Origin of the sequence: Pseudomonas sp. MWU16-30323 (assembly GCF_020515595.1) — a bacterium.
GTDB lineage: Bacteria > Pseudomonadota > Gammaproteobacteria > Pseudomonadales > Pseudomonadaceae > Aquipseudomonas > Aquipseudomonas yamanorum.
In genome coordinates this window covers 222,619-279,177 of sequence record NZ_JAIWYM010000006.1, presented here as the reverse complement: position 1 = coordinate 279,177, position 56,559 = coordinate 222,619, and the positions used below count along the sequence as shown (strand labels likewise).

Annotated in this window: 53 protein-coding genes (2 of these 53 cut by a window edge); 24 read left to right on the top strand and 29 right to left on the bottom strand. The window is 60.5% G+C overall.

Annotation, left to right across the window (positions count from 1 at the left end; all coding sequences use genetic code 11):
- The 10 genes in view from LIY45_RS10700 to LIY45_RS10655 are tightly spaced (at most 59 nt apart) and all read right to left on the bottom strand, a layout consistent with a single transcriptional unit that may run on beyond the window.
- A protein-coding gene (locus LIY45_RS10700) for a LysR family transcriptional regulator (RefSeq protein WP_226476277.1) crosses the window boundary here: on the bottom strand, positions 1-510 show its 5' portion. It extends 468 nt beyond the left edge of the window; 510 of the gene's 978 nt are visible here — the first part of the coding sequence; the start codon lies at positions 508-510; its stop codon lies beyond the left edge, outside the window.
- Positions 511-561: 51 nt separating this feature from the next.
- Positions 562-1,497, bottom strand: coding sequence for a peptidylprolyl isomerase (locus tag LIY45_RS10695; protein WP_226476276.1), 936 nt, complete (start codon positions 1,495-1,497; stop codon positions 562-564).
- Entirely contained in the window at positions 1,494-1,982 is a 489-nt protein-coding gene (locus tag LIY45_RS10690; RefSeq protein WP_226476275.1) for a YbjN domain-containing protein, read from the bottom strand. Before LIY45_RS10690 ends, LIY45_RS10695 begins: the two co-directional genes overlap by 4 nt.
- 20 nt (positions 1,983-2,002) lie before the next feature.
- Positions 2,003-2,629 carry a hypothetical protein gene (locus tag LIY45_RS10685; protein WP_017475448.1) on the bottom strand — a complete coding sequence of 209 codons (627 nt, stop codon included), beginning with the start codon at positions 2,627-2,629 and terminating at the stop codon, positions 2,003-2,005.
- A 17-nt stretch (positions 2,630-2,646) separates the two neighbouring features.
- Positions 2,647-4,347 (bottom strand): putative porin, encoded by a 1,701-nt coding sequence (locus LIY45_RS10680; RefSeq protein WP_226476274.1) that lies wholly within the window; start codon positions 4,345-4,347, stop codon positions 2,647-2,649.
- Positions 4,348-4,387: 40 nt separating this feature from the next.
- Complete coding sequence (locus tag LIY45_RS10675; protein WP_226476273.1) at positions 4,388-5,095, bottom strand: TonB family protein; 708 nt, start codon at positions 5,093-5,095, stop codon at positions 4,388-4,390.
- Between the two features lie 3 nt (positions 5,096-5,098).
- Positions 5,099-5,524, bottom strand: a complete 426-nt coding sequence (locus LIY45_RS10670) for a biopolymer transporter ExbD (protein ID WP_003211540.1) — start codon at positions 5,522-5,524, stop codon at positions 5,099-5,101.
- 11 nt (positions 5,525-5,535) lie between these two features.
- Complete coding sequence (locus tag LIY45_RS10665; RefSeq protein ID WP_226476272.1) at positions 5,536-7,335, bottom strand: MotA/TolQ/ExbB proton channel family protein; 1,800 nt, start codon at positions 7,333-7,335, stop codon at positions 5,536-5,538.
- Between the two features lie 24 nt (positions 7,336-7,359).
- A complete protein-coding gene (locus LIY45_RS10660) occupies positions 7,360-8,943 on the bottom strand; it encodes a ShlB/FhaC/HecB family hemolysin secretion/activation protein (protein ID WP_226476271.1) in 1,584 nt (527 codons plus the stop codon).
- 59 nt (positions 8,944-9,002) lie between these two features.
- Positions 9,003-9,596 carry a transposase gene (locus tag LIY45_RS10655; protein WP_226476289.1) on the bottom strand — a complete coding sequence of 198 codons (594 nt, stop codon included), beginning with the start codon at positions 9,594-9,596 and terminating at the stop codon, positions 9,003-9,005.
- 266 nt (positions 9,597-9,862) lie between these two features.
- Here LIY45_RS10655 and dkgB point away from each other — a divergent pair, with 266 nt between their 5' ends.
- Positions 9,863-10,666, top strand: coding sequence for a 2,5-didehydrogluconate reductase DkgB (dkgB, locus tag LIY45_RS10650; RefSeq protein WP_226476270.1), 804 nt, complete (start codon positions 9,863-9,865; stop codon positions 10,664-10,666).
- Here the strand turns inward: dkgB and LIY45_RS10645 are convergent.
- The 6 genes from LIY45_RS10645 to LIY45_RS10620 all read right to left on the bottom strand — a co-directional run bounded on the left by LIY45_RS10645 (position 10,663) and on the right by LIY45_RS10620 (position 17,922).
- Positions 10,663-11,094 (bottom strand): chemotaxis protein CheY, encoded by a 432-nt coding sequence (locus LIY45_RS10645; protein WP_226476269.1) that lies wholly within the window; start codon positions 11,092-11,094, stop codon positions 10,663-10,665. The two genes, dkgB and LIY45_RS10645, sit on opposite strands and share 4 nt — an antisense overlap.
- 136 nt (positions 11,095-11,230) lie before the next feature.
- Positions 11,231-14,866, bottom strand: a complete 3,636-nt coding sequence (locus LIY45_RS10640) for a transporter substrate-binding domain-containing protein (protein WP_226476268.1) — start codon at positions 14,864-14,866, stop codon at positions 11,231-11,233.
- Position 14,867: 1 nt separating this feature from the next.
- Positions 14,868-15,494: a response regulator transcription factor gene (locus tag LIY45_RS10635; RefSeq protein WP_226476267.1), complete on the bottom strand. Its 627-nt coding sequence runs from the start codon at positions 15,492-15,494 to the stop codon at positions 14,868-14,870.
- Between the two features lie 290 nt (positions 15,495-15,784).
- Positions 15,785-16,501 carry an MgtC/SapB family protein gene (locus tag LIY45_RS10630; protein ID WP_017475457.1) on the bottom strand — a complete coding sequence of 239 codons (717 nt, stop codon included), beginning with the start codon at positions 16,499-16,501 and terminating at the stop codon, positions 15,785-15,787.
- A gap of 464 nt (positions 16,502-16,965) precedes the next feature.
- Positions 16,966-17,568, bottom strand: coding sequence for a GNAT family N-acetyltransferase (locus LIY45_RS10625; protein ID WP_226476266.1), 603 nt, complete (start codon positions 17,566-17,568; stop codon positions 16,966-16,968).
- A 12-nt stretch (positions 17,569-17,580) separates the two neighbouring features.
- Positions 17,581-17,922 (bottom strand): FKBP-type peptidyl-prolyl cis-trans isomerase, encoded by a 342-nt coding sequence (locus LIY45_RS10620; protein ID WP_167410185.1) that lies wholly within the window; start codon positions 17,920-17,922, stop codon positions 17,581-17,583.
- Positions 17,923-18,135: 213 nt separating this feature from the next.
- On the opposite strand from LIY45_RS10620, the gene LIY45_RS10615 reads away from it, so the two are divergent.
- From LIY45_RS10615 to LIY45_RS10605, 3 genes are all read left to right on the top strand, one after another.
- On the top strand, positions 18,136-20,100 hold the full coding sequence (locus tag LIY45_RS10615) for an FAD-dependent oxidoreductase (protein ID WP_226476265.1): 1,965 nt from the start codon (positions 18,136-18,138) through the stop codon (positions 20,098-20,100).
- A 134-nt stretch (positions 20,101-20,234) separates the two neighbouring features.
- Entirely contained in the window at positions 20,235-21,122 is an 888-nt protein-coding gene (locus LIY45_RS10610) for a nitrilase family protein (protein ID WP_026077731.1), read from the top strand.
- 14 nt (positions 21,123-21,136) lie between these two features.
- Positions 21,137-22,300 (top strand): hypothetical protein, encoded by a 1,164-nt coding sequence (locus tag LIY45_RS10605; RefSeq protein WP_226476288.1) that lies wholly within the window; start codon positions 21,137-21,139, stop codon positions 22,298-22,300.
- 39 nt (positions 22,301-22,339) lie between these two features.
- Here the strand turns inward: LIY45_RS10605 and LIY45_RS10600 are convergent, their stop codons facing one another.
- Both LIY45_RS10600 and LIY45_RS10595 read right to left on the bottom strand, forming a co-directional pair.
- Positions 22,340-22,960, bottom strand: coding sequence for a hypothetical protein (locus tag LIY45_RS10600; RefSeq protein WP_017475463.1), 621 nt, complete (start codon positions 22,958-22,960; stop codon positions 22,340-22,342).
- A 137-nt stretch (positions 22,961-23,097) separates the two neighbouring features.
- Positions 23,098-24,066, bottom strand: a complete 969-nt coding sequence (locus LIY45_RS10595; protein WP_226476264.1) for a hypothetical protein — start codon at positions 24,064-24,066, stop codon at positions 23,098-23,100.
- A 175-nt stretch (positions 24,067-24,241) separates the two neighbouring features.
- On the opposite strand from LIY45_RS10595, the gene LIY45_RS10590 reads away from it, so the two are divergent.
- From LIY45_RS10590 to LIY45_RS10580, 3 genes are all read left to right on the top strand, one after another.
- The gene (locus LIY45_RS10590) at positions 24,242-25,738 is read left to right on the top strand and encodes a helix-turn-helix transcriptional regulator (RefSeq protein WP_226476263.1); all 1,497 of its coding nucleotides are present in this window, start codon (positions 24,242-24,244) and stop codon (positions 25,736-25,738) included.
- 132 nt (positions 25,739-25,870) lie between these two features.
- The gene (locus LIY45_RS10585; RefSeq protein ID WP_003211583.1) at positions 25,871-26,122 is read left to right on the top strand and encodes a CsbD family protein; all 252 of its coding nucleotides are present in this window, start codon (positions 25,871-25,873) and stop codon (positions 26,120-26,122) included.
- An 11-nt stretch (positions 26,123-26,133) separates the two neighbouring features.
- Positions 26,134-26,403, top strand: a complete 270-nt coding sequence (locus LIY45_RS10580; protein WP_003211585.1) for a DUF1652 domain-containing protein — start codon at positions 26,134-26,136, stop codon at positions 26,401-26,403.
- A 23-nt stretch (positions 26,404-26,426) separates the two neighbouring features.
- On the opposite strand, the gene LIY45_RS10575 is transcribed toward LIY45_RS10580, so the two are convergent.
- Both LIY45_RS10575 and LIY45_RS10570 read right to left on the bottom strand, forming a co-directional pair.
- Positions 26,427-27,611 carry an MFS transporter gene (locus LIY45_RS10575; RefSeq protein ID WP_226476262.1) on the bottom strand — a complete coding sequence of 395 codons (1,185 nt, stop codon included), beginning with the start codon at positions 27,609-27,611 and terminating at the stop codon, positions 26,427-26,429.
- 154 nt (positions 27,612-27,765) lie between these two features.
- Positions 27,766-28,074 (bottom strand): RcnB family protein, encoded by a 309-nt coding sequence (locus LIY45_RS10570; RefSeq protein WP_017475469.1) that lies wholly within the window; start codon positions 28,072-28,074, stop codon positions 27,766-27,768.
- A gap of 160 nt (positions 28,075-28,234) precedes the next feature.
- Here LIY45_RS10570 and LIY45_RS10565 point away from each other — a divergent pair, with 160 nt between their 5' ends.
- The 5 genes from LIY45_RS10565 (at position 28,235) to LIY45_RS10545 (ending at position 33,866) form a co-directional block, all read left to right on the top strand.
- A complete protein-coding gene (locus LIY45_RS10565; protein WP_226476261.1) occupies positions 28,235-28,567 on the top strand; it encodes a LemA family protein in 333 nt (110 codons plus the stop codon).
- 225 nt (positions 28,568-28,792) lie between these two features.
- Entirely contained in the window at positions 28,793-29,350 is a 558-nt protein-coding gene (locus LIY45_RS10560; protein WP_017475471.1) for an XRE family transcriptional regulator, read from the top strand.
- Between the two features lie 11 nt (positions 29,351-29,361).
- Positions 29,362-30,708 (top strand): glutamine synthetase family protein, encoded by a 1,347-nt coding sequence (locus tag LIY45_RS10555; protein WP_226476260.1) that lies wholly within the window; start codon positions 29,362-29,364, stop codon positions 30,706-30,708.
- 50 nt (positions 30,709-30,758) lie between these two features.
- Positions 30,759-31,856, top strand: a complete 1,098-nt coding sequence (locus LIY45_RS10550) for a DNA alkylation repair protein (protein WP_226476259.1) — start codon at positions 30,759-30,761, stop codon at positions 31,854-31,856.
- 150 nt (positions 31,857-32,006) lie between these two features.
- Positions 32,007-33,866 (top strand): DUF3857 domain-containing transglutaminase family protein, encoded by a 1,860-nt coding sequence (locus LIY45_RS10545; protein WP_226476258.1) that lies wholly within the window; start codon positions 32,007-32,009, stop codon positions 33,864-33,866.
- On the opposite strand, the gene LIY45_RS10540 is transcribed toward LIY45_RS10545, so the two are convergent.
- Complete coding sequence (locus LIY45_RS10540) at positions 33,863-34,753, bottom strand: LysR family transcriptional regulator (protein ID WP_010172253.1); 891 nt, start codon at positions 34,751-34,753, stop codon at positions 33,863-33,865. The genes LIY45_RS10545 and LIY45_RS10540 overlap by 4 nt on opposite strands.
- Positions 34,754-34,883: 130 nt before the next feature.
- Between LIY45_RS10540 and LIY45_RS10535 the strand changes: the two genes are divergently transcribed.
- The 6 genes from LIY45_RS10535 (at position 34,884) to LIY45_RS10510 (ending at position 42,792) form a co-directional block, all read left to right on the top strand.
- Positions 34,884-36,527 (top strand): GMC family oxidoreductase N-terminal domain-containing protein, encoded by a 1,644-nt coding sequence (locus tag LIY45_RS10535; protein ID WP_226476257.1) that lies wholly within the window; start codon positions 34,884-34,886, stop codon positions 36,525-36,527.
- Positions 36,528-36,591: 64 nt separating this feature from the next.
- Positions 36,592-38,214 carry an MFS transporter gene (locus tag LIY45_RS10530; RefSeq protein WP_226476256.1) on the top strand — a complete coding sequence of 541 codons (1,623 nt, stop codon included), beginning with the start codon at positions 36,592-36,594 and terminating at the stop codon, positions 38,212-38,214.
- 234 nt (positions 38,215-38,448) lie between these two features.
- Positions 38,449-40,398, top strand: coding sequence for a DNA topoisomerase III (locus tag LIY45_RS10525; RefSeq protein ID WP_226476255.1), 1,950 nt, complete (start codon positions 38,449-38,451; stop codon positions 40,396-40,398).
- Positions 40,399-40,532: 134 nt separating this feature from the next.
- Positions 40,533-40,973, top strand: coding sequence for a CBS domain-containing protein (locus LIY45_RS10520; protein ID WP_226476254.1), 441 nt, complete (start codon positions 40,533-40,535; stop codon positions 40,971-40,973).
- A 14-nt stretch (positions 40,974-40,987) separates the two neighbouring features.
- Positions 40,988-41,836, top strand: coding sequence for an NAD-dependent protein deacetylase (locus LIY45_RS10515; RefSeq protein ID WP_226476253.1), 849 nt, complete (start codon positions 40,988-40,990; stop codon positions 41,834-41,836).
- A 626-nt stretch (positions 41,837-42,462) separates the two neighbouring features.
- Positions 42,463-42,792: a hypothetical protein gene (locus LIY45_RS10510; protein ID WP_063031237.1), complete on the top strand. Its 330-nt coding sequence runs from the start codon at positions 42,463-42,465 to the stop codon at positions 42,790-42,792.
- A gap of 63 nt (positions 42,793-42,855) precedes the next feature.
- Here LIY45_RS10510 and LIY45_RS10505 read toward each other — a convergent pair whose 3' ends face one another.
- On the bottom strand, positions 42,856-43,764 hold the full coding sequence (locus LIY45_RS10505) for a LysR family transcriptional regulator (RefSeq protein WP_093198416.1): 909 nt from the start codon (positions 43,762-43,764) through the stop codon (positions 42,856-42,858).
- A gap of 133 nt (positions 43,765-43,897) precedes the next feature.
- On the opposite strand from LIY45_RS10505, the gene LIY45_RS10500 reads away from it, so the two are divergent.
- Genes LIY45_RS10500 through LIY45_RS10490 form a run of 3 tightly spaced genes read left to right on the top strand, consistent with a single transcriptional unit; the run spans position 43,898 to position 46,480 of the window.
- On the top strand, positions 43,898-44,596 hold the full coding sequence (locus tag LIY45_RS10500) for a CoA transferase subunit A (RefSeq protein WP_063031241.1): 699 nt from the start codon (positions 43,898-43,900) through the stop codon (positions 44,594-44,596).
- Positions 44,597-44,627: 31 nt separating this feature from the next.
- Positions 44,628-45,287 (top strand): CoA transferase subunit B, encoded by a 660-nt coding sequence (locus tag LIY45_RS10495; protein ID WP_017475483.1) that lies wholly within the window; start codon positions 44,628-44,630, stop codon positions 45,285-45,287.
- 11 nt (positions 45,288-45,298) lie between these two features.
- The gene (locus LIY45_RS10490) at positions 45,299-46,480 is read left to right on the top strand and encodes an acetyl-CoA C-acetyltransferase (RefSeq protein WP_226476252.1); all 1,182 of its coding nucleotides are present in this window, start codon (positions 45,299-45,301) and stop codon (positions 46,478-46,480) included.
- Between the two features lie 60 nt (positions 46,481-46,540).
- On the opposite strand, the gene LIY45_RS10485 is transcribed toward LIY45_RS10490, so the two are convergent.
- Both LIY45_RS10485 and LIY45_RS10480 read right to left on the bottom strand, forming a co-directional pair.
- The gene (locus LIY45_RS10485; RefSeq protein WP_226476251.1) at positions 46,541-46,960 is read right to left on the bottom strand and encodes a PaaI family thioesterase; all 420 of its coding nucleotides are present in this window, start codon (positions 46,958-46,960) and stop codon (positions 46,541-46,543) included.
- A gap of 93 nt (positions 46,961-47,053) precedes the next feature.
- A complete protein-coding gene (locus LIY45_RS10480; protein WP_226476250.1) occupies positions 47,054-48,139 on the bottom strand; it encodes a DUF1615 domain-containing protein in 1,086 nt (361 codons plus the stop codon).
- A gap of 329 nt (positions 48,140-48,468) precedes the next feature.
- Between LIY45_RS10480 and LIY45_RS10475 the strand changes: the two genes are divergently transcribed.
- Positions 48,469-49,962, top strand: coding sequence for a hypothetical protein (locus LIY45_RS10475; RefSeq protein ID WP_226476249.1), 1,494 nt, complete (start codon positions 48,469-48,471; stop codon positions 49,960-49,962).
- 66 nt (positions 49,963-50,028) lie between these two features.
- Here LIY45_RS10475 and hemB read toward each other — a convergent pair whose 3' ends face one another.
- The 3 genes from hemB to LIY45_RS10460 all read right to left on the bottom strand — a co-directional run bounded on the left by hemB (position 50,029) and on the right by LIY45_RS10460 (position 52,676).
- Positions 50,029-51,003: a porphobilinogen synthase gene (gene hemB / locus LIY45_RS10470; protein WP_017475488.1), complete on the bottom strand. Its 975-nt coding sequence runs from the start codon at positions 51,001-51,003 to the stop codon at positions 50,029-50,031.
- 123 nt (positions 51,004-51,126) lie between these two features.
- Entirely contained in the window at positions 51,127-51,969 is an 843-nt protein-coding gene (locus LIY45_RS10465; RefSeq protein WP_226476248.1) for a PhzF family phenazine biosynthesis protein, read from the bottom strand.
- Between the two features lie 8 nt (positions 51,970-51,977).
- Entirely contained in the window at positions 51,978-52,676 is a 699-nt protein-coding gene (locus tag LIY45_RS10460) for a glutathione S-transferase N-terminal domain-containing protein (RefSeq protein WP_226476247.1), read from the bottom strand.
- A gap of 217 nt (positions 52,677-52,893) precedes the next feature.
- Here LIY45_RS10460 and LIY45_RS10455 point away from each other — a divergent pair, with 217 nt between their 5' ends.
- Both LIY45_RS10455 and LIY45_RS10450 read left to right on the top strand, forming a co-directional pair.
- Positions 52,894-53,595, top strand: coding sequence for a hypothetical protein (locus LIY45_RS10455; protein ID WP_017475491.1), 702 nt, complete (start codon positions 52,894-52,896; stop codon positions 53,593-53,595).
- A gap of 229 nt (positions 53,596-53,824) precedes the next feature.
- Positions 53,825-54,880 carry a permease gene (locus LIY45_RS10450; protein WP_063034003.1) on the top strand — a complete coding sequence of 352 codons (1,056 nt, stop codon included), beginning with the start codon at positions 53,825-53,827 and terminating at the stop codon, positions 54,878-54,880.
- Positions 54,881-55,009: 129 nt separating this feature from the next.
- Here LIY45_RS10450 and mnmH read toward each other — a convergent pair whose 3' ends face one another.
- Both mnmH and selD read right to left on the bottom strand, forming a co-directional pair.
- On the bottom strand, positions 55,010-56,113 hold the full coding sequence (mnmH, locus tag LIY45_RS10445; RefSeq protein WP_226476246.1) for a tRNA 2-selenouridine(34) synthase MnmH: 1,104 nt from the start codon (positions 56,111-56,113) through the stop codon (positions 55,010-55,012).
- On the bottom strand, positions 56,113-56,559 hold the final stretch of the coding sequence (selD, locus tag LIY45_RS10440) for a selenide, water dikinase SelD (RefSeq protein ID WP_226476245.1). Its footprint extends 588 nt past the window's final position; the window shows 447 of its 1,035 coding nt (coding positions 589-1,035); its start codon lies beyond the right edge, outside the window; its stop codon occupies positions 56,113-56,115. Before selD ends, mnmH begins: the two co-directional genes overlap by 1 nt.

The following is a 56,559-nucleotide window of genomic DNA, read 5'->3' as shown; positions in this document are numbered from 1 at the left end:
CATCCCCGACAACCACACCACCACATCCGCATCCAGCGCCTGCAACCCCAGCTCGCTGTCGATGGAAATAATCTCCAACCGCACACTCGCATTGCGCCGCAGCAGCGCAATCAGGTCGCGTCCCAGAATGTCATGCAGGATCGACTCGGCAACCGCCAACCGAATCAACGGTTGCTCCAGCACCGGCAAGCGTCGCTCATGGGACAGGGCAATCAGTTGCGCCTGCAGCTGCTGACCTTCACGACTCAGGGCCAGGACATTGCCCTGATAGCTGAACAGCGAACGCCGCAGCTGCTCTTCCAGTTGCGCCAGGCGCTTGCGCAATTGCGTGGCCTTGATATTGAGGCTGCGAGCCGCCTGCATGAAACACCCACAGCGCGCGCTGATCAGGAAATATTGCGCCACTTCGGGTTCGATGGTGGCCGCCACGGCCAGCCAGGCCTCGCGGGACTCTGTCAGCCCGCGATAGGGCGTGGTGCCGTGGGGTACAGCCGGGTCAAGAAATACCATGGGAGACTCCCTGTCTTGTGGGTACTGTGCATCCAATGCGGTGAGACGTATTTACTCCAGCACCTTGTTCAGCTCGGCGCCGTCGATACTCAAGGTGGCGGTATTGAGCATGCCTTCCAGGTAGGCCTTGGCGATTTGCTCCTGGCGTTGCGCACGCAGGGCCTCGGTCAGGCGGCCCCGCAGTTCATCCAGCGTGGCGGTGCGCGCCGGTTGTTGCCCGGTGAGCTTGAGCACGTGAAAACCCGCGGCACTTTGTACCGGCTCGGACACCGCGCCCGTCTTGAGCCGCGCCACCACACTGCGCATTTCGGGCACCAGTTGCTGCAATGGCTGCATCCCGGAATCGCCACCGCGCCGGGCGCTGTCGGGGTCCTGGGAATATTGGCTGGCCAACGCGGCAAACTCCCCTGGCGAGGCCTGCGCCTTGCGGCTCAATTCCTGCGCTTGACGGCGTACCGTGTCGACGGCTTGCGGGTCGGTCACGGCCAGGAAAATCTGGCTGACCTGGTACAACGGCGGCGTCACCCATTGCGCCTTGCCGCTGTCATAGGCTTGCTGCAATTCAGCGGCGCTGGGGTAATCCGCCGGCACCTGGCTGACCGACAACATGTAGTCGCGAAACACGATCTGCTCGGCGGCGGCGCGGGTTTGCTGCTCCACTTCCGGGCGCTGGCGCCAGCCCTGGGCATCGGCCTGTTCAAGCACGGCCTTTTGCGCCAGGCGTGAACGCAGCCAGGTTTCCAGGGCGCCACGGTTGCCACGCAGTTGCTCGCGGGTTTCAACCGGCAAGGCAGCCAGCACCGACTTGAGCTCGGTGAGGTCGATCTGCTGGTTGCCCAGGCGCGCCACCGCCGGCCCGTCCTTCACGGCCACCGGCGCCGGCTGCTGGGCTGCGACCGGGTCACTGCCCGGTCGCAGGCCCAACCCCACCGCGACCGCCAGCACCACCAGGGCACCGGCGCCGACCACCAGGGTTGGTTTCTTCACAGGGCAGGCGCCTCTTCACGGGCATCGACAGCAGGCGCGGCGTCGGCCTGGGCCTGAAGCTGGGCGGCCTGCTGGCTGTATTCACGCAGGTAGACGATGAACTCCTGCAGCAGGCGGTCCCACAATTCCAGCTGGTTGCGCAGGTACGGGGCGCCCACGCCGGCGGCCAACACGTCCATCTCCATCAGCAGGAACTCACCCTGCAACGACAACCGCGCAAAGCGCCGGGAAGCGTTCCAGACCTGGGCCAACCCCTCGGGCAACTCGCCCTGCACCCGCAGCGCGCAGCTGTAGGTGAAGTCCACGTAGCTGCCCTGCTCTGTCGCCCGGTTGCCGAAACGCACGGCAAAACCGATGCCCTGGCTCGCGCTGAGCAATTGCACGATACCGTTCTGCTCGGTGTGGTTGACCCGATAGCCGGCTTCCTGCAGCAGCTCGGTCAAGGCATGCGGGGTCACGCTGGTGATCAGTTGTACGTCGCTCATAGTGGTCTCTTCCTTGTTGATCAATGATTAGTGACGGTCTGTGGAGCATCGAACCGATTAAGGTATAGACCATCACCAAAACCCTGGGCGAGTTCCTCGAACTTGACCCGGGTGCTGCTGGCGAACGGTTGGCGGATGCTCATCACGTCGGCCACGTCGATTTTTTCGTAGGCCGTCAGCAATTGCTGGGCGACGCCGTACATCTGTTGATTCTTGGCTGAACATTGCTGCACTTGTGTGTCACGTTCCGTGAGTTGCGCCTGCAAGCGCGCCCGCTCGGTTTCTTTGCCCCGGGCGATCACCAGCAAATCTTCATAGGCTTTCTTGAACTTGCCCACCTGTTCATTGCTCGCCGCCACCTGAGCCTGGGCCTGGCTGTGCAGGTTCTGTTGCTGGCCAACCAGTTGCTCAGCCACGCCCCGGGTCTTTTCCAGCTCGGCGGTCAGTTGCTTGATCTGCGCCTGGGCCTGCTTGGCCTGGGTTTCGGCAGCGATGCGCGCGGCACTGGCCTGGGCCTGCTCGCTTTGCAGTGCCTGCAACTGCTGGGTGGTGCTGCGCAGTTGGGTACGCAGGCGCTCTTCCATGCCTTCAGCCGAAGCGCCGGTGGTGACGAGCAGCAAAAGCAGGCCGCAAATTCGCGTGTTCATGAGCTTTCTCCGGCGCATCAGAAGCGCGTGTTGAGTTCCAGTTGCATGACATCCACTTCAAACGGCGCGCCATACACTTCGGAGGCGCTGAGCCAACGGGCGCTGGCATAGATGTTCTTGTCGAGGCCGTAGTTGGCACCGATGAAATAGCCCTTGGCGTTGGTGCCGCCGAGGTGGAAGGAGGAGTCGTTGAAACCGTCGGGCAAGGCATCCGGCTGGATGTATTTGTAGCCGGCCAGCACGTTCCAGTCGCCCTTCTTGCGCATCTCCAGCGCACTGCCGAGGGTGAACTGCACCAGCAATGCGTTGCCGCCGCTTTCAAACTGGCCGTCACTGTTAAGGTTGTTGACGATCTGGCCTTCGCTGCGCTTGAGCATCTCGCCTTTGTCGTAGGCCAGGTTGTGGATGAAGTTGGTCTGGCTGCGCAGCTTGAGGTCTTCCGGCAGCTCGCTGTCCCACGCCAGGTTCAGGTCGAGCACGTTGAATTTGGACGCCAGACCGACGAATTGCGGTTGCGGGGTCAGGCCCGGTGTCGCCGGGTTGGGGGCGATGTCCCGCAGCAGGAACACGCTGTTGCCCTTCTGCATGAAGGCCAGGCGCGTGCCGTCGGTGTCGCACGCCGGCTGGCCGGCCCACGGCGAGCAAGGGCTGGAGCGTTCACCCTGGATGTCACCGAAATGGTAGTAGGCCATCGAGCCTTTCAGGCTGTTGCTGCGGTTGATCTTCCAGTCGGCGCCGATCTGCCCACCGAACATCCATTTGTTTTCACTCTCGTCCTTGTCGAAACCGTTGGTGGTGGCCGTGTCGGGGCTGTACTCCACCGGGAACGCGCCGAGGGTGCCGAACAGGCCCCAGTCACTGTTGAGCTTGTGGTTGAAGATCGCCGCTACACCGTCGAAGTTGAGGTCGCCGGAATACATCATGTCGGTGGAGTAGAACGGGTTGGCAAAACGCCCGGCGGTCAGGCTCATGTAGTCGGTGGTTTTCCAGGTGAGGTAACCCTGGTCGAGCCAGATGTCTTTCTTGCCGAAGCCACCGCCCAACGTTTGGGTGGTGGACACCGGGTTGTTGTCGTTGCCGGTGCCGAGGCGAATGCCGGCGGTCCATTCCGGCGAGATCACGGCTTTCATGCCCAGGCGGGCCCGCAGGCGGAACAGGTTTTCGCGGTCTTCGCGGGTGTTGAGCAACGGCGGCAGTTGGGTGTTGGTGTTCTTGTTGACGTCGTAGGGCCCGTTTTGATTGAGCTTGGCGTAATCAACGATTTCGTTGCTGTTGTTACCCGAGAAATAGCGCGACTCATCCCGCAGGCGGATGTCGCCGTCGAAGCTGATGCGCGAGACCCAGTCCGGAAAGGTGTTGGGCTGGGCCCAGTTTTCCTGCTTGGCGGTGGCCATGACCTCGGCCTTGACCTGGTCACGAATCTGGTCGCGCACCGCGGCCGGCACGTACTGCACCCGCACGTCGCCGGGGGCCGCAGTTGGACCTGCCGCTACTGCCGTGGCGGTGCTGGCCTGGCGTGCCTGCTGGGCTTCTTTTTCAGCCTGGGCGATCAGCCCGTCGGCCTGCTCCTGCTTGAGCACACCTTGCTGCACCAGCAGGCGGATCAGGTTGATCGTGGCGTTTTCCGAAGGCGCGGCCGTGGCTGCCGTCGCCTGGCCGACCAGGGTCGCGATGACCATGCCGACCGCCAGGGTCAATCGATTCACGTGGGAAATCATCTGCACACAACTCCTGTAGAAAACTGCAAAAAGGGTTCGATCAATCCGGGCGCCGGCCCTTGAGGGACAGGCGTACCGGCAGGGTCAATGACGCGGGTGTGCGTTCCTTCAAGCGCGGTGTGGCGCGCAATGCGGCCAGCACCTGAGCGTCGGTCTCGGTGTCGCCGCTGGACTTGGCCAGCTCCACGCGGGTCACCTCGCCGTCGGCGCTCAGCCACAGGTCGGCCTGCACCGTGTAGGCCTTCTTGCGCAACTCCGGGTCTTCCCGCAGCAAGCGCTGGAACACCCCGGCCAGGTACTGCTTGAACGTCCCGGTCCCCAGGCCGCCACCGCCAGAACCGGCCATGCCGCCGCCCTTGCCGGCACCGATGTTGAAACCGTCATTGCCGGACTGCGCGTCGCCGTCGATCTGCATCGGGTTGGCCAGGTCGTCCGCCGGTGAAGGCGGTGCTTCTTCCTCGGGCTTGACCTCATCGGGGGTTGGCGTGGGCGCCGGCTCGGGGACTTTCTCCTGCACCTCGGGCTCCGGTTCCTTGGGTTTTTCTGGCGGCGGTGGTGGCGGTGGCGGCAGCGGAATAATCGTCGGCACCTTGGGTGCTTCACGGCGCACGCCACTCATGTCATTGGCCCACTGCCAGAGAAACCAGGCAGCCACGGCCCCCAGCAGCAGGCCAATGCCCCACTTCAGCGGGCGTAACGGCGGCGTGTTCTTCAGCGGCGTCGGCGTGATCGGCATCTGTGCGGTCATGGCTCAGCCCTGGCTCGGTTTGCCGGTGACCAACCCGACCTGGGACAGCTCCAGGCGACGCAGCAGGTCGAGCACTTCGATGACCTTCTGGTACTGCACCATGGCGTCGCCGCGCACGATCACCGGGAAGTCCGGGTTCAACGCTTTCTCGATGCGCAGGCGTTCTTCGAGCTCCGGCAAGGTCACCGGGTAAGCGTCGAGAAACACCTGGCCGCCATCGTTCACCGAGATCGCCTTGGTCTTGGCCTCGGACAGCGACACCGAAGCGCTGGCCTTGGGCAGGTGGATCTGGATCCCCGACACCTGGGCGGTGGCGGTGAGGATAAACATCACCAGCACCACCATCAGCACGTCCACCAGGGGCGTGATGTTGATGCTGTCGACGGGTGCGTCGTCGTCATCGTCGTGGGAGGCATTCACGGAAGCCATGCTGATTCTCCTCAGGCCGGAACGTGGGCGTGGTGGTCGCGACGGTGCGCGGCTTCACTGTGCTGGCTCTCGCCGTGCATCTCCGCCAGGCGGGTGATGAACTCGTCGACGAACACGCGCATGTCGGCGCTGACTTCCTTGTTGCGGGTAATCAGGCGGTTGTAGCCAAACAGCGCCGGGATCGCGACAAACAGGCCCATGGCCGTGGCCAGCAAGGCGGCGGCCATGCCCGGGGCGATGGCGTTGATGTTCACGTCACCGGCCATCGCCGTACCGAGAAACACCACCATGATCCCCAGCACGGTACCAAGCAGGCCGATATACGGACCGCCGGCAATCGCGTTGGACAGGGTCGACAGCTTGGCACCCAGCAGCTGGTTTTCCCGGGTGCGCACGCCGTCCATGGAGCAGCGAATGGCTTCGATGGTGGCTGCCGAGACCGATGAGGTGTCGGCGCCCTGGGCGCGGCGGGTGCGGATTTCCTTGACCGCGACCCGGTACAGGCGCCACAGCGAGGAATGGGTCAGGCGCTCAGCCAGCAACGCGTCGTCGTAGTACATCTCCAGGCGCGTACCGATCTGCGCGAATTCCTCGCGGAAGAGATCGTTGGCGGCACTCACACGGCTGACCTGGCGGTTCTTGCGAACCATGATGAACCACGACTGGAACATCATCCCCACCAGCACCAGGATGATCACCCAGGCGTCCACCGGCACCGCCTTGAGCAGGAATCCCAGGCTGCCGAAGCCGAAGCCCGACTGCTCTTCATCCACGCCATAAGTCACCAGTTTCGACTCGGCGCCCTGGGCGGTGGCATCGGCCAGCAACAGCGCTGCCGGGCGCGCGACCTTGGACAGGCGCAGCTCGTCCATCGCGCCGGTAAACGGCAGGTGGCCGCTGGCGGCTTCCGGCAAATCGGCACCGATGGCCAGTTGCGAATTGAACGCCGGCATCGCCACGGCGAGGGTCGCAGTCTCGCGGCCATTGACGTACAGCGAGACCTTGTCGCCCTCGGCGGTGAACGCCAGGTGCTGCCATTGGCCCGGGTTCAGCGGCTGGGTCGAGACGGCGCGCTGGCCGTCGATTTCAATAAACGGCATGCCCTGGTTCAAGCCCAGCAACAGGCTGTGAGCGCCCTCGCGACGGGCCATGACCAGTTGCTCGCCGCCGGCCTGGTCCAGGCGCAGCCAGGCACTGAAGGTAAATGCACCGCCCGCGGCGTGTTGCAGCGACGGACTGGCGGGCAACAGCAACGGCTGGCCACTGAACTGCAGCGCACGGCCGATCACCCCGTCGATGCTCGCACCAGTGGCGTTCACGGCAGTGTTGCCATAGGCCGTGGTGTCCCGGGGCGGCGTGCCGTTGGCGCCGTCAAAGTGGTAGAGCGCGGTGTAGTTCGGGTCGAAAGTCAGTTGGCCGTTGGCAGTGGCCGGAGCCTTCTGGTTGCCGTAGTACATCCACAGGTCCTGGCGCTGGCCGCCTTCGACCTTGGGCACATCGACCCAGATCAGCGCCATGCCCATCAGCGGGTCGAAGCTTTCGATCTGGTGGTTGAACACGGTCTTGTCATCGGCGCCGACAAAGCGCAGGTCGGCGCCGTCGTCCTTGACCCCGTCAAAGGTGAAGTTGCCGGTGTGCAGGCGCACCAGCAGCGCGGTGCGGCCCAGGGCCTGGCTGATGGCCGCACCCTGGGAGGTGGTGTCCACCGTGATCTGTTTACGGTAGTGCCAATCGTCCTGCCACCAGGCGTGGGCGGTGGCCGGGAGCGCGAAGCCCAGGCAGATCAACAGGCTCAGAAATAGGCGTTGCATGTCAGGAGTCTCCGAAAAAAGGGGTCAGAAAGTCGCCTGCACACTGAAGTGCAGTCGCGAGTCCTGTTTCTGGGTGTTTGGGCCATCGAGCAGCGGGTAGCCCCAATCCAGGCTGCCGGACAACCACTTGCTCAAACTGGCGCGGGTGCCCAGGCCGACACTGGCCAGGCTGTATTCGTCTTCCTGCTCGGGCAGCGGGTCATGCAGGCGCAGGCGCGCGCCTTCGGCAAACGCGTAGAAGCGCCACTCCTGCACGTAGCTGCCGAGGAACTTGGCCAGCGAAGGCGTACGCAGCTCCTGGGAGAGCAGGTAGCCTTCATCGCCGGTGCGCTCGGCGGCGAGATAACCGCGTACCGACGTGGCGCCACCGGCAGAATATTGCTCGTTGGACACCAGCGGCCCCGAGGCCAACTGGAAGCCGGCCTTGGACGCCGATTGCCAGTCGTTGCCGAAGGTGTAGGTGTAATTCAGGTCGCCCTTGAGCACCGCAAAACTCGGGCTGGCCTTGTCACGCTTGTACTGGAATTCCTTGGCGTCACTGCCGTAGCCGAAGAACGCGCGGGTCCCGACAATCAGGTTCAAGCCCAGGCCCAGTTGCGACTGTTCGGTGTAGCGGTAGCCGTTGTAGCCAAAGGTCAAGGGTGCGTACTTCAGCGGGATATCGTCCGTGCTGCCGCCAAACTTCATCTGTTCCTTGAAGTCCTTGAAGTCCACACCGGCCGAGAACGAGTTGGCCCAGTTGCCGCTGGCCGGCAGGCTGTAGATCGCCGCCACGCCGTAGGAATGGCCCTTGCCCAACACGTTGCTGCCGCCGATGGTGGCGATGTTGCTGTCGGACTGGTAACCGGAGAACTGCAGGCTCCAGCGATCACTCAGTGGCGCGGTGTAGGCGCCCGACCAGACCTTGGCGTTGTCGCTGTCCTGGGGCGCTGTGAAGTAGGTCAGGGAAATGCTGTGGCCCAGTTGCCAGAGGTTGTCGTAACCCAGGGTGGCAACGCTGCGCAGTTCCTTGGTGTCGGCGCTGTAGTCGTTGTTCAGGCCGAGGCTGGCGTGCCAGGGGTTCTGGTCTTCCACCTGCAGGTCGACGTCCATGGTGCCGGGGCGCTGACCTTCGCGGACCAGCGGCGTGACCTGGCGCCCGGCGCTGCGATTGAGGCCGGCCAGTTGGGTTTGCACGCGGGTGAAATCCGGGACTGCGCCCTCCTTCAGGCCTGGTACTTCGTCGCGGATTTCCACCGGCGAATAGTGCTTGGCGCCGACCACGCGGACGCGGCCGACCTTGGTTTCGCTGACTTGCAGGTAGACGATACCGTCATCGACCTTCTGCTCCGGCAGCTCGACGAACACCGACTGGTAGCCGCGTTCCTGATAGATCTTCTGCAAGGCATCCCGGGCGCCTTCGATATCGGCGAGGGTCTTTTGCGGGCCGAGGAACGGGTACACCGCCTCTTCGATGGCGCGGGCATCGAGCACGGTGTTGCCGCGCACGAAGTACTCGTTGACGTCCACCCGCCGTGCCGGAGGCTCACCTTCGGCCTGCGCCGGTTGCGCCAGTGCCCCCAGCGTCAGCCAGCACAGCGCCAGCGTTGATTTGAACAGATGCTCCACACCGCCCCCTGGTCTACTAAGAATGATTGCCGTCGCCGTTTTCCCGGCGTTTGGCCTGTTCAATTGCTGGATATCGAGGTGTTGCCATGCCGTGCGAGCCAGGTGTGCAGCAGGGCGAAGTTCAGGGAGAACTCCGGCATGTGCAGCAAGGCGCCACAGAACACTTCACCGATGATTTTCTGGATCAACTGCACCGCCTGCGGGTTATTCAGGAACGTGGCGATGTCGCGTTGCAGCAGGTTGATGCTCCAGACTTTCTGATTGAGGTCGAGGCCGACGAACCAGCGGAACAGCAGGTTGTAGTTGAGTTGTTCGTGCAGTTGCTGTTCGTTGGGGACCGCGTACAGGAGTTGCAGCAGCAGGATCTGCAAGAGGGTTTGCGGGGCGATCTGGGTGCCGGGTTCGGGCTGGAGCAGGTCGCGGTGTTGGTCGAGGATTTCGTCAATCTGCGGGCGCAGCAGGACCAATGAATGACCTGCGGGGATGTAGCTGGAGACTTCCTTGAGGGCGCCTTGCCAGTCGTCCTGGGAGACGATCCATACCCACGGTGCGCCATAGCGGTAGACCGAGACCGGTTTTTTGCGCGCGGCTTCGACGATCTTTGACAGGCGCTGGTCGAGCTCCTGCATGCCGACTTTCGAGTAACGTTCCATAGTTCCCATTCGCCCCACTCCTGGCATCCTGCTTGCGCTTCTGGCATCGCCTGTTTGGCGGTGTCGAGCGCGTTACATAGCCAAGACTGGGGGCACGGGGGGCTACCGAACTTTTGTCATAAAAGCTTCTTTTTTTGGCGGGGTGGTGCTCTTGCCCCACCACTCATGACTTTTGGTAAAGAGTCCTTTTCGGATTCAGCGGTTTTTCTGAAGGAACGAGGGGCCGATACTCGACTCCATTGTTCACATCACTTCAGGAGTCACTCATGTCTATTCCCGCATTCGGCCTCGGTACGTTCCGCCTGCAAGGCCAGGTCGTCATCGACTCCGTCAGCACCGGCCTGGAGCTGGGCTATCGCGTCATCGACACCGCGCAGATCTATGAAAACGAAGCCGACGTCGGCCAGGCCATTGCCGACAGCGGCATCCCACGGGACGAGCTGTTTATCACCAGCAAGATCTGGATCGCCAACTTTGCCGAAGGCCAACTGATCCCGAGCCTCAAGGAGAGCCTGCGTAAGCTCCAGACCGACTACCTGGACCTGACCCTGATCCACTGGCCATCGCCGGAAGACCAGGTGCCCGTCGCCGAATTCATCGGCCAGTTGCTGGAAGCCAAGCGTCAGGGCCTGACCCGGCAGATCGGCATTTCCAACTTCACCGTCGACCTGATGAAACAGGCGATTGCCGCCGTCGGTGCCGAGCACATCGCGACCAACCAGGTCGAACTGCACCCGTACCTGCAAAACCGTACCGTGGCGGATTTTGCCAAGGCCCATGGTATCCAGGTCACTTCCTACATGACCCTGGCCTACGGCGAAGTGCTGAAGGACCCGGTGATCCAGCAGATCGCAGACCGTCATCAGGCAACCCCGGCGCAAGTGACCCTGGCCTGGGCCATGCAACTGGGCTACGCGGTGATCCCGTCGTCGACCAAGCGCGCCAACCTGGCCAGCAACCTCAAGGCGCTGGAGCTGACCTTGAGCGACGCCGACATGGCGCAGATCGCCGGCCTGGAGCGTGGCCATCGGCTGACCAGCCCCAAAGGCATCGCGCCGAACTGGGACTAAGCCACAGGGCTGCGGGACAACTCCCGCAGCCACGGCAACACCCGCAGCCCGCAGGTGGCTGGCGGTGGATCGACGATGTCCATGAAGTGTTCGAGGTTGACGCTGTCCGGCGCACCCGGCAGGCGCACCAGCAGAGTCGGTTTGGCGGCCAGCGTGCCCAGGTCGCGGGTATCGTAGACCAGCACATGGCGAATCTGCGGGTGCTGTTCCTGAAAGGCCAGCACCCCGCCCTCGCTGGCCGCCAACCCGGCATTGATGATCAGCACGTCGAACGGCTCGGCCGGGATGGCCGTGAGGATCAGCACTTCGTCGAAGGTTTGCACCGGAACGATGCGGTAGTAGCCCAATTGGTTGAGCATTTTTTCGATGTACAGCCGTTGCAGGTGCTGTTCATCGGCGATCAGGATGGTCAGTGCTTTGTTTGGCATGGCGAACACCTGAGCAAGAAGTGCTCGTGAGGGACTGGGCGGCCTATTTTCCAGACATATTCCGAAGACTAAATAAGGTTTGTTCCACCTTCATGTAGGAGTTGTCCCAAATAGCTCGAATGACAGCCCTCGCCAGTCAAGTCTGATTGCAATAACCCGACAACCCGTGATGCAGGTGCGCGAGCGCTTCATCCATGTCGTCGATGGCACTGGCCAACTCGTTACGCGCTTTCCGTTCACAAACGTTTTCCAGCACTTCACAGCACGCCATCAATGCCTGGGCCTTGACCATGCGCGCGCCGCCTTTGGTTCGATGGGCCAGGTCATGCAGGCCGGCAAAGTCGACCTTGTGTTGCAGGGCCACCAGTTGCCCATGGTCAGCCTCAAGGCTGTCGAGCAATGGCACCAGCAGCTCCTTTACTGCGTCGATATCCCCTCCGGTCAGCTTCTCCAGGTCGTGCAAATCAAAGTCTGGCGACAACTTCTCCACGCTGACCGGGGCCACCGAGGGCGTGGCTGTGCGCGACATCAGGGCCGCATGCAGATCCTCAAGGCCGGTGGGCTTGAACAGGCAACCATCCATTCCCGCCTGTCGGCAACGTTCGGCTTCCTCGGGCTGGGCGTTGGCGGTGAATCCCAGCAACAGGCAAGGCGCCAGCCCGCGTTCACGCTCCAGGGTGCGGATATCCCGCGCCAGCTCGTAACCGTTCTTGAATGGCATATTGCAGTCGGTAATCACCCCATCAAAACGTCCGGACAACCACAGTTCAAGCCCCTGGACGCCATCTTCGGCGGTGGTGATGCGGTGCCCCAGAAAGCTCAATTGCCGGGCCAGCAGCAGCCGGTTGGCCGGGTAGTCATCCACCACCAGAATGCTCAGCGCGTGGGCCGGTGGCGTTCCCAGGGCAACGGGCACGGCCGGCATCAGCGTTGCGTCAGCCACTGGCAGCTCCAGGGTGACATCCACCCGAGTGCCCTGCCCCAGCAGGCTGCTCAATTGCAGTTGCCCGCCCATCATTTCGCACAGGTTGCGGCTGATGACCAGGCCCAGGCCCGAACCGCTGCGCGCCGATTGCTCGGTGTTCGTGCCCTGGATAAACGGGTTGAAAAGGCGTTTCTGGTCTTCAACACTGATACCGATGCCGGTGTCTTCCACCCACAGCCTGAGGCTCAGGTACCCGTTGGCAATCGCCGACGAACCGGACGCGCCAAGCCGTACCTGGCCACGGGTGGTGAACTTGATCGCATTGCTCAGCAGGTTCGACACCACCTGCTTGAAACGCATCGGGTCCACCAGCACGTATCGGTCAATCAGCGGGTCGAGCTCCACCTTCAATACCAGGCCCTTGGCCCGCGCCAGCCCCTCGAAGACCCGCGCCACGGACGCCAGCAATTCGTGCAGGTTTGAAGGCTGCCAAGCCAGGGACAAGTGGCCCGACTCGATGCGGGCGATGTCCAGGATATCGCCGATCAACTCCAGCATGCCCCGCGACGCGTCGGCGGCCACCTCCAGCGCATCGCGGTCGGCCCGGCCCTGTTCGGCGGCTTTCAAGGCCAGTTCAATCATGCCGATCACGGCGTTCATGGGGGTGCGTATCTCATGGCTCATGGTCGCGAGAAAGGTGGTCTTGGCGCGATTGGCGGCATCGGCCTCCTCCTTGGCCTCCCGTAGCTGGCCGAGCAGATGCTGCCTTTCGCTGACGTCCACCCAGCCGGCGATCATGCCCACCACCCGCTCATCACCGTCGCGGTACGGCAGCATCCAGTGGTAGATCGTCAGTACCGTCCCATCCGGCACCTTGAGCAGGCGGTCCTGGATCTGTGGCTCCCCCTGCTCCATCAAGCGCAGGTAGTCCTGGTGAAAAGACTCGGCCTGGGGGCGATTGCCGGTGTCAGTCTCGACCACGGTTTTACCGGTCACGTCCTCCAGCTTGAAATCGAACACATCGAGGTAAGCACTGTTGCACGCCATCAGACGGCCCAGGCGATCACGCACATAAATCGGATGAGGCGTGCCGTCGATCAGCACGCCCATGAAGCGCATCTGGTCACTCAGGGCACGCTCGGCCTGCACCCGTTTGCGTATCAGGCTACGCAGGTAAATCGCCCAGCCCAGGGTGATCAGCAACAGCAGCGCTGCCAGGCTGAAGCCTTGAATGATGACAGCGCGGTGCCGCGCCCAGTAGCTGTCTTCAACCAGTACTTCACTACGCCATTGACTGGCCAACTCATTCATTTCCTGGGGGGTGATACTCAACAGCGCCTTGTCGAGGATCGAATACAACTCCAGTTGGCTGCGGCTGACACCGAAGGCTATGCGCGCCGGCTCAGACCCGACGGTGCTGGTGACCCGCAAGCGGTCACGGTACTCGCGGGCAATCATGTAGCGCGCACTGATCAACGTATTGACGGCCGCATCGGCGCCGCCGCTGGCCACCAGCGCCATGCCGTCCTCAGGGTTGTCGACGTCCACAAACTTGATGGTGGGATACTCCTGGGCAATCCCCTCTTGCAGGCTATTGCCGCCGATCAGCGCCAGGCGCTTGCCGGCCATGTCTTCCAGGGTGAGGGGGCTGCGGTCATCCATGCGACTGACCAGCACAAACGGATTGGTCAGGTAAGGCCTTGTAATACGCACCTTGTCCGTGCGCTCAACGCTGGGCGTGACCGCCGCGATCATGTCCACACCGCCCGTGCTGACCTTGTCAATCTGCTGGGGCATCGAGGTGCCCGGGACGACGTCAAATTTCAACCCGGTGCGCAAGCTGATACGGGCCAACACCTCGGCGCTCAACCCTTCGAACTCGCCCTGCTTGTCGATAAATGAAACCGGCAGGAACTTGTCGAGTACCGCGACCTTTACCCTGGGGTTCTTCTCCAGCCAACGCTGCTCGCTGGCACTCAAGCGCAACCGGTCCGCCCCCAGGAATCCCGGATTTCCGGCACTCCAGCGCCGCAGTATTTCCATCTGCTCACTGACCGGAATCGCGGCCAGCGCCGCGTTGATGATCGACAACAGGCGCGTGTTGTTGCGGGAAAAGGCAAAGGCGAAGGGGTTGACTTCAAGTGACGAGAAATCGGCCATTCGAACGTTGTTCAGATGGTTCCCGTTGATCAGGTAGTTGGCGCTGATTGCATCGCCGAGGTAAACATCCGCCTGGCCGAACGCAACAGCGCCAATGGCCTCGAAGGTCGAAGGGAAAAGCTGTAGCTGGGCATGAGGGTAAAATGCCCGTACTGCATCAGGCTGCATGTAGTGATAGAACATGGCCACCCGCTTGCCGGCCAGGTCGGCACTCAGGGTCTGGCTCTCGTTCGTTCGGGTGACCAGGGCCGGTTGATCCATGGCATAGGAGCGCGACAGCACCAGTTGCGGGTCTGCCGCCTCGTAGCCGTTGGCTGACGCCAAAAAATCCACCTCGCCGCGCTTGAGTGCAGTGATGACCTCATCCCGGGTGTCGTAACGACGAACTTCAACCCTGATGTTCAGCGCGTCGGCTATCAGTGCGGCGTAATCGGCCGTAATCCCCTCCAGCTCATCGTTGCTGCTCAACTCGAATGGTGCGTAATCGGGGCTGGAGATCCCCATCAACAAACGGCGGTGCTCCCGCAGCCAGCGCCAGTCCGCCTCGGGCAACCCCGCCGCCGGCGTGTCGAGGATGGAGTGCCCCAGCAGGTACAGGGTGCGCGCCTCCGCCAGGGCCGGGGATTGCGTATAGAGCACGCCCAGCAGCACCCACGCACTGAGCCACACTACCCGGAACCTGGTCATTTCAGATCAGATGATTGCGTTGGGCGAATTTGGACAAATGCACCACCGACGACATACGCAGCTTCTCCTTCAGACGGGTTTTGTAGGTACTGATGGTCTTGTGGCTGAGCAACATGTCCGCGGCTATTTCCTTGTTGCCGAGCCCCAGCGCCAACTTCTGCAACACGGTCAACTCACGGTCGGAAAGCTCTGCCACCAGGTCCTGTTCGGTGGACTGCAAATCGTCCCGACGCACCGAGCTGGTAGGCAGGCTGGGAAAACAGCTGTAGTTGGACATCACGGCCTTGATAGCTTTTTGCAGTTCATCCAGCTCGCCGGTCTTGGCCACAAAGCCCATCGCGCCGGCGCGCATGCAGCGGGTAGAAAAAAACACCGCCAGATAAGACGTCAGCACCAGGATCTTGCAAGGCAGGCCCAGTGCCTTGATTCGGCTGATCACCTCAAGACCACCCAACTTCGGCATTGCCAGGTCAAGGATGATCAGTTCGGGGCGTTCTTCCCTTGCGATCTGCATCGCATCAGCACCGTTGCCAGCCTCGAAAATCGTGTCGAAGCCTTCCTGCTTCAACAGGTACCGGACGGTTGCGCGGATAAATGGGTGGTCATCCACGATTAAAGCTTTGCTCATAAGGCTCCCCTGGGAGGATTCAGTACCGTTGCACATCACACGGGACCTATCTACCTGTGAGAAATGACAGTTCCGACGAACGGTTCTGAACATTCCTACAAGAAGCAATCGGGTCCCTCCATTTGAACAGCGCATAGCCAAGGATGGCCGCACCTGCGGGCCTGGCTAGTCGCAAGCGCGCAACCTTACCAATGGAATGACGCGCCACCTGAAGGGATAGTCCCAGCCATATGTAGGATTTTTCCTCACCAAAAGCATAGTAAACAGTGGGCTCCGGGAAGCGGGGCCGTCTAGTCGGTGGTACTCGGGCTCCAGAACGCCTGTACCACCAGGGCCGAGGTGGAAATGCGCGCCACCAGGGCGTCCAGTTCGTCACCGTCCACCGAGGTCACGGCCAGCGTCGCCTCGATTTCCACCTCTTCAGGACCAAAGGGGCGCACGTCCACATCACTGGCCGGGTAGTTGCAGCGTGCAAGCTCGGCTTCGAGCAAGGCCAATACCGCCTTTTGCTGGGTACGACGAGCCACCACATAGAGAATGTTGGTCACCTCGGCCGACACCACGTCCAATGGCTGGCGGTTGATGTTATTGACGATCGGCCGCAGCAAGGTGTTGGCCGCCAGTACAAACAGCGTGCCCAGCAACGCTTCGAGGATCAGGTCGGCACCGGCACAGGCGCCCACCGCCGCCGATGCCCAAAGGGTGGCTGCGGTATTCAACCCGCGCACGTTGCCTTCTTCACGCATGATCACGCCGGCGCCGAGAAAACCGATGCCCGAGACCACATAGGCCACGACCCGCACCGCCCCTTCGGCGCCACCCAGACGGTTGGCCATGTCGACGAAAATCGCCGCCCCCACCGCCACCAGCACGTTGGTACGCAACCCCGCCGTGCGCTGGCGGTACTGACGCTCGAAGCCGATCAGTCCACCGAGGATAAAGGCTGCGGTGAGGCTGACCAGTGTGTCGACCAGCGAGTTGAGGTTGATGTTGTTGATTGCTTGCATAGTCAGTCTTCCCTGTTCATTGCCAGCCAAACTTAGACGAGGAAACCTTCGGGCAGGTACGACCATCCTGGGCCGTGATTGGGTCACGGCCACGACAGGACAGGGCCGCCCGTCGCAAACGACAGGCGCGTCCGTAGTATCGCGATGCAAGGCATCACGTACGGGTCAGCGTCGATGAGAGGGAAATCGGGATCGGCCAGGACTGGCCGCTACCGGGATGCCGCTTCTCGCTTCAGGGCGAGACAACGGCATCGGAAAAATGCGCGTTACCTTGCCAAGTATGTGCCGGTTATCGAGACCGGCCGACGACTGTCACTCGAACAAGTACCCACTGAGGGTCTCCGCTATTGATGAAAACGCGCAAAGCTTACGCTCCGATTTAAGGAGAGTAAACCGTAAGAAAGTTTACCCAAGAGGGCTAGGAATATTCTTCAGGGAGGGTTCAGGTAGGCACCACGGTGCTGCTACGCAGAAGACGGCCGATCACGCTCCACCAGCGCCAAATACTCATTGATCGCCCCACCCGCCAAGGCCTTCACCTGAATGGAAACCCGATTCACCTGCCGCCCCATCTCGATGCCATCCCGAGTCCGCACCTGAACATACCCAAGCCGGGGCCAGAACCGCTCGGCCTTGACGTTCCCCACCACCACCGTCAGCCGCAACCAACGTGCGCCCAGGCGTACTACCCAATCCTGGAAATCGGCATGCAACTGCCGCGCAAACCCGGTGCCATGCAACGCCGTGGCCACCAACAGCAACCCGATATGCCACACCCCAACCGCCAGCAGGTCGGACGCCACATTCACCACCGCAACCAACTGCCCTTCGGCATTGCGGTAGCCAATCCAATACATCCGCGTGTAGCGCCAGGTGTCAGGCAGTTGAAGAGTCAACTCATCCCGAGCCTCCGTGGGTGTGGCTGGCTCACCATTCACCGCAAGAAAATACTCCGGGGCCGCCTCGAAAAAGCCCTGCAGCTCGGCTTCATCCTCAAGAGTCAGCTCAACCACCCGGATGCCCGCCATCGAACTGCGGGGCAGCTCCACTGCTTCAACCACATCCATGTGCAACGCTCCTCAATCGTCTCGTGTGAGTACTTCCAACAACTCAATTTCAAAGCGCAGATTACTGTTGGGCGTGATATGCGCACCCATCGAGCGCTCGCCGTAGGCCAGGTGCGCCGGCACAAACAACGTGCGAATGCCGCCGACTTTCATGCCCATCAGCCCCTGGTCCCAGCCTTTGATCACGCGTCCGGTACCGATCACGCACTGAAACGGCTTGCCCCTCTCCCATGAAGAATCGAACACCGTGCCGTCCTCGAGGGTGCCGGTGTATTGCGTGGTGATCAGGGCGCCTTTGACCACGGTTTTGCCGTCGCCGAGGCGGATGTCGGTGATTTCCAGTTCGTTGTTCATTTTTTCTCGTTTTGTGTAGCGCGCGAATTGCGCCAAACGGGCGTTTTCCCAGAGTCAAACGCGTTTGGCAAGCTTGGGGTTGGGATCGCACGCTCCAACCTACAAAAAACCACGAAAACACCCCTGTCAGAAACTCTCCTCACCCGATTTACCTTGTTCAGCTCAGCGAGCAGCCTACCCCTTCAAAAAAATGGAACATCAAGGACGGCCTACGTGACAATAGGATCAGATTTCAATTACCCGGCTGACATTGCTATTGGTACCTCTAGAGAAAAGAGGTCTATCAAAAATAAATGGCGAGGCCGTTTTCCCAGCCCGCCAGATTTATGCTTCGATTATCGAGCCTTAGTTGAGCAAACAGGCGGAATCGCCAACTCGATCAATTCGAATCACAGAATATGCATTATCGGAGCGGGTATAACGGGACTTACTGCAGCACGAGAACTCTATCGCTGCGGCTTTAAAAATATATCCCTGCTCGAAAAATCCAAAAGAATCGGCGGCAGGCATCTTACCGTACTTGGCGGCCAGCACTCCAATAATACAGGCCGCCCCCCCTTTGAAATGGGTGCTATGCGGATGCCCTTCTTTAATCGATCTGACGAACTGCCCACTGACGGTAGATCCCTGATGGCCTATTACGCCAAAGAGTTTGAACTTGCTCATTCAAACTTCCCCAACCCGGGAAGCCCATGGGTCAAATCAACCGGTATCTACTTACGCGAAGGAAGTATAGATAACAGTGGCCAGCCAACTATGCTGATCTGGAAAAACAAAGATGGGATAACGCCACCTCCTGGCGAAACCCTAAGCGCGGTTTTTGCAAAATGGGAAAATTTTGCCAAACGCATGACTCAGAAAGTCGCGGTTTTCTATGGAAGCGAGCAATGGGAGTTACTTTGGGCCGCCATAGTTGAAAGATACGAAGGTATCTCGTTTCGGGATCTAGTAAAAATGCCGGTTATTGAGTCTTGGAGCAAGGACCGTCCCGGAGACTTTGGAGGCATGGGGATGACAGCAAAAGAATCGGCGGTATTCTACGCAATTGGAATAGGCGATGGCAGTTGGGGCGCTTTTTATGACATATGCTCGCTTTATCCCCTGCGTACTGCGATTTTTGGTTTCAGCAGTCATCTCCAGTTGATTCATGGCCGGGTCAAACTGGATGGCACGACAGTCGACTCTCCACACCTGGAAAGCTCGGCCGTTTTTGACTCCCGGGGTCTTAGGTTTAATAAGCCCAGCTACAAAGGCCTTGGGGCCTTAGCAGAATGCATGCTCTTTATGAGCATTCCTGAAACAGGAAACTCCGTTTATGAACATAGTATTGAAAAGTCGAATGGACTACTAACCGACTCTCCGGTAAAAAAGCTTGAAAAGCTCAAGAGTGGGAAAACACGAGTTCATTATCAATGGAACTCAAGCAATCCCAAAAAAATTGAGCCCTGCTATGCCGACTTCGATTCGGTCATCATCACCCTTCCCTCCTGGTTGATCGAAACACAGATGCTACTCGAAGGTTTCGACCAAGAGATGCTCCCTTTCGATACGATAAATGCTTATAAAACCGCGCACTGGGAAACCAGCTGCAAAGTATATGCCCCATTAAAAAAATCGTTCCTATCTAAAAACACAAAAATCCCTCAAGCCATTGTGACCGACAGTTTCATACATGATGTATATACCTATCGCTATAACGACCACTACACCTACGACTGCATACTTCTGAGTTATACCTGGGAAGACGATGCAACGAAACTATCTTCGCTAAGTGACAAAGAACTGATTACCAAGTGCATTGAAGAGCTGGATAGAATCCTGATTAAATCCACAAACATTCAAGAGAAAATCTCTCCATACATAGGTCACGACCAAGCTATCGTGCAACGTTGGATGAATGACAGCAACTCGTTGGGGTGCGCAAAACTGTATAGACCGGGAACCTACTATGAGGCTGTGGGCCTAATGAAATACAACAAAGACTACTCATTTAAATCTGGACTTTACCTCTGCGGCGAATCTTTTTCAGTAGATGCCGGGTGGACAGAGCCATGTTTCAGGGGCGCAATAGACACCGTCATAAATATATGCAACAAAACTGGCGCTAAATTCAACGGAGGATTCTCTATGCACGACTATCCAGAATACAAAACCGAGCATCCACACCAGTCTAATTAAATAGCCAGCACAAAGGCTTTGGGGGAACTAAGCTACACAGCTATCAGACGCGTCCGACTTTCATTTAAACATCGGGTCGCCTTTTATAAACATCCAGTCATTCCCTGGCTGAATAAAATAAGAGGTCACCCGCAATGAGCGATCCAACAAGCCCTGTTCGCATAGCTGTCATTCAGTTTGATCCCCAAGTGGGGATGGAAAACCGGGAACGTAACCTACGTCATAGCCTTGAGCTGGCAACGGAAGCAGTGGGCGGCGGAGCCAATCTAATCGTGCTGCCAGAGCTCTCGAACTGCGGCTATTTCTTCTCCAGCCGTCAGGATGCATTTGATCACGCCGAGGCCATTCCGGGCGGGCCGAGTGTGCAAGCCTGGATGGATTTTGCCTGTAAACATCAGGTGTATCTGGTGGCAGGCCTCAGCGAAATCTCCGGCATGCAGCTGTTCAACACCGCCGTACTGCTGGGACCGGAGGGTTTTATCGGCAAGTACCGCAAGGCCCATTTGTGGAACCTGGAAAAGCTCTGGTTCAGTCCCGGCGATGTAGGGTTCCCCGTATTTGAAACACCCATAGGCCGTATAGGCCTGCTGATCTGCTGGGACATCTGGTTCCCTGAGGTGCCGCGCATCCTCAGCCAGCAAGGCGCCGATATTATTTGCAGTCTCAACAACTGGGTATGGACGCCGCCTCCGTTGTTCGACGATGCGGGGAAGTGTATGGCGTCGTACCTCACGATGACCGCAGCCCATGTCAACAACGTGTTTATCGCCGCCGCCAGTCGTATCGGAGAGGAACGCGATGCGCGTTACCTCGGGTGCTCGCTGATTGCCGGAACCAACGGCTGGCCCATCGGCGCGGTAGCTTCAGCGAATCGGCAGGAGATCCTCTTTGCCGATGTTGACCTCACCAGCGCTCGCAGTGCACCTATCTGGAACAGCCTCAACGACTTGCAGCGGGACCGGCGTGCGGATCTTTATGACCAAATGCTCGGGTATACCCAACATCGCGCCCTGCCACGCTAATCGGAGGGCGCATGATGGAAACCCTTTTAGAAAAACCGTCCCTACACCACTCCCGAACCGATAAGACAGTCATCGCCCTGGGCGTTGCCAGTGCATTGCTGATCCTATGGATAGCCCTTACTTACCCTTGGCCGGGCTATGTCGACATGGTGACCAGCCTTCCTCACCCCATCGCCTGGCTGCGCTGGGTGCTGGGTGATATCAGCGAAGTCGCGTTCTACAAACATGAACTGGCCTCAATCGGCCTGCTGGGCGGCGCGTACCTCGCGTGGTGGGCCAGCCGTACAGGCAAGCCCTGGCAAGGCTTTGCCATTTCGTATGGCACCGGGCTGTGGCCGTGGTTGGTGACCAGCTCATTACTCGGTTTACTGCTGAGTAATGCGTTATGGGGATGGACCGTGACCGCTAGCACTTGGCAACCGACGTTTGCAGCATTTGTTTCACTGCCGGCGGCCATGGTGCTGATGTTCGGCGGCGGCTGGAAAGTAACGCTCAATGGCGCAGTGCTGGGGGCCTTGCTGGTCACACCGATGTGTTTGTTGATCGTCAATTACATCTGCCTGCCGCTGGGCTTGCCGGTGGTAATCGGAAACGTGCTGGGGATGGCGGTTGGCAGTGTGATTGCGTTTATAGTGTGCCGTCGCGTGCCGATTTTGGTACGCAGCGACTACATAGCCCCGATAAAGCCCGCGCCCTTGAAGCCACCGACCTATGGGGCGATGTGGAGCGTGCGAAGGGTGTTGGCGGACTTTTCCGAAGCGCCCTTCTTCGGCAATGAGCTGGCCAGCCTTGGCTTATTGGCTGGCGTGTTACTGGCTTATGCGCTGAACCCGATGAGCCCGGCCTATGGATCTGGCCTGATAGTGCATCTGATCGGCGCGCAAGCGCTGACGTCTGCGCTGGGCGTGGTGATCTGGCGACATCAGTGGATCAAACGCGGTTGGTATCCCACGTATGTTCCTCTGGTGTCGGTGGTCCCGGCAGCGGTGTTGACCCATGGCGGCAGTTGGGTGGTGATGGGATCAAGTGCGCTGCTCGGCGCGCTGATCGCGCCGCCACTGGCCTGCGCCATTGCAGGACGGTTACCACCGCACGTCCATCCTTACATCGGCAACGTAATCTCAATGGCGTTGAGCACCTTGATGGTGGTGCCATTGGTGGGATGGTTAGCCGTTTAGCCACGCGCTCTTATGCCGGGCAAAGGAATGCCCGTGCACTCACAGCCAATGCCAAAACCGACTCCAGAACCCCCGCCCCAGATCATTCTTGCAGCCCGCATATTGCGCCGCATACATCTGCGAGCGTGCCTGCACCTTGCTCGCCACCGGCATCAGCCAGGCTTTGCTCGCGTAGGTACGCTGACGATACCCGCCCCACCCTTCGTGGTAGTTCAGGTATTGGCCATAGGCATCGTATTTGTATACGCCGTTGATGGTGTAGGTCTTGTCCATGTACCAGCCGACAAAATCGATGGCGTCGTCAAAGTGCTCGCGATTGGCGCCAAAGCGGCCGGTGCTTTTCTGGTAGTCGCTCCACACTTCATCCTTGGCCTGGGCGTAGCCGGAGGCGGTGGACACACGGCCCCAGGGGATGATCCATAACAGGTATTTACGCGGGGTCTTGGCGTCCTGGCGGAAGCCGGACTCCTGGTACATGATCGCGAATGGCACCTGGATCGGTACGCCCCAGCGCGCCTGGGTCACCTTGGCGGCGTCGTACCAGTCGTCCTTTTCGCGGAAGATGCCGCAGATGTCGTTGGGGGTGCGCGGCGGCGAGGTTCCGCATCCAGCCAATAAGGCGGTGAGTAGCAACAGCCCCGTGGTTTTTACTGCGTTCAAAAGCCCACCGTTTCATCGTGAGAATAAAAAGGCGGGCAGTTTACTCGTTCGGCGGGGTTGATGCAGAGGTGAAAGCAGGACTATTGCTGTGGCGAGGGAGCTTGCTCCCTCGCCACACAAAGTACCTCAAATCATGCTCAGGCCAATGGCACCCGACGTGTAGTGATCGCCAGGCGACCCACGCCAAAGCTCAACGCTGCACCCAGCAGCAACATCAACAAGGTGCTCCACGCAGCGCGGGACAGTTGCTTGGCCGCCACTTCACCGGCTTCACGGGCTTTCTGTTCAGCCTGTTGCTTCAGCTCGTCAACCTTCTGCACGGCCTGCTGGTAGGCCTGGGCGTAGTTGTCGACGATCTGGGTCGCTTCAGCCTGGCTCTTGCCGGTGCGGGCGGCGACGATGTTGACCAACGCCTGCTTGTCTGCTGCATTCAACGCGGGCTCACCGGACGCCTTGACGCGCTCGAACCACTGCTTCAGTTCATCACCCGCCTGGGCTGGGTTGGTCGCCGCATCGTTGGCCGATTGCTTGCCATCCGCAGCCGCTTGATCGGCTTTTTGTTCGACGTTGGCAGGGTCCAGTTCAGGCTTGCCGCTCTGCTTGAGCAGTGTGTCGAGCTGGCCTTGCAGGCTGTTCCAATCCAGCTTGATGCCCTGCTCATTGAGTTGCTGCTTGACGCTGTCGCTGATGCCCGGCGCCACCGCGGCGATGCCGCTACCGGCCGCCGACAACCCTTTACCCACGACGTTACCCGCGGCACCGACAACACTGGTGGCCAGCGCGGCGAGCAGCCAGGTGGTCAGCAAAGTGGTGATGGTCCAGCTCAGCACGCCATGCAGGCCGCCGCGATCCGGTGCGGTACGCCCGGCCACGAATGCACCGGCACCGATGGCCAACAGCGTCGAGACAAACAGCCAGATTCCGGCACCGGTGCCAAAACCGCTCAGCGGGTTACCGGCCGCCATCGGGTTGACTGCACTGGCGCCAATCGCGGTGCCGAGTACGCTCAACACCAGGTAGGTCACCAGGGCAATTGCACTACCGGCCAATACCGAGCCCCAGGAGACGCGAAACAGAGAACGGTTGGTTTCATAGACAGTGGTCATGTTAAATCCTTTGAACAGTGGGTACGTGGCCAGTTTGGCGAGGCACCTACCCTGCGGTCTCGGCACAATTGCACTAGGCGCACTGGTGCATTCGCACCCCGCGCCGGGCACTTTCTCTGCACTATCCTGAGCCTCAGGTGTCGTACTTTTCATGCGACTTACCCCAGGAGAAACCATGAGCCAGGCCGTCCTCGCCAAAGAAACCAACCGCCGCCAACTGCAGCAGATCATCTCCGGCTTGTCCGATGGGGTGATCCTCGCCGAAGCCGACCAGACCATCCTCTGGGCCAATGAAGCCGCGCTGCTGATGCATGGCGTGGAGAAAGTCGAAGACCTGGGTGCCAACACCAAGGAATACGCCGCACGCTTTGCCTTGCGGTATCGCAACAACCACCCGCTGGTGCTGGAGAATTACCCCCTGAGCCGGGTGGCAGACGGTGAAGAGTTCAGCGATGTGGTGGTGGAAGTCACCCCCACCGGCGATGAGGAAAAAGTCTGGGTGCATCGCCTGCGCAGCCTGGTGCTCGACGACGCGTCGGGCAAGCCGGAGTTGCTGGTGTTGATCCTGAGCGACGCCACCGAATGGGCCAGCGCCGAACAGCGCTTCGAAAAGACCTTCAATGCCAACCCGGCGCCGGCGGTGATTTGCCGCTTGAGCGACCTGCGCTATATCAAGGTCAACCAGGGCTTCCTGGAGATGACCGGCTATAACCGCGACCAGGTGATCGGCCATTCGGTGTATGAACTGGACGTGCTGGAACAGGCCGAAAACAAGGACCTCGCTATCAAGCGCCTGGGCGAAGGCGCGACCATTCCGCAGATGCAAGCCGAACTGAAACTGCCCGAAGGCGGCAGCAAACTGGTGATCGTGGCCGGCCAGCCGCTGGACATGAATGAGGAAGACTGCATGCTGTTTTCCTTCACCGACCTGGAGCCCCGCCGTAAAGCCGAAACCGCCCTGCGCCAGAGCGAGGAACGTTTCGCCAAGTCGTTCCGCCTGACGCCGGTGCCGACCCTGGTGTGCAACGCCGCCAACCGCCAGGTGGTGGATATCAACGAAGCCTTCATGACCATCACCGGCTACACCAGTGAAGAACTGATCGGCAAATCCATTGAAGACATCGACTTTATCGACAGCCCCCAGGCCTGCACGCAACTGTTCACCACCCTGGAAAAAGCCGGCAACCTCGACGGCCTCGACCTGAAGATCCGCAAGAAAGGCAATGAGCTGATCGACTGCGTGTTGTCTGCCGACACCGTCAGCATCCAGGACGTGCCTTGCTATTTGCTGGTGCTGATGAACATCACCGAACGCAAGCGCTCCGAGCTGGAACTGGTGGCCGCCATCGAGGAAGTGATGCAGGACGCCTCATGGTTCAGCCAGACGCTGATTGAAAAACTGGCCAACGCCAAGAGCGTCAACAGCCCCAACGTGCCGAATATTTCCTTTACCGACCTGACCGCCCGGGAGCGCGACGTATTGGGCCTGATTTGCGAAGGCCTGGCCGACAAGGAAATCGCCTCGCGCCTGAAACTGGCGCCCAACACCGTGCGTAACCATGTGGCCACGGTGTACTCCAAACTGGGGGTGCATAGCCGTAGTGCAGCCATCGTCTGGGCCCGTGAGCGCGGGCTGTTTGCCGGTGAATTGCGGGTTAAAAAGCCGAAATAGAGTGCAAATGCACTAGTGCGACCGGTGCAAATTCGCCTTATTGCGCGGGGATGCACTGCTTAACCTTGAAGAGTGGGCACAGGGCTTTGGGTCCTGTGCTGTTGAGATGTCATGCCCTTTAAGGAATCCATCATGAAAAGCGAACAAGTCAAAGGCGCCGTCGAAAAAGTGGCCGGCAAGGCTCAAGGTTTTCTGGGTGATCTGACCGGTGACGAACGTCTCCAGGCCGAAGGTGTGGCCCGCCAGGCCGCTGGCCAATTGCAGCAAACCTACGGTGATGCGCTGGACACCGTTGGCGACTTTGCCAAGCAAAAACCCTTGGCTACCGTAGCGATTGTCGCCGGTGTCGGCCTGCTGCTGGGCCTGTTGCTGCGTCGTCGCTGAGGAGAGCCCTAATGTTTACGCTCTCCCAACTGCGCAACTGCATCGAAGAGGCCCTGTCGCCCCTGACCTGCGAGTTCACCCTGTGCCGTGACGCCTCGTTGACCCTCAAAGTCTTCGATGCCGAAAGCGGCCGGGTGGACCTGGTGGTCACCGGGATCAGCGTCAACAAGCTGCAGACCCCGCAGGAAGTGGAAAAGATGGTCGACGAGTTGCGTTACGAATTGCAGAGCAACACCGTCGGCAAACTCAGGCTGGATGACCTACCCCTGCGCCCTTTGTAGGAGCGAGCCCGCTCCTACAGCAGTTAGCGTGCCTTCAACGACGCCCCGATAAAATAGAACACCCCTCCCCCGACGATAAACGCTGCCAACATGTAGAACATGTAGTGGGCCGGCAGGCTGGCCAGTACCAGCCCGCACAACACCGGCCCCAGGGCAGCGCCGAGGTTGGACAGGTTTTGCGCGCCGTAATACATGCCCCGCAGATGGTCCGGGGCGATGCGGTCGATAAACATGTACTCGGCCGGAAACACCACGATTTCACCCACGGTAAAAATCGCCATCGCCACTATCCACCACCACACGTTGCTCGCCAGGGCAAAACCGATCACTCCCAGCATGAACATGCCCAGGCCGAAGATCAGCCACTGGCTCAGGTAACGGTGGGAAATCCTCCGGCCAATCGCGTATTGCAGGGCAATCACCAACACGGCGTTGGTGGTGAGTACCGCGCTGATGATGGTGTAGGTGTATTCAGCGGTGGTGGTAGTCACCAGGTATTGCGACAGGTACGCGGTGAACTGGCCGAACACCACGGCACTCAGCAGCCCGCCGATGGTAAAGCACACCAGCCGATGATCCCGCAGCAGTACGCGGCCCACGGCGAGGAATGACACCGGCTTTTGCGTGGTGTCGACAGTGGCCAACGTGCGATCGCCCCAACGCCCATACAGCAGGAAAAATCCGAGGCCCAAAACCGCCGACAGGATAAACGGCAAGCTGATATCGAGCTTGGCTATCATCGCGCCAAAAAACGGCCCTACGGCGTAACCGATATTGGTCAGGGTGTACTTGATGGAAAACGCTTCGCTGCGTTCATCCTCCGGCAACAGGCTGGCAAACCCGGACTTGATCGCGATATCGATCACCGCGTACGCCAGGTTGATCAGGATCAGGCAGCTGTAGAACGACCAGATTTCCCGGGCCAGCACCGTGCCGATAAACCCCAGGGCAAACACCACGCTCAAGCTGAGCAACAGCCGGTAACTGCTGATGCGGTCTACCAGGAAACCGCCATACACACTCAGCAGCGAACCGACGATCAATGAGCTGCCGATCACCAGGCCGACCTGGCTGATGTCGAGGGCAAAGTGGTTAGTAAGGTAGATCACCAGATACGGAAACGTGATGGCTTTGGCTAGCGTGAGGATCAGCGTGGCCGACAGCAGCAGGTTCACGGTACGTGGGTAGTTTCTTATTGTTGCAAGCATCCTGCTCTCATTCTGGTCGAGGTAACGGGGCCATTGCAGCCCGCAAACGGAAGTACCTTAACGCAAAACAAAAAGGAAAAATGCTGATTTATGCATTTATGCAAAAATCAAATGCAGCGGGATGAGGACGCGGTCCTTCATCCCGCTGAACGCTTTATTTTTTAACCGGTGTGATGTCGAGAATCGTACCGTTGGTGGTTTTCAGCAACACGTACTTGTCGTTAACCCGGGCCCACTGGCTGTCTTCTTCCGGCTGCTTCAGGCCGTGTTTCTTCCAGTCGGCAATGGCCGATTCCTTACGCATCAGAATGTCTGGCGCGCGGTCGCCGGTCTTGAGGTCACGGGTATTGATGTTTGAAGGCTGCACGGTTTTTTGCGGAGTATCAGCGGCCTGGACGGTAAGACTGGCGGCGGACAGACTCGCGGCAACCAGCAGGCAGGCAACAAGGGATCTGGACTTCATGGGCACTTCCTTCAATGAATGACGCGTAAAGACTCCGACCGCAGCCGTGAAGAATCATTCAGCGAAGTGATTGAAGCGGCGGACGGATGGACGGGCAGCGACCGAGGCGGCGATTAATCAGATAAGATTGGTTCTTTTTTCCAGCTGCTCAGGAAGTCCAATGACTGGTACCCACGTCATCATCATTTTCGTGACTGTTGTCACCTTGCTCGCGCTTTACGTTTACGGCACCTACCGAGAGCTGGTGGCGCTGCTCGATCGTTGCAAAAAAGCCTTCGGCCAATTCAAGGAGGCCGAGCAACAATTGGCGGCGGCGCAAAACGCCTCGTTACCCACCGCAGAAATCGCCAGCCTGGAAAGCCGTGTCGCGTTCACCCGCCAGCTCTTCCACGACTCGGTCAACAACTACAACACCTACAAGCACAAGTCGCCGACGTCGGTGGTGGCCGAGCTGCTGGGGCATCGTGATGATGTCAGCCTGTCGGGGTTTTGAATGATCGTTCCCACGCTCTGCGTGGGAATGCCGCTCCGGACGCTCCGCGTCCCATCCATGCACGTTTTCAAGCCCGGCGCCGTGGTGACGCGGAGCGTCACACAGTGCATTCCCACGCAGAGCGTGGGAACGATCATGATCCACCAACTGCATACCCATTGCCCTTGTGAAATTAATCCTGTAATTTTTCATGAAATTTCTCGATAAGAATTTCACGAAGCGCCCATGGACAAGCAAGAAGAACTCGACGCCCTGGCGATCCTGATTCACGACCTGCGCAAGCACAAGAAGCTCACCCTGGCGCAACTCGCGCAAAAGATCGAGCGTTCCGTGGGTTTCCTGTCCCAGGTTGAACGCGGCCTGTCGCGCCCTACCGTCGCCGACCTTACCGCCATCAGCCACGCCCTCGGGGTGCCCACCACCTATTTCTACAGCCTGTCCAAACCCAAGGCGCTGGACTGGGTGACCCGCCCCAACGAACGGCGCACGGTGTATTACGCCAATGGCATCACCGACATCCTGGTGTCGCCGAGCATGCACGGCGCGTTCTCGATCCTCGACAGTCTATTGGCCCCCGGCGCCAACAGTGGCGAACAGACCATGAGCGACCGTGCCGAACAGGCTGGTTATGTACTGGAAGGCGAGTTGACGCTGTGGGTCGAGGGCGAGGCCGACTCGGTCACCCTGGGCCCCGGCGACAGCTTCCACCTGGCCAGTTTTGCCCACTGCCGCTACGGCAACCTGACCGACCTGCCCGCCCGTGTGCTGTGGGTCTACAACTAGGAGCAACACCCGTGAAAAGCCATGCTGCCACGCTTTTGGCCGAAGTCCGGACCTTTCGCCAGAACCATCCCGATGTGCGTTATGTCGACCTGATTGCCCTGGACATTCCCGGGCATTTCTACGGCAAGCGCTACCCGGTGGACATGCTGGAAAAAGTCGCCGCCGGCAGCCCTTTGAAGCTACCGCAGAACGCGGTGCTGCTGGGTGCCCAGGGCGGCCTGTTCAAGATTGGCGACTACTGCTTTCACGACGGTGACCCGGACGCTAATCGCCGCCTGGTACCCGGTACCCTCAAGCCGGTGAGCTGGGAAGCGCAGCCCCTGGGGCAAATGCTGATCACCTCCGACGGCACCGAAGCGCCCATCGAATTCGAACCCCGGGAAGTGCTGGCCAAAGTGCTGGAGCGCCTGCACCGCAAGGGCATTCACCCGGTGGTCGCGTTTGAGCTGGAGTTCTACCTGTTCGATAAAAAACTCAGCGACGGCCTGCCACAATTCGCCCGTGACCCATTGAGCGATGACGCCGACGACCAGCCCAACCTGCACATCGAACGCCTGTCGCGCTTTGCGCCGGTGCTGGATGACATGGTGGAAACTGCCAAGGCCCAGGGCATCGACATCACGGTGATCACCGCCGAACTCGGCCCCGGCCAGTTCGAGATCAATTTCGGCCACCTGGACGACGGTCTGCGCGCCGCCGACTGGGCCGCCCTGTTCTGCCGCAGCACCCGTGGCGTGGCCCTCAAGCACGGCTATCGCGCCAGCTTCATGGCCAAGCCTTACCTGCAACACCCCGGCAGCGGCATGCATGTGCACGTCAGCCTGTACGACGCGGCGGGTAATAACCTGCTGGCGGCCCACCAGCAGCAACCGTTGCGCCACGCGGTGGCTGGCTGCCTGGAACTGCTGCCCCATTGCATGCCGATCTTCTCGCCCAACCACAACGCCTTCCGCCGGCTCGGCGGTACGGTCAACGCGGCCACCCGCGCGTGCTGGGGTTATGAGGACCGCGACGCGTGTGTGCGCATCCCTGAATCCGACCCGCGCAACTTGCGTATCGAACATCGCCTGGCGAGTGCCGATGCCAATCCGTACCTGGTGCTGGCGGCGATTCTGGTGGGGCTTGAACAGGGTCTTGAGGCGGCCAAAGAACCCATCGCACCGCTGAACGAAGACCGCAACAGCGGCACGGATTTCCCCCTGGAGATGCTCGAAGCAGTGCGCGCCATGCAACATCAGCCAGCGTTGCGTGAAGGCCTCGGCGCCGAGTTTGTCGACGTGTATTGCGAAAACAAACGCCAGGACCATCTGGCATTCCAGCAGGAAATTCATGCGCGGGAATATCGCTGGTATCTCTAGGTACTGATGGTTAGCCTCGTGGGCATCTCTGGCTAACCGCGGACTTGCCCATGACCGACCAAAGCGCCCCGGCCCTGAAGGAAATCTTCAACGCCGAACGCCTGCAACACATCGCCACCGAAATGACGGCGGTGTACCCGGCGTTCGACGCCAAGGGTTTTCTCAAACACGCCAAGGCCGGGCTCGCGGATCTGTCGGTGATGCAGCGCATGGCGCGGGTCAGCGAAAGCCTGCACGCCGTGATCCCGCTGGATTACCCCCAAACGCTGAAGTTGCTGTATGCCCTGGCCCCCCGGCTGAACAGCGCCTTTGTCAGCCTGTTCCTGCCCCACTACGTCGCCAGCTACGGCGGCGATGATTTCAAGCGTTCCATGGCGGCGCTCAAGTACTTCACCACCTTCGGCTCCGCCGAGTTTGCCGTGCGGCATTTTCTGCTGAAGGATTTCAAGCGCACCCTGGCGGTGATGCAGCAATGGTCGCTGGATGACAACGAACACGTACGACGCCTCGCCAGCGAAGGTTCACGGCCACGCCTGCCGTGGTCGTTTCGCCTGGGCGAGGTGCAGGCCGACCCGAACCTGTGTGCCTCGATCCTCGATAACCTCAAGGCCGACAGCAGCCTCTACGTGCGCAAGTCGGTGGCCAACCACCTTAACGACATCACTAAGGACCATCCTGATTGGGTGCTGACCTTGATTGAAGGCTGGTCCCTGGACAATCCCCACACCGCCTGGATCGCCCGCCACGCCTTGCGCAGCCTGATCAAGCAAGGCAACACCCGGGCATTGACGATCATGGGGGCGGGCGCCAAGGCCGAGGTGAAGCTCCATGAGCTCAAGGTTGAGCCGGCGGTGATTAACCTGGGCGACCGGATCAACCTCTCTTTCAGCCTGGAATCCATCGCCGACACCTCGCAAAAGCTGGTGGTGGACTACGCCATCGACTATGTGAAAAGCGCCGGTCACAGCACGTCCAAGGTGTTCAAGCTCAAGGCGTTTACCTTGGGCGCCGGGGAACATCACGCCATCAGCCGTGGCCAACATATTCGTGAATTGACCACGCGCAAACACTATCCCGGCAAGCACGCGGTGCACGTGTTGGTGAACGGGGAACGACTGGGAAGTGTCGAGTTTGAGCTCGCAAAATAATCATTAAAACATTAACAAAGGCTCTATCTCGGGCCTTTCAGCGAAAATAATTGTCGGACAATGCTAGGCATTCGTGTTGCGATCCATTATCATCTGGCGCCTTCTCGGTACCCGTTGGGTACTTGTGTCAATGTTCCACCTGAGGCGCCCATGCTCCGTTTTTCGTTTTACCGTCCCCTGATCTGCATCAGCTGGGGGCTTGCCAGCCACAGCGCGTTTGCCGCCCTGCAACCGATGGCCGAAGCCCCGCTGGCCAGTGACACCGAGCTGCATTGCCACTTCAACCGCGACGCCAGCGTCGACTGCACCACGCGCTACCACTACACCATCCTCAAGCCAAGCGGCCGGGAAATGCTCTCGCGGATCGACTTCAACTATCAGGAAGAGGACGGCTTCGAACTGCTCAAGGCCGAGTCCACCCAGCCCGGCGGCAAACCGGTGCCCCTGGATCAGGCACAAATCGATACCCGCACCGCCCCCAATCCTGACCAGGGATTCTCCCGGGAAAAACAGACCTCGCTGGCATTCCCCAACCTGCGGGTGGGCACGCAAATCCGCTACACGGTGCGCGAACACTATCCCGCCAAACCGCTGATGACCGAGTTCTACTACGCCTTGCAGTTCGGCCCCAGCGCCGCACGGCGCGACCACTTCAAGGCACGCTTCACCGCCGAGCGGCCGATCGAGTGGCGCAGCGAATTGATGGAGGGTTTCAGCATTACGCCATCGGCCAATCGCAAGACCCTGGACGTGGTGCAAAAGGCCCCGACCTACCTCAGCTACATCAACGAATCCGCCAACGCCTACATACGCCACACACCGCGTATCGAAGTCGGCAGCTCCCTGGAGCGCCAGCAGTACTTCGGCAATTTTGCCGAACGCTACAACCAGATCCTCAGCGCCAAGCTGCCGCCCCAGGGCGCCGCCGCCGTGGCCGCCGTTCGTGGCCTGCCGCCAGCGCAACAAGTGGCCGGCCTGATGCAGCACATCAACGACCACTACCGTTACCTGGGCGACTGGCGCGCTTCGGAGCGCGGCTATGTCCCCTTCAGCCTGGCGGAGATCGAACAGCACGGCTACGGCGACTGCAAAGACCTTTCGACATTGCTGGCGGCCATGCTCAAGGCCAGCGGAATCAAGGCCGAACCCGCGTGGGTCAGCCGAGGTGATGTGGTCAACCCGCTGCTGATTCCCGGCACCGGCGCACCGAACCACGCCATTGTCCGCGCCGAAGTCGATGGCCAGGTGTGGTGGCTGGACCCGACCAACCCGGTCTTCGCCCCAGGCCAGACCCTGCCCGACATCCAGGACCGCTGGGTGCTGGTGACCAACGCCGAGGGCCAGGTACGTGAAGAGCACATTCCGCTGCAACCCGCCGCCACCACGTTGATCCTCGACAAGCAGGAACGCTTCGACGCCCAGGGCACCGCCCGCGTCTCGGCCACCGTTGATTTTCGCGGCATGCCGCTGATGCAACTGAGCCTCGCCGACCGCCAGCAAGGCGCTACCGCCAGCGATCAGAACATCTGCGACAACTTCGGCAAACAGATCACCGACTGCCAGGTCGAGCGCCCCGCCACGGCCTTTCTGATCCCGGCCAGCTACAAGGTCAGCGCCACCCTGACGGACATGCGGCCCCTGGAACCGCTGGGCAACGACCACGTCTACAACGATGCCTTGCTGCAGGAGAAATGGGACGGACTGCTCAACTACCGCCGCAACGGGCAACTGGCCGACTTGTACATAGGCAACCCCGAGACGCTGGATTACACCATCGCCCTGTCGGGTGGGCAGATCGACAAGGACATCAAGGCCTGCCAGGTTCGCTCGCCGTGGTACGACCTGGACCTCACGGGTGAACGCGTCAAGGGCGAATGGCGTTATCACTACCTCCTGGTGCAGAAGATACGCTGGCTGACCCACGATGAAATTGTCAGTGCGCCGTTTGAAAAGATGATCAATGAGATCCGGGCCTGTGGGGAGCAGGTGCATCAGGTGGTGAAGCTCTAACCCTCCCCCAACAAAACCCCTTGCTCCCGCGCGCACAGTTCCACCAGGTAATCCCACAACACCCGCAACCTTACCGACTTGTGCAACTCGCGCCGGGAGCTGATCCAGTAACTGCGCTGGATGCTCTCACCCGGCAGCAGCGGCACCAGGTCCGGGTCGCTCGCGGCCATGAAGCACGGCAACACGGCAATCCCCAACCCCGAGCGCGCGGCCTGGTGCTGGGCGATCACGCTGGTGCTGTGGAACACCACTTTGGGGTTGCGGCAGAAGCTGCTGAGGAATTTCAGTTCCTGGCTGAACAGCAAATCGTCGACGTAATCGATCCAGGCATGCACCGCCAGGTCTTCGCGCTTTTCAATCGGTGGCGTGCGGTCCAGGTAGCTGCGGCTGGCGTAGAGGGCCAGGCGGTAGTCGGTGAGTTTGCGGGTCACCAGTTGGTCGACGCTGGGGCGTTCCAGGTGGATGCTGATTTCCGCTTCGCGGTTGAGGATGCTGACGAAGCGCGGCACCGCCAGCAGTTCCACTTCCAGGCCCGGGTAGCGTTCGAACAGGCCGCCCATGCGACTGGCCAGGAACATCACACCCAAACCCTCGGCAACACCGAGGCGGATCTTGCCCAGGGGCGCGGCGGAATGGGTCAGTTCTTCTTCGGCCAGCAGTGCCACGTTTTCCATGGCTTCGGCGTGTTTGAGCAGGGCTTCGCCGGAAGGCGTGAGTTCGTAGCCCTGTGCGTGCTGCACGAACAGCGCGGTGCCCAGGCTCTTCTCGATGGCCTCGATGTGCCGGGCCACGGTGGCGTGGGTGGTTTTCAAACGTTGCGCCGCGGTGAGCAGGCGTCCGCTACGCTGTAACTCAAGAAAGAACCGCAGATCATTCCAGTCGAACATATCGCCTCCGCTCTCCACCTTGAAAGCATCGCTGTCTAAAAACGCACAGCAGCTGGGTAAAAACTAACATTTTTAAGACGAAAACTAACAACTACGATGGAGCCAATAAGAAAAACAAGCGAGGTCACAGATGCATTCTGCAGCTGCTGAATACGATTACGTGGTGGTAGGCGCCGGCCCCGCAGGCTGCCTGCTGGCCAATCGACTGTCTGCCAACCCTGCCCATCGCGTGTTGCTGCTTGAAGCCGGCGGCCGCGATAACTATCCCTGGATCCATATTCCCGTCGGCTACCTGTTCTGCATCGGCAACCCGCGCACCGACTGGTGCTTCAAGACCGAAGCCCAGGAAGGCCTGCAAGGCCGTGCGCTGAGCTACCCACGGGGCAAGGTGCTGGGCGGTTGTTCGTCGATCAACGGCATGATCTATATGCGCGGCCAGGCCCGGGATTATGACGGCTGGGCCGAGGACAATCCCGGCTGGGCCTGGAAGGACGTGCTGCCGCTGTTCAAGCACAGCGAAAACCATTTTGCCGGCGCCTCGGCGTTCCACAGTGACGGCGGTGAATGGCGGGTTGAACAACAGCGTCTGCACTGGCCAATCCTCGATGCGTTTCGCGATGCGGCGCAGCAGAGTGGAATCGAGAGCATCAGCGACTTCAACCAGGGCGACAACGAAGGCTGCGGCTACTTCCAGGTCAACCAGAAATCCGGGGTGCGCTGGAATGCGGCCAAGGCGTTTCTCAAGCCGATCCGCCAGCGGCCCAACCTGACGGTGATGACTGAAGTTGAAGTCGACCGCGTACTGCTGGAGAACGGCCGCGCAGCGGCGGTGGTGGCTCGCCAGCAGGGCCAGCCAGTCACGTGGCGTGCGCGCAAGGAAATCATCCTGTGCGCCGGCTCCGTCGGTTCGCCCGGCATCCTGCAACGCTCCGGCATCGGCCCTTTCAGTGTGCTCAAGCCCTTGGGTATCGACGTGCTGCACGAGTTGCCGGGCGTCGGTGGCAACCTGCAGGATCACCTGCAACTGCGCCTGATCTACAAGCTGGAAAACGCCCGCACCCTGAACCAGATCGCGGGTACCGTGTGGGGCAAGATGGGCATGGGCCTGCGTTACCTGTACGACCGCAGCGGCCCACTGTCCATGGCCCCCAGCCAGCTTGGCGCGTTCGCCCGCTCCGGACCGGAGCAGACCTCGGCCAACCTCGAATACCACGTACAGCCGCTGTCCCTGGAGCGCTTCGGCGAACCGCTGCACGCCTTTCCAGCCTTCACCGCCTCGGTGTGTGACCTGCGTCCGCAAAGCCGTGGCCGCATCGACATACGCTCGGCCAACCCGGCAGACGCGCCGCTGATCCGCCCCAATTACCTCAGCCATCCGGAAGACCTGCGAGTGGCCGCCGACGCCATTCGCCTGACCCGCCGCATCGTCTCGGCGCCGGCCCTGAAACAGTTCAACCCGGTGGAATACCTGCCCGGCGAAGCACTGCAAACCGACGAACAACTGCAAGAGGCCGCTGCCCGCATCGGCACCACGATTTTCCATCCGGTGGGCACCTGCCGCATGGGCAGCGACAAGGACGCCGTGGTCGACGCGCAACTGCGGGTGCACGGTATTCCCGGCCTGCGCATCGCCGACGCGTCAGTGATGCCACGGATCACGTCAGGCAACACCTGCTCACCCACGCTGATGATCGCGGAAAAAGCCGCGCAGCTTATCCTTTCGCCGAACACAAGGAGCCTCGCCCCGGAGAAAGAACTGGTCACCGCAATCTGAACAGCGGCGCCGATTCGGCGCCGACAGTGGAACAACAATAAATAATCACTGTGAGGGCTACCCAATGTCAGAACACGCTCAACCCCTGGACCCGGCGCTCGGCGCACGCTCGAGCAACGACACGCAGAAAGTCATCTTCGCCTCCTCCCTCGGGACGGTGTTCGAGTGGTATGACTTCTTCCTCTACGGCGCCCTCGCGGCGGTGATCAGCAAGCAGTTCTTTGCCGGGGTCAACGACACCACGGCGTTTATCTTCGCCCTGATGGCCTTCGCGGCCGGCTTTGTAGTGCGCCCGTTCGGCGCCCTGGTGTTCGGTCGGCTGGGAGACATGATCGGGCGCAAGTACACCTTCCTCGCCACCATCATCCTGATGGGCCTGGCGACCTTCTGCGTGGGCCTGCTGCCCACCTATTCAAGCATCGGCATCGCCGCACCGATCATCCTCGTGGCACTGCGCATGCTCCAGGGCCTGGCGCTGGGCGGCGAGTACGGCGGTGCAGCCACCTACGTGGCCGAGCATGCACCGGCGGGCAAACGCGGCTTCCACACCAGCTGGATTCAATCCACCGCGACCCTCGGCCTGTTGCTGTCGCTGCTGGTGGTGCTGGCGTGCCGTTACTTCACCGGCGACCAGTTTGAAGTGTGGGGCTGGCGCCTGCCGTTCCTGCTGTCGATCGTGCTGCTGGGCATCTCCACCTGGATCCGCCTGAGCCTGCACGAGTCGCCGGCGTTCCTGAAAATGAAAGAGGAAGGCAAGGCCAGCAAGTCGCCGATCCGCGAATCCTTCGGCAAATGGGAAAACCTCAAGATCGTGCTGATTGCGCTGTTCAGCATCAACGCCGGCCAAGCCGTGACGTTCTATGCCGCGCAGTTTTATGTGCTGTTCTTCCTCACGCAGTTTTTGAAGATGGACCCGGCCCTGGCCAACATGCTGCTGATCATCAGCGTGGTGATTGGCGCGCCGTTCTTCATCTTCTTCGGCTGGCTCTCGGACAAACTGGGGCGCAAGCCGGTGTTGATGGTCGGCCTGCTGCTGGCCACCGCGTTGTACTTCCCGATCTTCAAGGGGCTGGCCCACTACACCAACCCGGCGATGGACCACGCGAGCCGCCAGTCACCGATCACGGTGTTGGCGGATCCAGCCACCTGCACCTTCCAGTTCGACCCGGTGGGCAAGGCGCGTTTTGACAGCCCGTGCGACAAGGTCAAGACCTTCCTGGTGAAACAGGGCCTGCCGTACGAAAGCGCCGCCGCTCCGGCCGGCAGTGCGGTGCAGGTGAGCGTAGGTGATGTGCGTATCGATGGTTACGACGAAGCCGCCCTGAAAGGCGCGGTGACCCTCGCGGGTTATCCGCAATCGGCTGACGTGGCGCAGGTCAACAAAACCATGGTGGTGGTGCTGATCGTCGCACTGATCCTGATCGCCGCCATGTGCTACGGCCCGCTGGCGGCGCTGATGGTGGAGCTGTTCCCGACGCGCATCCGCTACACCTCGTTGTCGCTGCCTTACCACATTGGTAACGGCTGGTTTGGCGGGTTCCTGCCGACGGTGTCGTTTGCGCTGGTGGTGTACACCGGGGATATCTTCTATGGGCTGTGGTACCCGGTGGTGATTACCGGGGTGAGCCTGATCGTCGGGCTGATTTGCCTGAAAGAGACCAGGAACGTGGATATCGACAATAACTAAACTTCGATCCGGCTGACGCTGGAGATTCAGTGTGGGAGCGGGCTTGCTCGCGAAGGCGGTGGGTCAGCCAACAAGTCTGGTGCTGACACACCGCTTTCGCGAGCAAGCCGGCTCCCACATTGGGTTTAGCACCAGACACACAAATTGCTGTATATCCATCCAGATAAAAGTTGCCCAATTCTGATTTATTGCCCATCCTGCTCCCCATTCAATTTCGTAACGAATGTGGTGACCATGCGGCTGTTCCTCTGTGAAAAACCGTCCCAGGCCAAGGATATCGCCGCCGTGCTCGGCGCGACCCGGCGTGGCGACGGTTGTTGGCTGGGTTCAGGCGTGACGGTGACCTGGTGCATCGGCCACCTGCTGGAAACCGCCCCGCCCGACAGCTACGACGCCAAGTACAAGCGCTGGGTACTGGCCGACCTGCCAATCATCCCCGAAAAGTGGAAGATGCTGGTCAAGCCCAAGACCGCCAGCCAGTTCAAGGCGGTCAAGCGTCTGCTGGGGGAAGCCCAGGAATTGGTGATCGCCACCGATGCCGACCGTGAGGGCGAGATGATCGCCCGGGAGCTGGTGGAGCACTGCCGTTATCGCGGTCCCATCCAGCGGCTGTGGCTCTCGGCCCTCGACGACGCATCGATCCGCAAGGCCCTGGCCTCATTGAAGCCCGGTGCAGAAACCTTCAGCCTCTACCATTCGGCCCTTGGCCGCTCCCGCGCCGACTGGCTGATCGGGATGAACATGAGCCGCCTGTTTACCCTGCTGGGCCAACAGTCCGGTTATCAGGGTGTGTTGCCGGTTGGGCGTGTACAAACCCCGACCCTGCGGTTGGTAGTAGACCGCGACCGCAGCATTGCCGACTTTGTACCCGTCGCCTACTGGGCCATCGATGTGGACCTGCTCCACGACAACATCACCTTCACTGCGCAATGGCGCGCGACCGAAGATGCCTGTGACGATCAGGGCCGTTGCCTCAATCCGCAGCTTGCCCGGGACGCCGCCGACGCCATGAGCAACGCCGCCAGTGCGCGGCTGGTCAAACTGCGTACCGAGCGCATGCGCGACGTGGCGCCCCTGCCCTTCGACCTCGGCACCCTGCAGGAAATCTGCTCGAAAAAGCTCGGCCTCGGCGCCCAGGAAGCCCTGGATGTTGCGCAGTCGCTTTATGAAACCCACAAGGTGATTACTTACCCGCGCAGCGATTGCGGCTACCTGCCCCTGAGCCAGCACGGCGACGCGCCGAAAATCCTCGCGGCGCTGGGCCGGGCCGATCCGGCGGTGAACGCATTGATGCCGCACATGGACCCACAACGCCGCTCACGGGCCTGGAACGACGCCAAGGTCAGCGCGCACCACGGCATCATTCCCACCGGCGCCGGCAAGGATGTCGGGCAACTGACCGGCAAGCATCGCGCGGTGTACACCCTGATTCGCGCGCGCTACCTCGCACAGTTCCTGCCCAACCACGAATACGACCGCACCCAGGCAGACTTCGACTGCGCCGGTGAAGCCCTGCGGGCAGTCGGCAAAGTCATCGTGGAACCTGGCTGGAAACGCGCATTGCCGGAAGCATTGGCGCCGGCCAAGGGCCGTGAAGCACCCCCGCCGCAGTCCTTGCCAAAACTGGTTCAAGGCCAGGATTACGCGGTGGCCAAGGTCAACCTCAAGGACCTGTGGACCCAGCCGCCCAAGCCCTTCACCGAAGGCGACCTGATCAAGGCAATGAAAAACGTCGCCAAGCTGGTGGAAGACCCGTTGCTCAAGCAAAAGCTCAAGGACACCACCGGGATCGGCACCGAAGCCACCCGCGCCGGGATCATCCAGGGCCTGCTGGATCGCGGTTACCTGGTGAAAAACGGCAAGGCGCTGTCGGCAACGCCTGCCGCGTTCAGCCTGATTGATGCGGTGCCCCGGGCAATCGCCGACCCTGGCACCACGGCCATCTGGGAGCAGGCACTGGACATGGTGCAAAGCGGTGAGATGAGCCTGGAGGAGTTCGTCGCCAAACAGGCGGCCTGGATGAGCAAGCAAGTCACCCGCTGCACCGGCATGCGCCTGACCATCAGCGGCCCGGCCAGCCCGGCAGGACGGGGTACCACACCGTGGAAAAACAAACGCAAACCGGCCAAGCGCAAGACGGCCACCGCCCCGAAGCGGGCGGCGAAACCGGCAAACAAAGGCTGAGAGGCGCTAAAAAGTCGCGACAATGACGTTTTCGACGGGATGTATGCCGCTTTGGACCTTGCCCTGCCGCAGGCCATCCAGGATTCTGTAGGGCCTGCTAACCTCCCAACAATAACAACACCGGAGTGGCCTCCATGAAAACCGTTGCGCAAGTGCTAAAGTCCAAAGACAAGCAAAACCAGCAAGTCCACACCATCCCCCACAACCATACGGTATTTGAGGCCTTGATCGTGATGGCTTCGAAAAACGTCGGGGCCTTGCCAGTGCTCAAGGATGGGAAGGTGGTGGGCATCATCAGCGAACGAGACTATGCCCGTAAGGTCATCCTCCATGGATTGTCCTCGACGGAGACTAAAGCCCACCAGATCATGAATTCACCGGTGATCACCGTCGACACTCACCAAACCGTCGAGACCTGCATGACGATCATGACTGAGCGACATCTGCGGCACCTACCTGTGGTGGAGAATGGCGAACTGCTTGGCCTGCTGTCCATCGGCGACCTGGTCAAGGAAGCGATTGCCGAACAGGCCGACCTGATCAAACAGCTGGAGCAGTACATTCGCGGCGAATAATCATTGGGGACCCCATGCTCGACACCCTGCAACATCAAGTCGATAACCAGCTCGACAGCCTGCACCGGGCCATGGCCGAACGGCGCTTCCTGGTGCTGACCGGTGCGGGTATCAGCACCTCTTCGGGGATTCCCGATTATCGCGACAGCGAAGGCGTGCGCCGGGGCAAGGCGCCGATGATGTACCAGGAGTTTCTGGCCACCCCGGAGGCCCGCCGCCGCTACTGGGCCAGGGCGATGCTCGGCTGGCCAAGGGTGTGTGTCGCACAGCCGAACGCGGCGCATATCGCGTTGGCCACCCTGCAGCAGCGCCAGCGCATTACCGGGCTGATCACCCAGAACGTCGATACCCTGCACGACCAGGCTGGCAGCCATGAGGTGATCGAACTCCACGGCAGCCTGCATCGGGTGCTGTGCCTGGATTGCCAGCAGACCAGCGAACGGGACCTGATCCAGCGCCAGATGGAAGCGGAGAATCCGTACCTAGCGGGTGTGGACGCGGTTCAGGCACCAGACGGTGACACCCTGCTGGACCCGGCCTTTGAAGGACGTTTCCAGGTGCCCCGCTGCCCCCATTGCGGCGGGCAACGGTTGAAACCGGATGTGGTGTTTTTCGGCGAGAACGTCGCCCCGGGTACGGCCGCCAAGGCGATGGCGGCGGTGGATGACGCAGAAGGATTGCTGGTGGTGGGTTCGTCGCTGATGGCGTATTCAGCGTTTCGGTTGTGCAAGGCGATGGTCGAGCAAGGCAAGCCCGTGATTGCCATCAATCTGGGCAAGACACGGGGCGATGAGTTGCTGCAACTCAAGATCGAAGCCTCCTGCGAACGTTTGTTGCCATTGCTCACAGAACGCCTGGGATAGCCCAACCCTGCTTTTCTGTGGCGAGGGAGCTTGCTCCCGCTGGGCTGCGCAGCAGCCCCAAAACCGGCAACCAAATGATTCCTGAAGCACCGCAGTCAGCCTGATGGGGGCGCTTCGCACCCCAGCGGGAGCAAGCTCCCTCGCCACAAAAAGCCCCCGGATCCCGCGACCTGCCCGCACGGAAAGTGACGCTCAAGTCACGTTTTCCGCTCACACCCCCGTCCTACGGGGATTTATGTAGTGCACAAAAATAATCACTACATAATCGTTGACGTAACCATTTTGTAATTGCATGATTCAAGCGTCTCCCGGATCGGGAGCGTTAGTAACACGCGTTTTGAACAAGCTCGTCTGACCGCCGAGCTGTTTTTTCCGGATGTGCACTGCCCACAAGGCAGATTGATGAAGCTGACCGGCCCGAAAGGATCGGTACAAGGAGCTCAAACGCTGCTTGTCTTCGTTATGAAACCATTGCGTAGCAGTTCATCAGCAAGACTACATGCATCGGTTCAAGACCCTGCCCGTATTCGGCAGACAGTCGCTGACGCCCGGTTTTCTGAGCCGGAGACAACTTAGTAGTTTTAATGGATCAACTAAAGATCGCCAACTGGTCAAGGGGCTTACACATGAATCTGAACAACCAACCAACTATCGAAGAATTGGCTGAGATGTTCGCAGCGCAGAAAGACACGCTCGACGACCATATCCTCTGGATTGGTAAATCGGGCCAGGTCCATATTGACTGCCTGGCGCCCCATACCGTGGAAGAAGAGTTCGACAGGAATAACCGTGAACTGGCAGCGCGCCTGAAGATGTACCGCCGCGGCCAGGGTTATGTCGGCAAGAAAGCCGCCGCTGATCGCAACTTTATCGAGCAGGTCTTTCATACACTTAATACCGAGTGGCAGAACCTTAAAGGCCATTCGCACGTTAAAGTGATCGACAGATACTGCTGATAACTACGCACTGATTACTTAAGCCTGCTCGCTTAAACGAGCAGGCTTTTTTATGGCCGACGGTTATTGCAACAACGCCGGAAAACGCCCCTTCCCCGCTTCATCGCAAAAAATATCAAACATGGCCTGGGCCGCTGCCGAAAGTTCGTGCCCCGGCTTGGTCAATACACCAATCGGCCGCTCAATCACCGGATCGCTCAAGGTGATGCAGTGGGCACCCGCTTCCTGCATTTGGCGCGCGCACAACGCCGGCACTGCGCTGACGCCCAAGCCACTGGCAACCATCTTGCCCACCGTCGCCAGTTGATGGCTCTCCAGGGCCACCGGCAGCTTCATGTCCAGCGCCTTCAGGTGTTCTTCCAGCATCACCCGCACCGTGGAGGGGCGCTGCAAGGTGATGAAGGGTTGTTCCAGCAGGGTGTGCCAGTCGATATCGGACCGGCGCGCCAACGCCGAGTCACCAGGCACCACCGCGACAAAGCGATCCACATACAACGGGGTAAACACCAGCGACGAGCTTTCCGTAGGCTCAAACGCCACCCCCAGTTCCACCTGGCGATCGCGGACCATTTCCAGCACCTGCTCGTTGATCACGTCATTCACCGTCACGTTGACCTGGGGATAGCGCGCCCGAAAAATCTTCAGGATCGGCGGCAGCAGGTTTCCGGCAAACGACGGCATCGCTGCCACCGTCACCCGCCCGCGCTGCAAGGTGAAACGCTGGCGCAACTCATCCTCGGCATTGTCCCAATCGGCGATCAGGCGCCGGGCCAGGGGCAGCAGGGACTCACCTTCGGGGGTCAGCGCGACATTGCGTGTATTGCGACTGAACAAGCGTCCGCCCAGGCCTTCCTCCAGACCTTTGATGGTCAGGCTCAAGGCCGACTGGGAAAGATGCAAACGCTCACAGGCCGCCGCAAAGCTGAGGGTCTGGGCCACGGCAAGAAAGGCGCGCATCTGTTTAACTGTCATGAAGCTTCTCCCGATGGCGGATGACTATGCTGTTTTTTAAATCAATCAACCTTAAAAAACAACTTAACAAATCAATCCGTCGGCGCAACACTCGGTTCATATGGCTGGCCCACACACAATAAAAGAGGTGCATATGGCAGGTTTTGATAAACGCGTAGCGTCCTATGAAGAGGCGCTGGCAGGCCTGGAAGATGGCATGACGGTGCTGGCGGGTGGTTTTGGCCTGTGCGGCATCCCGGAAAACCTCATCGCCGAAATCAAGCGCAAAGGCACCCGCAACCTGACCGTGGTTTCCAACAACTGCGGCGTTGACGGCTTTGGCCTGGGCCTGCTGCTGGAAGGCAAGCAGATCAGCAAGGTGTTCGCGTCCTACGTCGGTGAAAACGCGCTGTTCGAGAAGCAACTGCTCAGCGGCGAAATCGAAGTGGTCCTGACGCCCCAAGGCACCCTCGCCGAAAAACTGCGCGCAGGCGGTGCCGGCATCCCGGCCTTCTTTACCGCCACCGGCGTCGGCACACCCGTCGCTGAAGGCAAGGAAACCCGCGAGTTCAACGGTCGCCCTTACCTGATGGAAGAATCCATCACCGGCGACTTCGCCATCGTCAAAGGCTGGAAAGCCGACCACTTCGGCAACGTGATCTACCGCCACACCGCCCAGAACTTCAACCCGCTGGCTGCCACCGCCGGCAAGATCACCGTGGTCGAAGTCGAAGAAATCGTCGAACCGGGCGAGCTGGACCCGGCGCATATCCATACCCCAGGGATCTACGTCGACCGGATCATTTGCGGCACCTTCGAGAAGCGCATCGAACAGCGCACCCTCCGCAAATAATCCACCAGCCCAAATAATAAGGAGACAAACAATGGCTCTTACCCGCGAACAAATGGCTCAACGCGTCGCCCGCGAAATGCAGGACGGTTTCTACGTCAACCTCGGCATCGGCATCCCGACCCTGGTGGCCAACTACATCCCCGAAGGCATGGAAGTGATGCTGCAGTCGGAAAACGGCCTACTGGGCATGGGCCCGTTTCCGACGGAAGAAACCATCGATGCCGACATGATCAATGCCGGCAAACAGACCGTCACCGCGCGCATTGGCGCGTCGATCTTCTCCTCGGCCGAGTCCTTCGCGATGATTCGCGGCGGCCACGTCGACCTGACCGTGCTTGGCGCCTTTGAAGTCGACGTACAGGGCAACATCGCCTCGTGGATGATCCCCGGCAAGCTGGTCAAGGGCATGGGCGGCGCGATGGACCTGGTGGCGGGTGCCGAGAACATCATCGTGATCATGACCCACGCGTCCAAGGACGGTGAGTCCAAGTTGTTGAGCCGCTGCAGCCTGCCGCTGACCGGCGCCAACTGCATCAAGCGCGTGCTGACGGACCTGGCCTACCTGGAAATCGAAAATGGCGCTTTTGTCCTCAAGGAACGCGCACCTGGCGTCAGTGTTGAAGAGATCGTCAGCAAGACAGCCGGTAAACTGATCGTCCCGGACCACGTTCCAGAAATGCACTTCCAGTGAGGACAGATTCCATGCAAGACGTCGTGATTGTTGCTGCCACCCGCACCGCCGTGGGCAGCTTCCAAGGTTCGCTGGCAAGCATCCCGGCCCCGGAGCTGGGGGCTGCGGTGATCCGTCGCCTGCTGGAGCAAACCGGCATCGACCCCGCGCTCGTGGATGAAGTGATCCTTGGCCAGGTGCTCACCGCAGGCAGCGGCCAGAACCCGGCCCGCCAGGCCTCGATCCTCGCCGGCCTGCCCCACGCCGTACCGGCCCTGACCCTGAACAAGGTCTGCGGTTCGGGCCTCAAGGCCCTGCACCTCGGCGCGCAAGCGATCCGTTGCGGTGACGCCGAGGTGATCATCGCCGGCGGCATGGAGAACATGAGCCTGGCCCCGTACGTATTGCCGGCCGCCCGCACCGGCCTGCGCATGGGCCATGCAAAAATGATCGACAGCATGATCACCGACGGCCTGTGGGATGCGTTCAACGACTACCACATGGGCATCACCGCCGAGAACCTGGTAGACAAGTACGGCATCAGCCGTGAAGCCCAGGACGCCTTCGCCGCCGCCTCCCAGCAAAAAGCCACCGCGGCGATTGAAGCCGGGCGTTTCAGCGATGAGATCACACCGATCCTGATTCCCCAGCGCAAGGGCGACCCGGTGGCCTTCGCCGTGGACGAACAGCCACGCGCCGGCACCACCGCCGAATCCCTGGCCAAGCTCAAGCCGGCCTTCAAGAAAGACGGCACCGTCACCGCCGGCAATGCCTCCAGCCTCAACGACGGTGCGGCTGCCGTGCTGCTGATGAGCGCGGACAAAGCCAAAGCGCTCGGCTTGCCAGTGCTGGCCCGAATCGCCAGCTACGCCAACGCCGGCGTCGATCCCGCGATCATGGGCATTGGCCCGGTATCGGCCACCCGCCGCTGCCTGGACAAGGCCGGCTGGAGCCTGGGCGACCTGGACCTGATCGAAGCCAACGAAGCCTTCGCCGCGCAGTCACTGGCGGTGGGCAAAGAGCTGGAATGGGACGCGTCGAAGGTCAACGTCAACGGCGGCGCGATTGCCATCGGCCACCCGATTGGTGCATCAGGCTGCCGCGTACTGGTGACCCTGCTGCATGAAATGATCAAGCGTGACGCCAAGAAAGGCCTGGCCACCCTGTGCATCGGTGGCGGTCAGGGTGTAGCCCTGGCCCTTGAACGCAGCTGATTTCAAAGAGCAACATGGAAAAGGCCCGGTTCCACGAAAACCGGGCCTTTTCTTTATCGGTCAGTCCCGCACCTGGGGCACCGCAAACACCGCATTTGCCCGCACGACCACCTTCTCCCCGACCTGCACGCTGACCGTGGCAAACGCTATCTGCCGTCCACGCTTGTGGTGCTCCAGCCGCACCTCGAGCCACTCCCCCACCTGCACCGCGCCGAGATAGTCCAGGGTCATGCTCGCCGTGATCAACGGCAGCGGCGGCTCGCTGGAAAACGCCATGGCGTAGCCCATGCCCACATCCGCCAGGGTGGCCAGCACACCACCGTGCACGGTGCCGCGTCCGTTGGCGTGGCGGTTGTCGGCGCGCAGGCCGATTTCCAGCTGCAAGCCTTCACCTCTGCTATACACCGGGCCAAGCAGGTCCAGGAGTGGGCTGCTGCGACGCAGCGGGGTAAAGCCTTCGGGGATGGCATGGGCAGTCATGTCAGGTTCTTCCTTGGGGACAAGGCCGGAGGTGTATCCCACCGCGGCCATCCGGACCATCAACATCAACCCGGCAAATCCTTTGCGATAAGCCTAACGCTTCATGCAGCGCTGATAACGCTCATCCACACGCTTGGCAAACCAGGCGGTGGTGAGGTTGCGGGTGATCTTCGGGCTTTTCAGCACGATGCCCGGCAGGATCGCCCGTGGCACCGGTTTGCCGGCGGCCTTGTCGGCCAGGGCGAACACACGCTGGTACAGGGTGGTGTCTTCAAAATCCAGGCGCTCGCCCTGCTCCAGCTGGCTACGGATGCTCGGGTTGCGCATGTCCAGCGCCTTGCCCAGGGAGCGTACTGCCAGCTCAGTGGTGCCCGGCAGGAAGGAGCCGTAGTTGATCAGGTCACCGTCCAGCGCCAGATTCGTGCCCGAGACCCGGCTGAGTGCTGCCTGGAATGCGGCGTTGCGGCTGGCGTACCAACCGGCATTGAAGTCGGCGAAGCGGAACAGCATCTGGTCGTAGTGCACCGGGTAGCCCAGCAAATGGGTGACGCCAAAGTACATGCCGCCTCGACGGGTAAACACTTCCCGGCGGATGCTGCCATCCACGGTGTAGGGATAATCCCGGGCCTGCTTTTGCGCGAAGTCGATACTGACCTGCATCGGGCCTGCGGTATGCACCGGGTTGAAGCCGCCAAACAGGGTATTGCCCAAGGGCACGACGCTGATGAAATCGTCAAAGATCCCACTCAAATCCCGCTCGGTACGCGCAGCACTCAAGCGCTCCGCGTAGGACTTGCCCGTGGGCGAGCGCAGTTGCAGTGCCGTGCGCACCAGCACCGCCGGCACGTGGACTTTAGCGGCGCGGCGCAGGATTTCGTCCTGGGCGATCTTGCCCATGTTCGGTACCGGCGGGTCGACCTGGTAGGTGGACTCCTGCTCGGTCACCGCCAGCACGGCGCAGATGTTTTCGGTACTGGGGTAGATTTTCTGCGTATTGAAGGCGGTGTAGATGTCCTGGGCCCAGCCGCCACGATCCGGCACGCTGGCCGGCATCAGCCGCACGATCTGCGCCTTTACCTCGGCTTCGCTGCGCTCGGGCAATTGCGGGGTGCGCTGGCTGGAACAGCCGGCCAGCACCAGCAAGGTGGTGAGGCACAGGATCAGGCGGGATGAATGCATGGGGCTTCCTTGGGTGACGGTGGGGCAGTCTTGGCAGATATCGACCGGTAAGTCTAACCGGGGTTCGCCGACCCCGTTCGACGGCCTCCTGGCTCCAGCGCCCTATCCAGTATCACGTACCACATCTGCAAAAAAATATAACCTGTCAACTATCACAGTTGTGGCAGGTTTTTTTTCACGTTTAACTGATATTCGGGCGACGCTGACGCCACTGTTCGAAGCGCTGACGCAGCCCCTGGATCACCCAAAGGTCTTTATCCGTTACGGCGTATGTGTTCAGGTATTGCGACCGCTAACCAATCTTCACTCTCGTAAACAGGGGATTGTTTATGTCAGTCGAACATTATGCGGAATGGGCGGGACCGCTTCAGGGTTACACCGTCGACGACTATTTATACGGAATGCAGGGCCCGTGGCCGAAAGCCAACACATTGGCTGGTGAGTTGCCGGCCATGATAAAAAGAGTCCCCAAGGCACACATCGATGACTTTCGCATCGATGTGGTATCCCACTACCTTAAAACCTTGAAGTTCGGCCGCATCAAAATTCTCTTGAAGATGCTAGCGGGTGATTACAAGCTACGGCCGGTTTCCGACTTACTGTTTGCGCAACAATTATTTTATGGAACCCTGAGTAAATTGCTGACTCCGGTGCACACGGAGGATGCCCGCGAATTCCCAGGACTGCTGAATTCCGACGACTTGCTTGATAGTCACGGCGAGCCACGCTATCTGAAAATCGACACACTGAGCATGAACCGCTGGGACCCCCTGCACGGCATTCATTCGGCGCCCAGCCTGACGTTATTCAAGCGTGACAGCACTAACTCCGGCAGCGTGCTGGCCATAAAAATAAATGGCCTGGTGTTAACGCCAGATGACAAAAACGCCTGGGAACTGGCCAAATATTTTGTACTGCAAGGCGCCCTGTGCCTGATCACCTTGGTGACTCACCCCCGGCTGCACTTCCCGGTGGATACCATCAGCGCCATCAGTTTAACGGCGCTGCCCAAGGAGCATTTGCTCTTTAAGCTGCTGGCTCCCCACACCAGAATTCAACTGGCAATTAATCAAGCCGTGTCGTTACAACCGTACTCCGTCGCTCATAACAATCAGTTCCTGCCCTATACACCGTATCCTGGATGGGGAAATGTACCGGTTATTGAAGAAGGTCGCGGATGGACGGGACTGATGACCGATGCCTTTTCCGGGATTGAAGGCAATAGCAGCTATCCACCCTACACGTTCCCTCTGGTTCCGGAAAAAATATGGTCAGACTTTGACGACTTCATCAGGGGCTATTACGACGTAATATTTGACTTTGTAAGTGCGGTGACCTCTTACATCGACGTCGATGATCCCGTTATAACTTACTGGAGCGACGCCATTGCCGCCTGGGTGACTGGTTTTCCGCCACACCAACGCCTAAGAGAGGGCGATACATTCGCCAGGGCAATCGCTTATTTCATCTGGGATGTCACGGTTGCACATTCGGCAGATCATGGCGCAATGGGTCATTACCAGCAGAATGTCTTCCCGTTGCGACTTCGCGTGCCTGCACCGTCCAGCAAAACCCTTCCACCGATCAATAGAGGAAAGTTGGTGACGTTTGGCGACACGCTACGTAACCGTCTCTGTTTCAAAATGTACTTTGGCCCACCCCAAGGCACTCGACATTTACATGACACGTGGTACAGCTTCGGAATTGCCGAACTGGACGAGCTGAACAAAGGTTTTTTGCGCGAACTGAAGGGCTTCGATGAGGGCATTACCGGTCGGCGTTTTATAGCACTCAAGGATATAGCCAGCAGCATTAACTTCTGACTGGCACGCGCGGCCGCCCAGACATTGGCCGCCGCACACGCCCGTCATCGCCAGGCCTTGAGTCACTCAGATCCCGGCGAGCGCCAGGTCCATCGCAAAGTAGGTGAAGATCAAGTCCGCACCGGCGCGCTTGATCGACCCCAGGGTTTCCCGCACCACGCGGGCTTCATCGATGGCGCCCGCCTGGGCACCAAACTTGATCATCGCGTACTCGCCGCTGACCTGGTACGCCGCCACGGGCAAGCGCGAGGCTTCGCGGATGTCGCGGATGATGTCCAGGTACGCGCCGGCCGGCTTGACCATCAGCGCGTCGGCGCCTTCCTGCTCATCCAGCAACGATTCGCGCACCGCCTCGCGGCGGTTCATCGGATTCATCTGGTAGCTTTTGCGGTCGCCCTTGAGCGCGCTGCCACCGGCTTCGCGGAACGGGCCGTAGAGGGCCGAAGCGAATTTGGTGGAATAGGCCATGATCGGGATATGGCTGAAGCCTGCTTCATCCAGGGCCCGGCGAATGGCCTGCACCTGCCCATCCATCGCGGCAGACGGCGCGATCACGTCAGCACCGGCACGGGCGGCGGCCACCGCTTGCTTGCCGAGGTTGACCAGGGTGCGGTCGTTATCGACTTCGGCGCCGTGCATCACGCCGCAATGGCCGTGGTCGGTGTACTCGCAGAAACAGGTGTCGGACATCACGATCATTTCCGGCACCGCGTCCTTGATGATCGAGGACATGCGCGACACCAGGCCACGTTCTTGCCAGGTGTCACTGCCGGAGGCGTCCAGGTGGTGGGACACACCGAAGGTCATCACCGACTTGATCCCGGCTTTCGCATAGCGCTCGATCTCGCCGGCCAGCTTCGACTCGGGAATGCGCTGCACCCCGGGCATGCTGGTGATCGGCACGAAGTCGTCGATTTCTTCTTCAACGAAGATTGGCAGCACCAGGTCATTGAGGGTGAATTCGGTTTCCTGGAACAGGCCACGCAACTCCGCAGAGCGGCGCAGGCGGCGTGGACGGGCTTCGGGGAACTGGCTGGACATTGATGCTCCTGAAAAAGGCAGGCCGAAAAAACATAGGGGCGAAAGCTTATGCCGCGTGCACCGCAGAGCACAAACGCCAAGTGCAGAACAGTTTATTGCAGACCCGGTAACAATTGCATTGATCTAGAGCTGTAGACGCCCGTCAATGCAAACGGCAACCGCACCGCCGACCCAGATTTCCTCGCCATGCTGCTCGACGCGGATTCGCCCGGCACGGCCCATGGCGGTGCCCTGGCTGACCACATAGCGGCTGGGCGCCAGGCCTTCGCCCAGCAGCCACTGGGCAACACCAGCGTTCAGGCTGCCGGTGGCCGGATCTTCCGGGGCTCCATCGCCGGCAATAAAGGCCCGCACTTCAAATTGCGCCTCGTCACCGTCCCGCCCGGGGCTCCACGGGGCGATCACGCCCACGGCCAGCCCCTGCAACTGCGAGTAATCCGGGCGCAGCGCCAGTACCTGCTCCCGGTCCTCCAGCATGACCGCCAGCCAACCCGCACCGTTATCCACCCACTGGCTACGCACAATCGCCCCGGGTTCAAGGCCCAACCCCCGCCGCACGCGCTCAACCAAGTCGCTCTCCAGCGGGCCGGCGCGCAGCAGCGGTGGCGCGATAAACGCCAGTTCAGCGCCTTGGCGACGGATGCGCACCAGGCCGATTTCACACTCCTGGATGATCTCCTCACCAGCGGGTTGGCCACCCGCCTGCAGCCAGGCGTGGCAACTGCCGAGGGTCGGATGGCCGGCAAATGGCAGTTCCTGCAGGGTGGTGAAAATTCTTACGCGGTAGTCTGCCCGTGGATCACGGGGTTTGAGCAGGAACGTGGTCTCACTGAGGTTGGTCCAGTTGGCGAAATCCGCCATTTGCTGGTCGCTCAGGCTGTCGGCGCCCAGCACCACGGCCAGCGGGTTGCCCTTTAAGGCCACGTTGCTGAAAACATCGAGCTGTTTGAAATCGAAGGAAGGCATGCGGGTCCTTATGCTGGGATGTTCAAGCCACGGATCACCGCGGGCCGGGCGACGAACCCGTCCAGGGCCCGCAGCACGTTCGGGAAGTCGGTAATGCCCACCAGGTCGCCGGACGCGTAGAAGCCAATCAGGTTGCGCACCCACGGGAAGGTGGCGATGTCGGCGATACTGTACTCGTCACCCATGATCCAGGTGCGGCCCAGCAGGCGTTTCTCCAGCACCTCCAGCAGGCGACGAGACTCAGCGACATAACGGTCACGCGGGCGTTTGTCCTCGTAGGCCGCACCGGCAAATTTGTTGAAAAACCCCACCTGGCCGAACATCGGCCCGATACCGGCCATCTGGAACATCAGCCACTGGATCGTCTCGTAACGCATTGCCGGGTCTTCGGGCAGCAATTCGCCGCTCTTCTCGGCAAGGTAAATGAGGATCGCGCCCGACTCGAACAACCCCAGCGCCTGGCCGCCGGGGCCATTGGGGTCAATGATCGCCGGGATCTTGTTGTTGGGGTTCAGCGACAGGAATTCGGCGCAGAGCTGGTCCTGGGTCTCGAAGCTGACCTTGTGCGCCTCGTAAGGCAGCCCGAGTTCCTCCAGCATGATCGACACTTTGACCCCGTTGGGCGTCGGCAAAGAGTAGAGCTGCAGGCGCTCGGGATACCGGGCCGGCCATTTGGCGGTGATGGGGAAGTCTGAAAGTGAGTTCATCGCGCGACTCCTGATAAAAGTAGGAGAGTAGTGGTTCGGCGTCTCTCGTGCATCCGTCTTAATTCAGCAACATCTACGGGTTAATCTCCTGCACACGGCAAGGATGCCGCCCCATCTCCCCCACGAAACGAACCAAACTGCCTGGGGAGACTCTTAAAGAGCGCCCGATGGCTGGGCTTGCTTGCCCTGAATCCCTGCATCGAGACTTAGAACCTTCATGACCATCAAGCCTCTGTGCCTTGCGAAACGCTTCAAACGCTACTCCTACATCCTCCTGCCGGTATTACTGGTGAGTGCCGCTGTCGGCCTTACCCTGGAATCCCGGATCAGCCGCGCCCAGCAAGTCGACGGTGTGCAAACCCTGGTGTTCCTGCGTCACGGCGAAAAACCGGCCGGCGGCCTTGGCCAACTGAACTGCCAGGGCCTGAACCGTGCGATGAACCTGGCTACCGTCCTGCCGGAAAAATTCGGCAAGGCCAACTTCGTGTTCGCGCCCAACCCGACCCGCAATGTCGAGGAAGGCGAGAAAGACAACTCCTACAGCTACATCCGCCCATTGATGACCATCAGCCCCAGCGCCATCAAGCTCGGGTTGCCGGTGAACATCAAGTTTTCGGCCAATGACACCAGCGCGCTTGCTGACGAACTGGTGGAAGACAAGTACCACAACGCCATCATCTATACCGCCTGGTCCCACGGCTACCTGCCGGACCTGATCAACAAGGTGGCGAGTGAAGCGGTGGGTGAAAAGCACGTGATTACCGACGATTGGTCCGGCAGTGATTTCGATACCTTGTATGTGTTGACCCTGACCTGGCACAACGGCAAGGCCACGATGCTGAGCCGCAATTACAAGCAAGGGCTGGATAACGGCCAGCAGACTTGCCCGGAAGCAACGCAAGTTAGCGCCGATATCTGACCGCCCCCGAAGACCCGTGGCGAAGGAGCTTGCTGTGGCGAGGGAGCTTGCTCCCGCTGGGCTGCGAAGCGGCCCCAAAATTCTGGGAGCGCTTCGCACTCCAGCGGGAGCAAGCTCCCTCGCCACAGCAAGCTCCCTAGCCAGAGCAAGCTCCCTCGCCACAGTGCTTCGGAGGCGGCCTTGTACAGCGTATGATGTGGCGCTATTGACTCACCTGCGGATCATCGACATGTCCAACCTCTCCTCCACCCAGCCCGCCCGGGGCTGGTCCTTCTGGTGGAAACCAGCGCTGTTCCTGCTGGTGGCCTGCATCGGCCTCTACTACGTGAAGTGGTCGCCCTACTACGCCAAGGCGTTTATCGCGGCGGACAACCACAGCATCGGCGCCTCGATTCTCAACGACCAGCAGAGTGCACCACTGGCCGCTGCGCTGGCCTATGCCCAAGTGTATTTCCTGGCGATCTGGAAAGCTGCCGTATTGGCGGTCATCCTCGGCTCATTGCTGCAAGTGCTGATCCCCCGAGACTGGCTGTTGCGCCTGTTTGGTCGCGCCGGCCTGGGTTCCACCTTGCGGGGCGGGCTGTTCGCCTTGCCGGGGATGATGTGCAGTTGCTGCGCCGCGCCGGTGGCGGCCGGTATGCGTCGGCAGAAGGTGTCGGTGGGCGCGGCGTTGGCGTTCTGGATTGCCAACCCGGTGCTGAACCCGGCGACGCTGGTGTTCATGGGCTTTGTGCTGGGCTGGGGCTTTACCGCGCTGCGGTTGGTGGCCGGGATCGTGCTGGTGGTCGGTGTGTCGCTGGTGGCGCAGCGCATCGCGCGGCCGGAGCAAGTGCCGGAAGCCGCGCTGGACGCCGTGGCCCAGGCCAGCCTTACCGAAACCGAACCGTTCCTGACCCGCTGGCTGCGCACCCTGTGGCAGCTGTTCTGGAGCACGATTCCGGTGTACATCCTGGCGGTGCTGATCCTCGGCGCGGCGCGGGTGTGGCTGTTTCCCCACGTTGACGGCGCCATGGCCAACAGCCTGGTGTGGCTGGTGCCGCTGGCGATTGTCGGCACGTTGTTCGTGATCCCGACTGCCGCCGAAATCCCCATCGTGCAGACCATGATGACCCTCGGCATGGGCACCGGCCCGGCCGTGGCCTTGCTGATGACCCTGCCGAGCGTGAGCCTGCCGTCGCTGCTGATGCTGCGCAAGGACTTCGATGCGCGGGTGCTGGTGACCGTGGCCGGGCTGACGATGCTGATGGGGGTGGTGTGTGGGCTGATCGGGGCGTTTATCCTGTAGTGATTGGGTGAATTCGAGGGCCTCTTCGCGGGCAAGCCCGCTCCCACATTTTGACTGCATTCCTACAGGATAAATGCGGTCGAATGTGGGAGCGGGCTTGCCCGCGAAGGGGCCGGCAAACTCAATCAATCACTGACGCCGAGCGAGCCTGTCCCGGAAATACGCCACCACCGCCGCTTGCTCGCCCGCAAACTCGATGCGTGCGCCTTTGCTTTCCCGCTGGAAGGCGTACATCGGGTCGTAATACTCACGCAACAACCCCTCAATCCAGCCGCGGTGCAGATCCACCGCACCGCTGCGGGCTTGCTCGGCCAAGGCGTCCTGCATGATCGCGTACAACCGCGCAAACCGCTCGCCGCCCAGGCGCTTGTGGATATTGCCCAGGCTCTGGGTCAGGCGCTCGGCAAACAGTTCCTCGCCCGTGTCGCCAAACTCCGCGACAAATTCGGCGCAGAGGTCCACCACGTAATCCTTCAGGATGCGCTCCACGCGACCTTCAACGCTGTCTTCCAGCCAGACCATCGGGAAGCCCTGCATGCCCTTGTGCAAGGGCAATGGCAGCGCGCAGCTGCCGATCATGCGGCTCTCATCCTCGACCACGAACTGCTCGATACCGGCGGCACGCTTTTTCAGCAGGTCCACCGCCAGGCGGTTTTCGAAGTCGATGTTGGAGGGTTGCGCCGTGGCGCGCTTGCCGAAGCTGGAGCCGCGATGGTTGGCGTGGCCTTCCAGGTCCAGGGCGTTGTTCAACTGGCCGAGCACTTCGGTCTTGCCGGTGCCGGTCATGCCGCCCAGCAATACAAAGTCGCATTGCGCGGTGGCGCTTTCAACGGTGTCGAGCAGGAAGGTGCGCATGGCCTTGTAGCCACCGCCAACCCGTGGGTAGTCAATACCCGCCTCGGTTTTCAACCATTGCTGGGCAATCTGCGAACGCATCCCGCCGCGAAAGCAGTACAGCAGACCGTCCGGATGGGCCTGGGCAAAACGCGCCCAGTGTTCGATACGTTCGGCCTTGATCGCCCCGGACACCAGTTCGTGACCGAGGACAATGGCCGCCTGCTGGCCCTGCTGCTTGTAACAGGTGCCCACCCGTTGGCGCTCGTCGTCAGTCATCAACGGCAGGTTGATCACCCCGGGAAACGCACCCTTGATGAACTCGACCGGCGCGCGGGTATCCATCATCGGCCGGTCGTTGAGAAAGATGTCGCGGTAATCGGTGATGTCGATGGGCATCAGAACACCTCTACCGCGTTGGTCTGTCGCTCAACCAGTTCGCCGATCGGCTCAAGGTCCAGGCCCAGTTCCGCGGCCACGGCGAGGAATTCGGCATTGCCGTCGGGGGCGACCGCCACCAGCAGGCCGCCGCTGGTTTGCGGGTCGCACAGCACACGTTTGTGCAGTTCGTTCAGGCGCCCCAACTTGCTGGCGTAGCTGTCGAAGTTGCGCAGAGTGCCACCGGGAACGCAGCCCTGCTCCAGGTAGTACTCAACTCCGGGCAGGCGTGGGACTTTTTCGTATTCGATGCGGGCAGTCAAATTGCTGCCGTCGGCCATTTCCACCAGGTGGCCCAACAGGCCGAAACCGGTGACATCGGTCATGGCCGTGACACCCGCCAACTTGCCGAAACGGCTGCCGGGCTTGTTGAGGGTGCACATCCAGTCACGGGCCAGGCCCACATC

What these genes read in the sequence shown, in the direction of transcription:
- LIY45_RS10495 (WP_017475483.1), top strand. Translation starts at nt 44,628, where the DNA reads ATGGCTCTTACCCGCGAACAAATGGCTCAACGCGTCGCCCGCGAAATG.
- LIY45_RS10465 (WP_226476248.1), bottom strand. Translation starts at nt 51,969, where the DNA reads ATGCCTTCCTTCGATTTCAAACAGCTCGATGTTTTCAGCAACGTGGCC.
- LIY45_RS10545 (WP_226476258.1), top strand. Translation starts at nt 32,007, where the DNA reads ATGCTCCGTTTTTCGTTTTACCGTCCCCTGATCTGCATCAGCTGGGGG.
- LIY45_RS10450 (WP_063034003.1), top strand. Translation starts at nt 53,825, where the DNA reads ATGTCCAACCTCTCCTCCACCCAGCCCGCCCGGGGCTGGTCCTTCTGG.
- LIY45_RS10635 (WP_226476267.1), bottom strand. Translation starts at nt 15,494, where the DNA reads ATGAGCAAAGCTTTAATCGTGGATGACCACCCATTTATCCGCGCAACC.
- LIY45_RS10655 (WP_226476289.1), bottom strand. Translation starts at nt 9,596, where the DNA reads ATGGAACGTTACTCGAAAGTCGGCATGCAGGAGCTCGACCAGCGCCTG.
- LIY45_RS10550 (WP_226476259.1), top strand. Translation starts at nt 30,759, where the DNA reads ATGACCGACCAAAGCGCCCCGGCCCTGAAGGAAATCTTCAACGCCGAA.
- LIY45_RS10640 (WP_226476268.1), bottom strand. Translation starts at nt 14,866, where the DNA reads ATGACCAGGTTCCGGGTAGTGTGGCTCAGTGCGTGGGTGCTGCTGGGC.
- LIY45_RS10690 (WP_226476275.1), bottom strand. Translation starts at nt 1,982, where the DNA reads ATGAGCGACGTACAACTGATCACCAGCGTGACCCCGCATGCCTTGACC.
- LIY45_RS10490 (WP_226476252.1), top strand. Translation starts at nt 45,299, where the DNA reads ATGCAAGACGTCGTGATTGTTGCTGCCACCCGCACCGCCGTGGGCAGC.
- LIY45_RS10590 (WP_226476263.1), top strand. Translation starts at nt 24,242, where the DNA reads ATGAGCCAGGCCGTCCTCGCCAAAGAAACCAACCGCCGCCAACTGCAG.
- LIY45_RS10510 (WP_063031237.1), top strand. Translation starts at nt 42,463, where the DNA reads ATGAATCTGAACAACCAACCAACTATCGAAGAATTGGCTGAGATGTTC.
- LIY45_RS10475 (WP_226476249.1), top strand. Translation starts at nt 48,469, where the DNA reads ATGTCAGTCGAACATTATGCGGAATGGGCGGGACCGCTTCAGGGTTAC.
- LIY45_RS10520 (WP_226476254.1), top strand. Translation starts at nt 40,533, where the DNA reads ATGAAAACCGTTGCGCAAGTGCTAAAGTCCAAAGACAAGCAAAACCAG.
- LIY45_RS10580 (WP_003211585.1), top strand. Translation starts at nt 26,134, where the DNA reads ATGTTTACGCTCTCCCAACTGCGCAACTGCATCGAAGAGGCCCTGTCG.
- LIY45_RS10585 (WP_003211583.1), top strand. Translation starts at nt 25,871, where the DNA reads ATGAAAAGCGAACAAGTCAAAGGCGCCGTCGAAAAAGTGGCCGGCAAG.
- LIY45_RS10500 (WP_063031241.1), top strand. Translation starts at nt 43,898, where the DNA reads ATGGCAGGTTTTGATAAACGCGTAGCGTCCTATGAAGAGGCGCTGGCA.
- LIY45_RS10665 (WP_226476272.1), bottom strand. Translation starts at nt 7,335, where the DNA reads ATGCAACGCCTATTTCTGAGCCTGTTGATCTGCCTGGGCTTCGCGCTC.
- LIY45_RS10605 (WP_226476288.1), top strand. Translation starts at nt 21,137, where the DNA reads ATGGAAACCCTTTTAGAAAAACCGTCCCTACACCACTCCCGAACCGAT.
- LIY45_RS10535 (WP_226476257.1), top strand. Translation starts at nt 34,884, where the DNA reads ATGCATTCTGCAGCTGCTGAATACGATTACGTGGTGGTAGGCGCCGGC.
- LIY45_RS10630 (WP_017475457.1), bottom strand. Translation starts at nt 16,501, where the DNA reads ATGCAAGCAATCAACAACATCAACCTCAACTCGCTGGTCGACACACTG.
- LIY45_RS10485 (WP_226476251.1), bottom strand. Translation starts at nt 46,960, where the DNA reads ATGACTGCCCATGCCATCCCCGAAGGCTTTACCCCGCTGCGTCGCAGC.
- LIY45_RS10455 (WP_017475491.1), top strand. Translation starts at nt 52,894, where the DNA reads ATGACCATCAAGCCTCTGTGCCTTGCGAAACGCTTCAAACGCTACTCC.
- LIY45_RS10525 (WP_226476255.1), top strand. Translation starts at nt 38,449, where the DNA reads ATGCGGCTGTTCCTCTGTGAAAAACCGTCCCAGGCCAAGGATATCGCC.
- LIY45_RS10560 (WP_017475471.1), top strand. Translation starts at nt 28,793, where the DNA reads ATGGACAAGCAAGAAGAACTCGACGCCCTGGCGATCCTGATTCACGAC.
- LIY45_RS10670 (WP_003211540.1), bottom strand. Translation starts at nt 5,524, where the DNA reads ATGGCTTCCGTGAATGCCTCCCACGACGATGACGACGACGCACCCGTC.
- LIY45_RS10515 (WP_226476253.1), top strand. Translation starts at nt 40,988, where the DNA reads ATGCTCGACACCCTGCAACATCAAGTCGATAACCAGCTCGACAGCCTG.
- LIY45_RS10565 (WP_226476261.1), top strand. Translation starts at nt 28,235, where the DNA reads ATGACTGGTACCCACGTCATCATCATTTTCGTGACTGTTGTCACCTTG.
- LIY45_RS10575 (WP_226476262.1), bottom strand. Translation starts at nt 27,611, where the DNA reads ATGCTTGCAACAATAAGAAACTACCCACGTACCGTGAACCTGCTGCTG.
- LIY45_RS10540 (WP_010172253.1), bottom strand. Translation starts at nt 34,753, where the DNA reads ATGTTCGACTGGAATGATCTGCGGTTCTTTCTTGAGTTACAGCGTAGC.
- mnmH (WP_226476246.1), bottom strand. Translation starts at nt 56,113, where the DNA reads ATGCCCATCGACATCACCGATTACCGCGACATCTTTCTCAACGACCGG.
- hemB (WP_017475488.1), bottom strand. Translation starts at nt 51,003, where the DNA reads ATGTCCAGCCAGTTCCCCGAAGCCCGTCCACGCCGCCTGCGCCGCTCT.
- LIY45_RS10645 (WP_226476269.1), bottom strand. Translation starts at nt 11,094, where the DNA reads ATGCCAAACAAAGCACTGACCATCCTGATCGCCGATGAACAGCACCTG.
- LIY45_RS10530 (WP_226476256.1), top strand. Translation starts at nt 36,592, where the DNA reads ATGTCAGAACACGCTCAACCCCTGGACCCGGCGCTCGGCGCACGCTCG.
- LIY45_RS10460 (WP_226476247.1), bottom strand. Translation starts at nt 52,676, where the DNA reads ATGAACTCACTTTCAGACTTCCCCATCACCGCCAAATGGCCGGCCCGG.
- LIY45_RS10610 (WP_026077731.1), top strand. Translation starts at nt 20,235, where the DNA reads ATGAGCGATCCAACAAGCCCTGTTCGCATAGCTGTCATTCAGTTTGAT.
- LIY45_RS10675 (WP_226476273.1), bottom strand. Translation starts at nt 5,095, where the DNA reads ATGACCGCACAGATGCCGATCACGCCGACGCCGCTGAAGAACACGCCG.
- LIY45_RS10570 (WP_017475469.1), bottom strand. Translation starts at nt 28,074, where the DNA reads ATGAAGTCCAGATCCCTTGTTGCCTGCCTGCTGGTTGCCGCGAGTCTG.
- LIY45_RS10595 (WP_226476264.1), bottom strand. Translation starts at nt 24,066, where the DNA reads ATGACCACTGTCTATGAAACCAACCGTTCTCTGTTTCGCGTCTCCTGG.
- dkgB (WP_226476270.1), top strand. Translation starts at nt 9,863, where the DNA reads ATGTCTATTCCCGCATTCGGCCTCGGTACGTTCCGCCTGCAAGGCCAG.
- LIY45_RS10680 (WP_226476274.1), bottom strand. Translation starts at nt 4,347, where the DNA reads ATGATTTCCCACGTGAATCGATTGACCCTGGCGGTCGGCATGGTCATC.
- LIY45_RS10480 (WP_226476250.1), bottom strand. Translation starts at nt 48,139, where the DNA reads ATGCATTCATCCCGCCTGATCCTGTGCCTCACCACCTTGCTGGTGCTG.
- LIY45_RS10685 (WP_017475448.1), bottom strand. Translation starts at nt 2,629, where the DNA reads ATGAACACGCGAATTTGCGGCCTGCTTTTGCTGCTCGTCACCACCGGC.
- LIY45_RS10505 (WP_093198416.1), bottom strand. Translation starts at nt 43,764, where the DNA reads ATGACAGTTAAACAGATGCGCGCCTTTCTTGCCGTGGCCCAGACCCTC.
- LIY45_RS10620 (WP_167410185.1), bottom strand. Translation starts at nt 17,922, where the DNA reads ATGAACAACGAACTGGAAATCACCGACATCCGCCTCGGCGACGGCAAA.
- LIY45_RS10625 (WP_226476266.1), bottom strand. Translation starts at nt 17,568, where the DNA reads ATGGATGTGGTTGAAGCAGTGGAGCTGCCCCGCAGTTCGATGGCGGGC.